The sequence below is a fragment of the Gallintestinimicrobium propionicum genome (genome assembly GCF_025567525.1).
Classification (GTDB): domain Bacteria; phylum Bacillota; class Clostridia; order Lachnospirales; family Lachnospiraceae; genus Gallintestinimicrobium; species Gallintestinimicrobium propionicum.
The window spans coordinates 109,165-166,835 of the sequence record NZ_JAOQJY010000003.1 but is presented as its reverse complement, the minus strand read 5'-3'; the positions used below and the strand labels follow the sequence as shown (position 1 = coordinate 166,835).

The window sequence follows — 57,671 nt, the reverse complement described above, 5'->3', positions numbered from 1 at the left end:
TGGAAATGCCGACCTCGGGCGAGATTTTATTTGAAGGAAAAGAGATTACAGATCCGAAAAGCAATTTAAATCAATATCGTCAGAAAATCGGAATGGTGTTCCAGCATTTTAATCTGTTCGCAAATAAGACGATTCTGGAAAACATGACGCTGGCACCGATCAAGGTGTTAAAAAAGTCCAAGGCGGAAGCGGAAAAAGAAGCGATGGAGCTGCTGGCACGTGTCGGCCTTGCAGAAAAAGCAAACGCTTATCCGGCACAGCTGTCCGGCGGTCAGAAACAGCGAATCGCCATCGTTCGCTCTCTGTGCATGCATCCGGATGTCATGCTGTTTGATGAGCCTACCAGCGCACTTGATCCGGAGATGGTTGGCGAGGTTTTAAGTGTAATGCGGGATCTGGCCCACGAGGGTATGACAATGGTGGTCGTTACCCACGAGATGGGCTTTGCCCGGGAAGTCGGCACGAGAGTGCTGTTTGTGGATGAAGGCAGGATCAAAGAGGAAAACACGCCGGAAGAATTTTTCGATCATCCGAAAAACGCGAGACTGCAGGAGTTTCTGTCGAAGGTGATCTAAAACAGATTTTCCGGAAAAATGACAGAAAAAGATTGATTTTGTAAAAATCATAAAAAATTGATATGAAATGGAAGAATTTCAACATGCTGGGGCAGTTGCAGTTCTTCCATTTCTTTTGTTACAATAAAAAGGATAGACCGGTTATTTTATGTACGGTTTTTAGAGAATGACAGCAATTTTGATCAGGAGGAGCAGGAAAATGGAAAATGTAACACAGAAACGGACGCCGGGGGAATGGCGAGAGCTGTTTTCTTCGCAGGAATTTGAAGAAGCCTATGAATATGGGGGCGATGACCTTGGGGCGGTTTATCAGACGCAGGGGACAGACTTTGCACTCTGGGCCCCGACGGCAGAGCGGGCAGAGCTTTTGCTGTATCGGGCAGGAAGCGCAGAGGAGGGTGCAGCAGAGCCCTTTGACCGGACAGAAGCGGTACGCACAGAAAAAGGCGTTTTCCGTGTGCATAAAAACGGAGATCTTTCAGGTGTTTATTATACCTGGCTGGTAACGGCGGACGGTCAGACACGGGAAACTGCAGATCCTTACGCAAAGGCCGCCGGAGTAAATGGACAGCGCAGTATGGTGATCGATCTGAAAAAAGCTGAGCCGGAGGGCTGGGACAAGGATCAGGAGAAGCTGCCAAAGGCTCCGGCACCCGTTGTCTGGGAAGTGCATGTAGGCGATTTTTCCCACGATCCCCAAAGCGGTGTTTCGGAAGAAAATCGAGGGAAATATAAAGCGTTCTCAGAAAAGGATACCTGTCTGGATGGAAATACAGGAAACCCGACGTGCATGAGCTGGCTGAAATGGCTGGGTGTCACTCATGTCCAGATATTACCGATGTATGATTATGGTTCGGTAGATGAAACCGGAAAGAAGCTCCAGTATAACTGGGGGTACGATCCGATGAACTATTTTGTACCGGAAGGCTCCTATGCGACCGATCCGTATCATGGAGAAGTACGGGTGCGGGAATGCCGTGAAATGATCCAGGCCTTGCATCGCGCGGGAATCCGGGTGATCATGGATGTGGTGTATAACCATACATTCAGCATAGACTCTGTTTTCCAGAAAACTGTTCCGTATTATTTTTACAGACAGGAGGCAGACGGCAGCTTTTCAGACGGCTCCGCATGCGGCAACGATACTGCAAGTGAGAGAAGGATGTATCGCAGATATATGATTGACTGTATTTGCTACTGGGTAAAGGAATATCATGTGGATGGATTCCGGTTCGATCTGATGGGACTGCATGATACGGAGACAATGAATGAGATCCGTGCGGCACTGGATTGCCTGCCGGGCGGAAAAGAAATTCTGATGTACGGCGAACCGTGGACGGCAGGCAAGACTGCGATTCAGCCAGGCTATGAGCAGGCGCTGAAATGCAACGCAGCCCTTTTGTCTGACCGAATCGGATTTTTCAATGATGATATTCGGGACAGCATTAAGGGCAGTGTTTTTGAAGTCAAGGAGACTGGATTTGTCAACGGAGCAAAGGGACTGGAGACTCAGATTCGTTCCAGTGTGCTGGGATTCTGTGACGGAATGGGCGGTTATCAGCCATCGTCTGCACACCAGTCTGTTTCCTATGTCTCAGCCCATGACAATTATACGCTGTGGGACAAGCTGGTGCATACGCTGACGGACAGCATGGAGCCGGATTTTGGCGCATACAATGAAGCAGCTCTGGCGCAGAACCGTCTTGCCGCGGGAATTTATTTTACCTGCCTGGGGATTGCGTTTTTACAGGCGGGAGAGGAAGCGGCGCGTACGAAATACGGTGACGACAACAGCTATCGCTCCGCGGCGAAGGTGAATCAGCTAGACTGGACCCGGATGCATGAATACCGGGATTTGGCGGAGTTTTACCGCGGTCTGATCCTGCTGCGAAAGAGTTTTCCGGCATGGAGGCAGAGAAGCCTGGAGGTGCTGGATCAGATCTCCTTTGTGGACGCACCGGAAGGCTGCGTAGCCTTTACCATCCGGACAGGGGCTGAGCCGGAGGCTGCAGCAGAAAGCGTCCTCACAGACAACGTTGCGCCCTGGCAGGAGCTGTTTATCATTTACAACGCGAATAAGGAAGCTGTGGAATTTCGACTTCCGGGCGGGAAATGTTCTGATCCGGAACAGGAGCCTTCTGAAAATTATTTTGCCTTGGAGGGCAAGTGGCAGTTGCTTACAGATGGAACACGGTTTAAAATAAAAGAGGACACGAAATTAGAGCAGATAAAAGAGCTGGAAGGTTCTGTATGGGCAGAACCGGTGTCTATTACAATATTAGGAAGATAAGAGGGAACAGGTATGAGAACAAGCGGTGTGCTGCTTCCGGTATTCAGTCTTCCGTCTCCGCACGGGATCGGCTGCTTTTCCAAGGAAGCATATGAATGGGTGGATTTTTTGAAGCTGGCAGGACAGCAGTATTGGCAGATCCTGCCGCTGGGACCGACAAGCTATGGGGACTCCCCGTATCAGTCCTTTTCTACGTATGCGGGCAACCCGTATTTTATTGATCTGGAGGAGCTGGTGGAAGCCGGGTTTCTGACCAGAAAAGAGGTAGAAGCCTGCGATTGCGGCAAAGCGGCCAGAGATATTGATTATGGAAAACTGTATGAAAACAGAATGCCGCTCTTAAAGCTGGCATATGAGAGAAGCCTGGAGAAGCCTGACCCGAAGTTTACAGCATTCTGGACAGAAAATGCCTGGTGGCTGGATGACTATGGCCTGTTCATGGCAGTGAAGGATATTTTTGACGGAAACAGCTGGGATCAGTGGGCAGAGGATATTCGCTATCGCTGGGATAATGCGATGTGGTATTACAAGACCAACTATTCTAAAGAAATCGGCTTTTATGTATGGCTTCAGTATCTGTTTTTTACACAGTGGCAGAAACTTAAAAAATATGCCAATGATAAGGGACTGAAGATCATTGGTGACATTCCGATCTATGTGGCATATGACAGCGCGGACGTCTGGGCACATCCTGAGATGTTCCAGCTGGATCAGGAGAGAAAACCCGCCGCAGTTGCAGGTTGTCCTCCCGATGGATTTTCTGCAGATGGACAGCTGTGGGGCAATCCGCTGTATCGCTGGGATCATCACAGAAATACCGGCTATGACTGGTGGATAACACGGATCTCCTGGTGCTTTAGACTGTATGACGTTGTCAGAATCGACCATTTCAGAGGCTTTGATGAATATTTCTCCATCCCTGCAAAGGACAAAACCGCGGTGAATGGTCACTGGGAAAAAGGTCCGGGTATTGAGCTGTTTCAGGCGATCAAGGCACGTCTCGGTGAAAAACCTATTATCGCAGAGGATTTGGGCTATGTGACGGATACTGTCCGCAGAATGGTAAAGGAAAGCGGCTATCCGAATATGAAGGTTCTGGAATTTGCATTCGATTCCAGAGATTCCAGCGGCGCGGGTGATTATCTGCCGCATAATTATGAGCATAACTGCGTAGCTTATACTGGCACCCATGACAATGAGACGATCCTGGGCTGGCTGTCCAGCATTAAGCCGGAAGAGGTTCAGATGGTGCGGGCATACTTAAACCGTCCTACAGAGAGCAAACAGGTTTTGGCATCCGAGCTGGTTCGTACCACCATCGCTTCTGTGGCGGATACCTGTATCATTCCAATTCAGGACTATCTGGGACTGGATAACAGCGCAAGAATCAATTTCCCGTCAACGCTCGGTACGAACTGGCGCTGGAGACTGATAAAGAGTGACCTGACAAAGGCGCTGGCAGATTCTATCCGCAAGCAGAATATTGTTTACGGCAGAGTGAAGTGGGAAGATCTGCAGGAGGATGAAAAACCGAAGGATCCGGAAGAAGAAAAAGAGACAGAAACAGAACCCAAGCAGAAAAAAGACAGTTCTGTAAAGGAGGCAAAAGACTGATGGAATTCGGAAAATTATGCAGTTGGGAAAAGCAGGGCAATCGTGTTGTTTTTCAGTTTGAGAAACGAACGGGACGCGTGGAGATCCTCACACCGGAGATTTTTAATGTATTTTCGGGAGTGGTGAGTGAAGAGCATCGCTCTAAGGCCATTGAGGGAGACAAGTCTGTTGCAGTTGATTTTACGGCGGCAGAAGCAGACGGTGCAGTAGAAATTTCCACAGATGCAGTGACTGCACGGATTTACGATGATTTCAAGGTCGATTTTTATAAAGCGGACGGCACCGTTTTGTGCCGGGACTACCGGGGCAGCAGAAAGATCTGCGCTGGTCTGAGTGATGAACTGAAGGCATTAAAAGAAGCAGAGGGACACAGTGTAGAGGAGCAGCGCACGGAAGCGGTAGAGGTTGTCAAGCAGCTTGAGGGTGACGAAGCCTTTTACGGACTTGGTGATAAGACCGGCTTTATGGACAAGCGCGGCTATGAATATGTGATGTGGAATACGGATGATCCGGCTCCGCAGATGGACAATTTCAAGTCCCTCTACAAATCTATTCCGTTTTTTATTACCTTACATAAAAATGCAGTGTTTGGCCTGTTCTATGATAACACCTACAGATCCTGCTTTGATATGGGCAAGGAATCGGAGGAATATTACTGGTATGGTGCTGCAGACGGCAATCTGGATTATTATCTGATCGCCGGCGAGAGTATGCCGGAGGTGCTTGGCAATTATACTTATCTGACAGGTACGGTTCCGGTTCCGCAGAAGTGGACCCTGGGCTATCATCAGTGCCGCTGGAGCTATATGTCTGAGGAAGAAATCCGGGATGTTGTTTCCCACATGAGAGAGTGCGGAATCCCCTGCGATGCCATTCATCTGGATATCGATTATATGGATCACTACAAGGTATTTACCTGGACACCAGATAAGGAACGTTATCCGGATCCGGAAAAGATGATCGCAGATCTGGCGAAGGACGGCATCAAGATCATAACCATCATTGATCCTGGTGTAAAGCTGGAAGAGGGATATTCTGTTTACGACAAAGGTGTGGAGAACGGCTATTTTGCAACGACGCCGGAGGGTGAGATCTATGTCAATGCAGTATGGCCGGGAGATGCGGTTTATCCGGATTTTGGCAAAAAAGAAGTGCGTGACTGGTGGGGCGAGAATCAGCAGTTCCTTGTAGATAAAGGCGTACGCGGCGTATGGAATGATATGAATGAGCCGGCAAGCTTCCGCGGGGAGCTGCCGCAGGACGTTGTGTTTACCGATGAGGACGAAAAGAGCGACCACGCGAGAATGCACAACGTTTATGGTCATAACATGGCAAAGGCAACCTACGAGGGCTTAAAGCAGCGGGACGGCAGACGTCCGTTTGTCATCACGAGAGCCTGCTATGCCGGCACGCAGAAATACAGCACAGCATGGACAGGCGACAATCACAGCATTTGGGCGCATCTGCAGATGGCGATCCCGCAGCTGTGCAACCTTGGTATGAGCGGAATGTCCTTTGTCGGTACAGACGTGGGCGGTTTCGGTTCGGATTGTACAAAAGAGCTGATGTGCCGTTGGGTAGAGGTTGGATGCTTCTCTCCGTTATTCCGAAATCATTCCGCGATCGGAACACGGTATCAGGAGCCCTGGAGATTCGATCAGGAAACCGTGGATATTTACCGGAAAGCAGCGCAGCTTCGATATCATCTGATCCCGTATTATTATGACCTGTTCTTTACCGGAGAGAAGACCGGACTGCCGATCATGCGTTCCCTGGTGCTTCATTATGAAAAGGATGAAGTAGCAAAGGAGTGCAATACAGAATTTTTGGCAGGCCCGAATCTGCTCGCTGCGCCTGTTGTAACCCAGGGCGATCGCAAGAAGATGGTTTATCTGCCTGCAGGAACCTGGTATGACTACTGGACAGGTGAAAAGATTTCCGGCGATCAGGGACAGTGGATCCTGCGGGATGCTCCGCTGGATACCTGCCCGCTCTATGTAAAAGCAGGCGCAGTGCTGCCGGTATGGCCGAAGCAGAATTACGTGGGCGAGAAGGATACCAATCAGGTGCTGATGCTGGAGGTGTATCCCGGAGAAGGAAGCTGGGATCATTTCCAGGACGACGGCGAAAGCTTTGCATACCGCGATGGTGTATACAATCAGTATCACTGCGAACTCAAAGACGGAAAGCTGACCGTATCCTGTGTTCATGATGGCTATGAAAAGCATTATCAGCGCGTACAGGTTCATTGCCTTGGAAAGACCTTTGAGGCTGAGCTGAAGGACGGCGCATGCTGTGTAGAACTGTAAAAAACGCTCTACAGGGTTCATAGAAAACAAAAAAGACCGCAGAACGTGCACATTGTTTGTACGGGTTCTGCGGTCTTTTTGGATTCATGACATTAGAATGCACACTTTACGGGAATTCTAATGCTTGTATAAACTTAGTGTGTTTTGTCGGAGCAGGCTTGGGTTTTAGTCAACCTTTACCGGGTTGGTAACGCTGACGGTATGATCGTACCATTTTCCCTTGGTTCCGATCAGGGCGAGGTCGAAGTCTTTATCCAGCGCTTTTACCGGAACGTCAAATCCGTTTACTTCTTCGGTCGTGCCGTCATCGTAGGTTACGGTATCAGTGGTGGGCTGTAAAAGCTCTGCACCATCCTTTTTGGCGTCAGCAGCCTTGCCGACAAACAGGTTTACGATGTTTTTGGAGGTCAGGCTGATGTGAATGGACATCTGTCCATCTTTTACAGTCAGGACACCTTTTCCGTCGTTTGCTTCATTTACATGGAACATGCCGCTGTCAGTTTTGAACTCTGCTTCATAGGTTCCATCTTCCAGGACAGCATCTGTAGTGTCAGAGTTGGATGCAGCCGATGTGCCGAGCTCTTCCATAGCAGCGTGTGTGTGGGAAACATATAAATCCTGGATGACAGGGATCTGTCCAAGACCGGCGATCTGGGTTTCAATGCTGTCAAATACGCCGGAGGCTTCGAACTGGCTCTTCCAGGAGTCATCATCGTCGCCAGCCATATCATTGTTTGCATGGTCGCCGGCAACAACCATCAGAGGACGGAGAATTACTTTCTTGTAGCCGGCTTCCTGAATCTTTTCGATCACTGCTTCGCATGCAGTATCTTCAGGTTCGCCCTCTACAGTGCCGATGAATACATTGTCATATCCGAGGGCATTCATCTGGTTCTGCATCTGGCTGTAACTGATTTTTGCGGTATGAGAGGTTCCGTGTCCCATGAATACGAAAGCAGTTCCGTCTTCCTTTGCAGCGTCAAGGCTTTCGTAGCCTGCAGTTTTTACTGCCTCTGCTGTAACTGCCTTTGCAACCGCTTCTTTATCACTGTTTACGGAATCGTCTGCAGAGCCCACTTCACCCAGAAGAGGCTCGGCGATGGATACGGATTCAAACTTGTCGCTGTAGCTTGCAACCGCTTCGCTCAGTTCGTCATATTCTGCACCGTGCATCAGATGAGTAGGCTGTACGATCAGATTCTTTACACCGTTATCAACAGCACGCTGCAGTGCCTGATCCATATTATCGATTTTTTCACCATCCCGTGCCTGCACATGGTTGATGATGATCTGCGCAGTAAATGCACGTCTTACGGACCAGTCGGGATATGCTTTCTGCAGTGCTTTTTCGATGCCGCCGATATCCTCTGCACGGCTGTCGTTAAAGGAAGTACCAAAGCTTACAACAAGCAGCTCGTTTTCCCCGATCTCATCTGCATTTAACGGGTCATCCTTGGAAGCGTCGCCGGTATCTCTGCCGAAATAATCGGGATCGGCGTTTTCGCCTTCTACCAGTTCTTTCTGAGCATCCGTCAGTGCATCCCATGCTGCCTTTGCTTCGGCACACTGTTCATCGGTGTTATCGTTTCTTTCCTGAACATAGATCTGGTCGATCAGGGCGGCTACTTTGTCTGCGGCTTCCTGGTCAGATTCTGCGTCAGCGGTTTCCGCTTCTGTCGCAGTTTCCTGCACAGTTTCAGTGGCGGTGGATTCCACAGCGGTTTCAGCTGTAGAGCCACATCCGGAAACCAGCGCAGCAGTCATTGACATGGATAACATCAGTACGATCAGTTTCTTTTTCATAAGTTCCTCCTTGGGAATGGGTTCGGATTGCAGAAACGACGGGCGTCGGGCAATCCGGTATCAGAGGACAATAAAATTTTGTCCCAACAGTGTGTGAATATGGCGATAAATGAGTGATACGGGAAATTTTCGTTCAGATGCCGTTGAAAAAAGAGAAGAAAGGCGAAATGTGCAAAGTTGGATCGCTGAATCAACTCTATAGCGCGGAGCCATAGCTTCGAATCTCGGAGCGCAACAAAATAAAACCAGAAGTGTTTCTGATTTTGCAGATTTCGTACTGCCAGTTTCTCGTGGCATGAATTTTCATTGTTACCGTTCACTCGTACCGTTTTGTAAGCAAAAATGAGCTGCGAAGCAGCGGAGAGCGTCGAAGACGCGGGTTTTGCGAATGTCGCGGGTGAACGGTAACTTTTCATTCCTGTACTGCGAAAGGCAGGTCTCCCGACTGAACGCTCTGACGCTTCGGCTCCCTTCCCGGTCTCCCAGTGGTAATAAGCCGTCGCTTGCGAATCACGGTGACGAGTTCGCGCAGGATTTGCACCCGCTTCCCTTTTCACCAGACGCATATGGTCTGACACCTTACGCATTTATTCAATTATGCCTTATGCCAAATTATTCTAGCATTCCTACAGTTAGTTGTCAATGTGAGGGAAGAACGAGATTTGTGTCTGCGTGCACTTGACGCAAACTCGGTATGCGCAAAAAGTGTGCGCAGAAATGAGAGGAAAGATGGAATATGATTTTCGGAACGTTGTTATTGATGGAAAATGCGAAAAATAAGCGGCTTCCGAATCCTCGGAAACCGCTTATTCATGACAATAGAATGCTCGCAAAGCGTGCATTCTATTGTATACTGTCTTTTTAGAAGAGCGACAGACGGGGCTCGAACCCGCGACCTCCACCTTGGCAAGGTGGCGTACTACCAACTGTACTACTGTCGCATTTTCTCTCTCGCTGATGTATCTCAGCGACGAAAATTATAATAACACAGTTTCTTCTGCTTGGCAAGCTTTTTCGTAAAAAAATTCAAATTTATTTTGGAAGAAAATAGAATAGCAAAATTTTGGGAAAATATGCGCCGTTTTTTATTCATGACAATAGAATGCTCGCAGAGCGTGCATTCTATTGTATCTTTTCATCCGTAGCATTTCCGAAAACATCGAGCAGCGTTCCATAGCGGAAGAGCCAGACCATCTGCAGCTCGGTCTGATCGTATTCCTGCAGTGTTTTCATTACCTGCTCGGCGATTTCGGGCGTAACGCTTCGGGCCGTTTCCGGGGAAGCAGGATTACAGAGCATGTGCCAGTATTCCGGATAGGCTTCTACCCATTTGACCAGCCGCTGCTGGCGCAGTTGGTTGTAGAGCTTTGAGAGGGCGAGAATGATCTGGGCAGCGTTATCTTTTTCCAGTTCTTTGTAAAGGTCTTTCAAATCCATAGTGCCTCCTAAAACGAATAATGGGGACGTATTCATCCCTATTATAAGCAAAACAGGAGAAAGATGCAAGGCAGGTATCAGGAAGATACGACGGAACAGGAAAGCAGGACTTGCAGATCAAAAATCGTCATGCTACACTACGATGAGAGCATGAAAAGTGTTCAAACGGGAATCACATGACGAGGCTCCCGGTGTGGGAGCACGGATCGAAGCAAAAAGAAAAGGGGAACAAAAGAATCTATGATAACAGATCAATTCGGGAAAAAATGGTATAAAGGAAATCTCCATACTCATTCCACCAATTCTGACGGCCGTCTGTCGCCGGAAGAAGTTATCGGACTGTATCGGGAGGAAGGCTACGACTTTCTTGCCCTGACGGATCATTGGTTTATGGGAGAAGAGCGCCAGGAGGAAAATTTTCTGCTTTTGAGCGGGGCAGAATATGACGTTGGCAACAATGTCAGGGACGGCATTTATCATGTCGTCGGAATCGGTATGCAGAAGGAGCCGAAGCTGGAAAAAGGACCGGAATTACAAGAAAAGCAGGCGCAGCTGATGATCGATCGGATTCATGAAGCCGGAGGCATTGCAATTCTGGCGCATCCGGCATGGTCGATGAACCGGGCGAGCGAGGTGCGCCTGTTAAAAGATCTGGACGGCTGCGAGATTTATAATACGACGTCGGGTGTGCCGTGGAACTGCAGACCCTATTCGGGTATCATCCTGGATGAATTGGCAGCGCAGGGATATGTGCTGCCCTGCATGGCAGCGGACGACGCGCATCAGTACACAGGCGACGAAACAAAATCTTACCTGATGGTGCAGGCGGATGAGCTGAGCCGCGATGCAATCCTGGAAGCGATTGCTCAGGGGCGTTTTTATGCATCCCAGGGGCCGCGTTTTTGGATTGAGAAAAAGGATAACAGTCTGATCGTGCACAGCACGCCGGTGAAGGAAATCGTCTTTTTCACGGATGCGGTATGGTCGGACGATCGCGCGACAGTCGGGGAATGCGTGGAAGAAGCCGTTTATGAGATCCAACCGCATGAAACGTTTGTAAGGGTAGAATTAAAGGATGCTGTAGGGAACCGGGCATGGTCGAACTTTTACCTGACCGGAAAGGCGGTTTTATAAGAATGGAAAATCTCCTTTTTTGTCTGAATGCGACGGTACCGATTTTTCTGACGATGATGCTGGGGTGTCTGTTTAAGAAAATCGGCTGGATAGACGAGCTTTTTACAAAACGCCTTAACAAATTTGTCTTTCAGGTGGCTTTGCCGGCGCTTCTGTTTGAAGATCTGGCGACAGTTGACCTTGCGGAAGTCTGGGATATGGGTTATGTTGCGTACTGTTTTGCTGCAACATTTCTCGGAATCGGGATCTGTTACCTGATTTCCCTCTTATTAAAGGATAAATCCATTCAGGGCGAGTTCGTGCAGGCGTCTTACCGGAGCAGCGCGGCGCTGATGGGAATCGCGATCATTCAGAACATTTATGGAAACGCCGGAATGGCGCCGCTGATGATTATCGGAACCGTGCCGCTTTACAATGTGATGGCAGTCGTTATTCTGTCGATTTTAAAGCCGGAGCGCGGAAAAGTGGACAAGGCGCTGCTTTTAAAGACAGGAAAGGGAATTGTAACAAACCCGATTATACTCGGTATTTTAGCCGGTATGATCTGGTCGGGACTGCGCCTTCCGATGCCGAAAATTCTGGACAAAACGGTTTCCAATGTCGGCGTTCTGGCGACCCCGCTTGGTTTGATGGCGCTGGGTGCTTCGTTCGATTTAAAGCAGGCTGCCGGAAAAATCAAACCGGCGATTGTTGCAACCTTTATCAAGCTGATCGGTCTGGCGGCAATTTTTCTTCCAATTGGCGTGATGCTCGGCTATACACATGAGCATCTGATTGCTCTGATCGTGATGCTCGGCTCTGCCAGCACGGTGAGCTGCTTTGTTATGGCGAAAAATATGGGACACGACGGCACGCTGACATCCAGCGTCGTTGTTTTGACAACATTGTTTTCTGCGTTGACGATGACTGGATGGCTGTTTATTTTCCGGACAATGGGACTGGTGTGATGGAGGATTAAAATGAAAAAGCTGGAAGCGGTAATTTTTGATATGGACGGCGTTCTGTTCGATACGGAGCGAATGAGCTGCGAATGCTGTTTTGAGGCGGCAAAGCAGCTGGGACTCACGCTGGCGGAGGAAGCAGTCTATGGCGGCTGCGGACGAAATGAAGCATCACTTCGCAGACATATTATGGAGACGGAGGAGCCCTGGTATCCGAATGGAACCTTTCCCTATGAAAAATATCGGGAACGGTTTATGGCGTTGTTTCAGGAGAGTCTGGAACGGGAACTTCCAATTAAAAAGGGTGTAAGGGAGCTGCTGGAATATCTGAAGGAAAAGCAGATCAAAACGGCGATCGCATCGTCTACGAAAGGCCCGCTTGTCAGAAAGCATCTGGAGCGCACCGGCCTTAGCGGATATTTTCAGGAAATTGTTTCCGGTGATATGGTGGAAAAAAGTAAGCCGGAGCCGGATATTTATTTAAAAGCCTGTGAGGTAGTCGGCGTTTTGCCGGAAAATGCGATGGGAATCGAGGATTCTTTTAACGGAATCCGTGCGGTTGCGGCTGCGGGAATGACGGCGGTTATGGTGCCGGATATGGTACAGCCGGACGAGGAAATTCGTCAGATTTATGATTACTGTGTGCAGGATTTGCTGGAAGTGAAGGAACTGATCGAACTGCTCGCGTAGAGTAGAGAAGTTCGGTGCAATGCAGCATGGAGGGTACAGTTCACCTGTAGCATTTGTAGTACAATAGAATACGCACTCCGCAAACATTCTATTGTCGCGAATCGCCTCTTCTTTTGCAGACGAAGCCATGAGTGAACGGAATCTCATTGACAAATCTCAGGAAAATGATTATACTGTAACCACCGTGCAGCCGGGGGAGCAGCGGCCCCCTGAACCTGAAATCCGCTATAGCAGGGGTGATGGTACGCCGAGGGCTTTTGGCTCATATTGCTGCCCTTTACAAGTGGCGATGAAGTTTGGGTCTTGCGCAACGGGTGTCTGTGAACCGTGTCAGGTTGGGAACAAAGCAGCACTAAACAGAAATTCCCGTGTGCCGCAAGGGTGCCTGGCGGAGTTAACTGTAAAGGTAACGGATATGGGTTTCGGTTCGAAGCGTGCCGCACGGTCTTTGAAAAAGAGAACAGTCTTTCGGGAGAAGCCCGGAAGAATATGGGCGTCCGGAGGAAGAGAATTTCTCCGGGCGTTTTTTAGTTATAGTTCACTCGTTTTTCATTCCCGGGAATGGAATTGTATCAAGACGAAGAGAAAGAGGAAATAAAACGTGGAAACGATCAAAAAGGATAACAGCGGGACGCTACCGTTGCCGGAAAATCTGGAAAAGCTGCTGACAGACTGCACACTCTGTCCGCGTAACTGCCACGTCAATCGTATGGCGGGGCAGATCGGCTACTGCCTGCAGACGGGGACGCTGCGGGCGGCAAGAGCAGCGCTGCACTACTGGGAAGAACCGTGCATCTCGGGCACGGCAGGTTCGGGTGCAGTGTTTTTTGGCGGCTGCTCGATGCGGTGCGTGTTTTGCCAGAACCATGATATTGCGGCAGGAGAAGCCGGACGGGAAATTTCGGTGGAACGGCTGAAAGAAATTTTTCTGGAACTGCAGGAAAAGGGCGCGAACAACATCAACCTCGTGACACCGACGCATTTTGTACCGCTGATTGTTCCGGCGCTGCGGGCGGCAAAGCGGGAAGGATTGCGGATCCCGATTGTATACAATACCTCCTCTTATGAAAAAGTCAGCACGCTGCAGCTGCTGGACGGGCTTGTGGATATTTATCTGCCCGATCTGAAATATGAATCTGCAGCGCTTTCCGGGCTGCTTTCGAATGCGCCGGATTATTTTGAAACAGCAACAGCGGCGATTGCAGAGATGGTCAGACAGGTCGGCGAGCCGGTTTTTGCAGCGCCGGATGGGACGCTGCTTTTAGCGGCGCAGATGAATGATGCATGTGAAGAAGCCGACGAGGACGCAGAATTTTTAATGAAAAAAGGCGTTATCGTGCGGCATCTCGCCCTGCCGGGACAGGAGGCAGATTCGAAGAGAGTGCTTTCCTATCTGTTAAAAACCTATGGGGAGCGGATTTATATCAGTCTGATGAATCAGTACACGCCGATTCCGTCTGTGCTGGAGAAGACGCTGCCAAAGCTTACGCAGAAGAAGTTGGCGGCGCCAGAGCCCTTGCGGGAGAAAAGCGCAGCGCAGCCTGAATCTGCACAAGCCTGCCTGACAGGTCTGCAGCGCCGTCTGACGGAGGACGAATACGAAACTCTGATTGATTTCGCGATAGAAAACGGAATCGAAAACGGATTTATTCAGGATCAGGAAACGGCGCAGGAAAGCTTTATTCCTGCATTTGATGGCGAGGGCATCTGACGGAAAAAGAGGATTGTGCAATTTTACAGGGATTTATGGTGTTTTCTTGATTGTTCGGAGGCTTGTGTGAGTGTATTCTGAAAAAGAACAGATGCCGGAAAAATATTCCTTTTTCAGGCACAACAACAGAGCAGGGGATTTATAAAAGGAGGAACTATCATTATGAACACAATGCCCAGACCGGAGCATCCGCTTCCTCAGTGGGAAAGAAGCACATGGAAAAACTTAAACGGAGAATGGGATTTTTCTTTCGACTTTGGTAAAAGCGGCGTAGACCGTTGTTTTTATGAAAAGAAGGATTGGGAGAAAAAGATCATCGTTCCGTTTTGCCCGGAAAGCGATCTGAGCGGAATCGGCTATAAGGATTACATGGATGCCGTATGGTATCATAAGACCGTAGAACTGACCGAAGTGGAGGTAAAAGGACGCGTTCTGTTGCATTTTGGCGCGGTGGATTATGATACGCGCGTATGGATCAACGGAACAGAGGTTGGACGGCATAAAGGCGGTTATACCTCTTTTACATTCGATATCACGGCTTATGTACAGGCCGGTGCAAACGATATCGCCGTATACGCAGAGGACGATTTGAGAAGCGGCAAACAGCCCCATGGCAAACAGAGTGGGCTCTACTATTCCCATGGCTGTGAATACACCAGAACCACCGGTATCTGGCAGACGGTTTGGCTTGAGTTCGTGCCGGAAAATTATGTGAAAAAAGCACGCTTCTTTCCGAACGTGGAAGCAGGCACGATTACGATCGAAGCGGTGACTGTCGGCGACGGATCGTTCTGCGCAGAAGCGTTTTATGAAGGAAGACGCTGTGGCCAGGCGGAAACCACAACTGCTGGCGGAAATGTTGTTGTGACGCTGCCTCTTTCCGAAGTGCATCTGTGGGAGGCTGGAGCAGGCAGACTGTATGATTTGACAATTACTTTTGGGAAAGATACTGTTCACAGCTATTTCGGACTGCGCAATGTCACAATTTCCGGGGAAAAGGTGCTGATTAACGGAAAATCCGTGTTCCAGAGACTCGTTCTGGATCAGGGATTTTATCCGGACGGCATTTATACCGCATCTACCGATGAAGCGCTGGAAAACGATGTGAAGCTGTCGATGGCAGCAGGCTTCAACGGCGCGCGTCTGCATGAAAAAGTGTTCGAGCCCCGTTTCCTGTATCATTGCGATCGCCTGGGCTATCTTGTATGGGGCGAGCAGGGTAACTGGGGGATGGATCCGAGCGCACCGGATGGATTGAAAAACTTCCTGCCTGAATGGATGGAAGCGGTTGAAAGGGATTTCAATCATCCGGCGATCATCGGCTGGTGCCCGTTTAACGAGACATGGGATTATGAAGGGCGCAAGCAGGATGACGACCTTCTGGCAATTGTCTATCGGATGACGAAGCTCTACGATACGACCAGACCATGCATCGATACCAGCGGCAATTTCCATGTTATTACTGATATTTACGATCTGCACGACTACGAGCAGAACCCGGAAGAGTTCGCAAGTCATTATGAGAGCTATGCAAAGGACGGCATTCTGGCATGGGATAACCATGCGCCGAGACAGAAACAGATTGTCGGTATTCCGGTATTCATCAGCGAGTACGGCGGCATCAAGTGGGATGTTGAGGGCGTGAATAAGGACAGCTGGGGCTACGGCGACGGACCCAGAACCGAGGAAGAGTTCCTTGCACGTTATAAGGGTCTGACGGATGTGCTTTTGGACAATCCGAAGATGTTCGGCTTCTGCTACACCCAGCTGTACGATGTAGAGCAGGAAATGAACGGTCTTTATACCTATGGCAGAAAGCCTAAATTCGATATGGAAATTATCCGTAGGATCAACAGCCGCAAAGCTGCGATCGAGGAGGGAGAGGCATAACGCTTTCCTGTTTTGCATAGGCTGAAAGAAAAGCGGGTAACGCGATGCTGAATGCAATCTGGGCAGGAATGATTGTTCTTGGAATCTTATACGGAGCTTTTACCGGCAATCTGGAGGCGGTGTCCAACGCCGCCCTGGAAAGTGCCGGGGAAGCTGTGGATTTATGTATTACGATGTGCGGGATCATGGGACTTTGGACAGGTCTGATGAAAATCGCACAGCAGGCGGGGCTGATTGCTGCATTGACGCGCGGCATCAGCCCTTTTGTGTCGTTTTTATTTCCCCGGATTCCGAAAAATCATCCGGCGCGGGAGTCAATTTCCACCAATATTGTTGCAAACGTCCTCGGACTTGGCTGGGCGGCAACTCCGGCGGGCTTAAAGGCGATGGAGGATCTTGCACAGCTGGAAGAAAAACGGAGACAGACGGGGTATCTGAAAAACGTTCCAAAAGATACGGCGAGCAATGAAATGTGTACGTTCCTGATTTTAAATATTTCGTCCCTACAGCTGATTCCGGTCAACATGATCGCCTATCGCAGCCAGTACGGAAGCGCCAGCCCCGCCGCAGTGGTCGGTCCTGCGGTGCTGGCGACACTTGTCAGTACGTTTGCGGCAGTGATTTTTTGCAGGGGGATGGATCGGAGATAGATTGTTGATATAGCATTTGGATGCTGAACAGAAGCATAGTTTGCAGGCGGGCAGTCATACATCGTTCGATGCGTAGCTGTCCGCTGTTTTTGTGGAAATTTACATCAGATATGCCAGCAGCACGCTCATAACGACACCGACGGCGGTAGAAAGCAGCGCGCCTGCCAGCGTATATCTGGATTTGGAAACGCGCGCCGTCATAAAATAAACAGACATCGTGTAAAAACAGGTTTCTGTGCAGCTCATCAGAATCGACGTGATGCGTCCTGCCAGAGAATCTGTCCCGTAGGTTTTGAAAATATCGAGCACCAGTCCAGTCGCCGCGGAAGAAGAAAACAGGCGGATGAAAATGAGTGGGAAAAACTCCGGGAACATACCGCTTATGGAACTGTCAGCGGCGTATTTTTGCAGCAGCTTTCCCGGAAGATCCAGCAGCCCGGAGCCCCGCAGAATCCCGACTGCCATCATCAGCCCGATGAGCGTTGGGACGATGCCGACGACCGTTTTCAGACCGTCCGCTGCGCCGTTTATAAAGTCGTCGTAGAGATTGCATTTATGAATCCACCCATAGCCGATGACGAAGAAGATCACGGCAGGAATGAGGATGGAGGAAAGATGTGCGAGAACATTTGCCATGGAAAGCTCCATTCTGCAGGAATATCTGTTACCGGAGTATATGATTTTGCCAACCCATACAGAACAGGAATCATAAAATGCAGAGTAGGGGCATAAGTTACTATCAGGTTTTCTGAAAAACGAATGGGATGGAAAAAGGAGGACAGGCATGGCGGAATATCGAAAACAAATCGCATATCTGGATTATCTGGAAGACGGCGTAAAAATCAAAAATGCCGGATTTGTCAGAATAGAGGAACAAAACGGACACAACCGGATGGAAGTAAAAGTTAAAAACCTTCCGGGCAAGGACTGCGGGGAGTTTCGGTTACAGGAAGAACATGAGAGAACGGTCGGAAGGATTAGTTTGCAGGGCGGCAACGGAAACTGCTGCATGGTGTGGCGGATGCCGGAGCCGGGCGAATTGGATAACAGCCGGGAGGAAAGCTGGCAGCAGACTGCGCAGCTTCGGATTTTACTGTCCGGAAAAAGAATGCTGATTGCAAACTGGCACGAACCGGTCGAAATTCCGGCACAGAAAGAGACGCTGCAGCTGCAGCAGCAATCGCAGGTACAAGGGGATCCGTTCCAACAGATGGAGGCGCGGTCATCGCAGATAAATTCACCCCGGCAGCCCGGAGCTGGAGAAATTATTCCGTATCCGGAGCGGCGCGGCAGCGAGATGGAAAAGCAGTCCACACCGAAAGAACCCGCGGAAACAGAGCAGTCCGCCATGTCGGAGGAGCCTGCGGCAACAGAGCAGTCCACTATGGCGAAGGAGCCTGCCGAAACAGAGCAGTCCGCCATGTCAAAGGAGCCCGCGGCAACAGAGCAATCCACTATGGCGAAGGAGCTCGCGGCAACGAAGCGGCAGCCCACTCCGGAAGCGCCATCTGTGTCAGCGTCCGAGCCGACGATTCCTTTTCCTTCCGCTGCGCCGAAATCGCCGTCCTCTCCATCGCGTGAGCCGGTCTGCAGCGCGGATAAATGGGAGCAGCTGTGCACGATGTATCCGGAAATTCATCCGTTCCGCGACAGTCGGGAATATCTTTCCATTGCGCCGAAGGATTTTGTGGTTCTGTGCAAGGAATACCAGAAGTTAGTACATAACAGCTTCCTGCTGCATGGCTACTATAATTACCGTCATCTGATTCTGGGCAGAATCCGGCAAAAGGATGCATGGCAGTATTATATCGGCGTGCCCGGCAATTTTTACGACCGGGAAAAAATGGTGGCGGAAATGTTCGGATTCGAAGCCTTTGAGGGTGAAAAAGAATCCGCATCGCCGGGCGATTACGGGTATTATATGAAGCGGGTGGAGATTTAAGCAAGGGTGGTCGAACCGGCGGGAGAAATGATCGGAAAAATGGCAGACAGCAAAAACCTACTTGCGGGAATGAAAAGGGGCTGGTATGCTTTTTCTGGAAACATTCAGCAGATTTCTGGGCGTTCTCGGTACAGATCATGAAAAGCTGACATTTTATATTTGAAACACAGGGAGCAATTATGGCAAGAATCCGTACAGAAGAGGAAAAAGAAGCGGCGCGGCAGGCTGCAAAGCAGGCGAAAAAAGATCAGTGGCTTCGGGAGCAGGAAGAAAAGCGCCCGATACATGAAAAATATATGAAGGATGCGATCCGACAGGCGAAAAAAGCGGCAGCACTCGGCGAAGTGCCAATCGGCTGCGTGATCGTGCATGACGGACAGGTGATCGGCAGGGGCTATAATCGACGAAATACAGACAAAAGCACACTGGCGCATGCGGAGATCACAGCGATTAAGCGGGCGAGCAAAAAGCTGGGTGACTGGCGGCTGGAAGACTGCACATTGTATGTGACGCTGGAGCCCTGCCAGATGTGTGCCGGAGCCATCGTGCAGGCGCGAATTCCGGAGGTTATGATCGGCTGCATGAATCCAAAGGCAGGCTGCGCAGGATCAATCTATAACCTGCTGCAGGAACCGGCATTTAATCATCAGGTCAGCCTGTTTAAGGGCGTGCTGGAAGAAGAATGCAGCCAGATGCTGAAAGATTTTTTCCGCAGTCTGCGGACACGGTTGAAAACCTGAGACAGAACGCAGTCTGCGGACATGTCGGAACGCAGCGCAGAACTTACGGACTGTGTACGGGCATATTCCGGACCGCACCACAAAGGAGAAAGGAAATATATGGACTTTTGGGAAAGACTCTTTGCCAGAGCTGGAAGAAGAAAACCAGAGCCGTCTGCAGAAGCGAAATGCGCAGAGGAGTGGGATGCAGAGTTGGCAAGCGAACTCTCGGAGACAGAGCGGGAGCAGTTGAAGAAAGCCGGCTGCATCCGAAAGCATATTTATTTTTCAGGACGCGTGCAGGCGGTGGGCTTTCGCTACAGCGCGCTGTGTCTGGCAAAAGAGCTGCAGCTGACCGGCTGGGTGAAAAATTTAACGGATGGACGTGTGGAAGCAGAGCTGCAGGGACAGGCCAAATTGGTAGACTCGTTTGTGGAGCGTATCAGTCAGCGTGGCAGGATTGTCGTAGAGTTTGTGGAAGAGGAGGACCGCGAACTTTGCTATGAGGAAGGCTTTGAGGTCAGGTGAAAAGCTGCAGAGCCACTGATCGGGGCAGAAGACGCTGCAGCGCGCGAAACCGCATTGGACGGAACGGCGTTGGTGAGGCGCTGCGCTGTACTTGGAGAGGTCGCCCTGCAGACCGTGCCGCAGCGCATGGCTGTGCGTTCCGCCGGTCAGAACACCAGCCGCGAATATTCGCTTCCAGCGTCCTGCTTTTGCGGCTGCCTGCGGTAATCTGACGGTGAGACGCCCATACGTCGGTGGAATGCCCGGGAGAAGTAAAAAGCATCCGAGAAGCCGCAGGATACAGCAGCTGTTTTGACGGAATTGCCGAGCTCGAGCAGGCGGCATGCCTGATGAATGCGGAAATTCGATAAAAATTCGCCGGGAGAAATGTTCAGTTCAGATTGAAAGGCGCGGTAGAGCGTGCTTCTGCTGACCCCGAGCATCTGACAAAGCTGTTCGGTATGGAAGTACTCATGATGAAAATTGGAGCGGATCAGAAAAACTGCATTTGCCAGAAGGGACGAAGCAGGAGAGTCGGGCAGACCGGGTGCCGGGGCATAATCGGCATAAAGACCGAGCAGCGTGCGGAGTATGCCATTTGCTTCATTGCGGTTCTGGTGATAAAGGTCGAGGGGCTGCAGATCAGCAAAAAGCTGTCGGAGCCGGGCAGGGCAGATCGTGGGACAGACGGGCGCGGCAGGGGAAAAGGCGGTCTGATCGAGCAGAGAGGCAGCTTCTTTTCCGGTAAATTCCACCCAGGTATATTCCCATGGATTCCCCGGGTCAGGATAATAGCGAATCGTATCATAAGGATAAATCAGAAAGCTTTCGCCGGTGTGAACGGGGAAAGTTTTTTTATGATATTCGATAATGCCCTGCCCGCGCAGAATATAATGGATGATATAGACCGGACGGACGCCGGGTCCCCAGGAATGCAGATCGCTGCAGTCCTGCCTGCCTGTGGCGAGCAGGGTGAGACCGGGCTGGGAATCGGACCCAAAAACAGATGAATTCATAAAGAGACCTCCTGATTTACAGGATGCCGGGGATGACGTCTAAAAACATCCTGCAGGCAGTCTGCAGCGGCCTTTGGGCACATACCTCCGGCATTGTCCTGACGTGAATAAATAATCCATGTATTTGCAACAAAAACCCATGGAAGAGAACAAAAGTGTCATGCTACAATTACGATAACGGATAACGAAAGAGAGGTCAAGGGGTATGGTAAAATTAACGCCGCCGATGGGCTGGAACAGCTGGAACACATTTGGTGAGAATATCAATGAAAAACTGATCATGGAAACTGCGGACAAAATGGTGGAGCAGGGGCTTTTGGACTGCGGATATGAGTATCTGGTCATTGATGACTGCTGGTCTTTAAGAAAGAGAGACGAGGAAGGACGTCTGATTGCAGATCCGGAGAAGTTCCCCCACGGTATGAAAGCGGTTGCGGATTACGTGCATTCCAAAGGGTTGAAATTTGGTATGTATTCTTGTGCGGGCAACCTGACTTGTGCCGGATATCCAGGCAGCTTCGAGCATGAATTTATCGATGCAGACACATTTGCATCCTGGGGTGTGGATTTTTTGAAATACGATTACTGCTATCACAGCAACATCATTCCGGGCAAATATTTATACCGCAGAATGGGCATCGCGTTGGAAAATTGCGGCAGGGATATCCTGTTTTCCGCATGCTCCTGGGGCGCAGATCAGACGCATGAATGGATTAAGGAAACCGGCGCGAGCATGTGGCGTTCCACCGGCGATATTTTCGACAGCTGGGAATCGATCAAGGATCTGACCAAACAGCAGGCAAAGCTTCATCCGTATCATAGCGTCGGCTGCTTTAATGATATGGATATGCTGGTTGTAGGCATGTACGGCAAAGGAAACGTTGGGTTAAGCGGCTGCAATGACGTTCAGTACAGAACGCATTATTCAATCTGGGCGCTGTTTGGCTCTCCGCTGATGATTGGCTGCGATATCCGTAATATGAATGAAGAGACGAAGAAGATTCTGGAAAATAAAGAGCTGATTGCGATCAATCAGGATCCTCTGTGCCGTCAGCCGATCCGTCTGGACGGAATCTGGAGTGGAGACGATGTCCTCATTTATTCCAGACAGCTTTCCAATGGCGATCTGGCAATCGGTTTCTTCAACTTAAAGGACGAAAGCGTAGTAGCAAATCTGAATCTGGACGAAGTCGGTCTTCCGATGAGCACCGGAAAAACTCTGCAGATGAAGGAGGTCTGGACCGGGGAAGATCTGCCTTCGCTCAACGGAACGGTCCGTAAGGCCTTGGAGCCTTATGGTTGTGCAGTCTACCGCTGCAAGGTCGTTGATCTGTAATGGACACCTGCATGAAATGCGGAAAGGAGCTGACCCAGCTGGATCGGGGAGCTTATCGGAAATTTGTCAACCGGGGCAGCACGTCGTTTCTGTGTAAAAGCTGTCTTGCAGAAAAGTTCGGAATAAAAGAGCGTGTGCTGGATGAAAAAATCGAGCATTTCCGGAAACAGGGATGCACGCTGTTTATTTAATAATGAGGAAAAGGTTCCTATAATGGCGGATTGCTTGCAGTCCAGAAAACATAGAAAGCGCTTCACGGAGAAAAAATAATTCGTGAAGCGCTTTTAAAATGCCTGACTGTACTTTCAGGAAAGTGGTGCCGACATCAGAAACAGGGAAGCGGTCAGATGCCCGTCGGAATCCTTTTGATAGGATAAGTGGCTGTTGTTGCCAAAATGGAGCTGTAAGCGTTCATTGACGTTTCGGATTCCAAAACCGCTGCTGACGGTCAGGGAAGTGTTTTCATAACGCAGAAAGGCATTCAGCTGTTCCGGATCTGCTCCGATTCCGTCGTCTGTAACGGAAATCTCGGTGCAATCAGGCTGCCTGTGAATCTGAATCCGGATGGTGAGATGGTCGAGATTCGCATTATGCAGAATCGAATTTTCCACGAGAGGCTGCAGGGTAAACTTGGGGATCGGGATCTGATCCGCTTGTTCGGGAGAGAAATCCGGGATCAGCTGGATGTCGCAGGGGCGTTCCATCTGATAGATTCGGATAAATTCCCGGATATTTTCGATTTCCCGGGAAAGGGAGGCAGTTGAATCCGGACGGGAAATGCTGTAATGCATCAGATTGGAAATTGAGGAAACAATGTCTGCGATGGAGTCTTCGCCCTTACTGAGGGCATGCCAGCTGACCATATCGAGTGCGTTATAGAGAAAATGCGGGTTGATCTGAGCCTGCAGAGCGTGGAGCATGGCGGTACGTTTTTGCCTGTTTTCTTCGATAATCTGATCCATCAGCAGATTTTCCCGTTGAATCAGCGCTGTAAAACTGTGACAAAGCACCTGAAGCTCCGCGTCGTGATAAACCGAAAACCGTTGTGTCTGAAAGGTTCTGGTATCCTCGATGGTGCTGATCAGATCCGCCAGGGAAATTATCGGCTCGGTGATTTTGCGGGAAAGCAGATACAAAACACAGATCAGTAGGAAAAAAGCGATCAGTACAAAAAGGATATAGGGAAATAGTGCGGTAATTACAATCTGCTCAATGTCAGAAAGAGGGGTCAGGAAGGTGAGGAAAAGATCTTGGTTCATGGAAGAAGTACTGACCAGATAGCGTTCATGGGAAGTCGAATCGCGCAGGATCTGTCCGGAGCTTTTGGAAAGCGCGCTGAGAAATAAGCTGTCGGAAACTTCGCTGGAAGCGTAAAGAAGCTCCTGATATTCGTTGCTCAGAAAAAATCTGCTGTTCGGAGTAATGGATCCGGCAGAAATTTTTTCGAGGAAAGCATTTTCCGGAATGGCGATCACGACAGTTCCGATTCCCTCTGAGGAAGAATTTATCGCATAATTGTAGACATATTTGGAATAACAGAGTTCATCGGTATCCTTATTGATGAAAAAATAGGGAGACCAGGTTATTTTTCCGGTGCGTTTATACCATTCCTGATCTTTCACAAGACGGGAAGAATAAACCTGACAGGTACGCAGCGCAACGTGCTCAGAAAGCGTATAGGCATCGCAATAGGAATCCATAGGAAGCGTATCGTTTAAGTAAAACAGAATACGGCAGTCGAGATTGGAGGTAAAAAGCTGCTGATTGAGATAGTTATTGAATTTTTTGCGCAGAAGTTCCCGGGCACGGAACATATCCAGATAGGAACTATTGTTCGTGTTGGCGAGTTCTCCGATTTCTTCGTCGTTGACCAACTGAAATGGAACCATGCTGAAGGAATCAATATAGCTGGTAAAAATGGTTTCGTTATATTTTTGCAGATTGATTTGCTGCTGTCGGATCTCCTGAAACAGGACGGAACGGAACAGGAAAAATATAAAAAGATAAGAGGTCAGAAAGACAGCGGACAGGACGCTGCACAATGTAATAAAAATTTTTCGGCGCATACAGATCTCCTTTCCGAATGCAGCAGCTAGAATGATGCAGATTGCGATTTCTATATCGGGTTGATTACAGACGGCAATTACGGTATTCTGTTGGGTTCATCCCGATTTTTTTCCGGAAAAGCGAGGAAAAATAACCAGCGTCATCGTATCCGCATTTATGGGCAACTTCTCCGATTGAGTATAAGGGAGAAGCAAGCAGAAGACAGGCACGCTCGAGTCTCTTTTCCGTTACATAGTTGTTTAAGTTTTTGCCGGCATGCTGTTTGAAAAGTGTGCTCAGCCAGGAAAGCGTGATGTTCATATTGTCCGCCATGGCAGAAATAGAAAAATCCGGGTTAGTATAGTGCGTGTCGATATATTGTAGCGCATAACGGTACAGCGCGGAAGTATTGTTGTTCTTCTGTGATAAGAGCAGGTTTAAAATATCAAAATACAGAGTTTCCAGATAATTTGCTTTGGAAGCCGGATTTGGAAGGGAATACCAGGTTTCCAGCGTATGTGTTTTTGAAGTGAGCAGAGATTGCTCTGTAAAATGAATTTCCCCAAGATAGTCATACAGGGTGGTCAGAATCCTGGTACCCATCAAATTGCAGAGATTTGGATCGCTCATGCAGTTATGGTAAAGCGGAGAATGGAAAAAATCTTCAATGCAGCTGATATCGTGATGGCGCAGCGCATCAAAAAGTTCCTTCTGATAGTTGCTTTCTGACAGGGCAAGAATTTTCTGATGAGAGGCTTCCTTGCTTTTATATAATTCTGTAAGAATATCTTCCAGCTGTTCGAGTTTCTGCCGGGTGACAGGTTTTAAAATATAGTGCTGTACATGATACTGCATGGCACTTTTGGCATATTCGAATTCGCGGTAACCGGACAAAAGAATCACAGGAATGCCGGATAAAATCGGTGATTCGCTGATTTGTCTGGCAAGTTCAATTCCATCCATATGCGGCATCTTGATGTCAGAGATGATAACGTCAGGACGGCAGGTCTGCAGAAAGTTTATGGCCTCTGCTCCATCCGAAACGCAGCCGCAGATGAGACCGTTAAAACGGGACCAGTTGAGCTGTTTTTTCAGACCGTCCAGTACAATCTGTTGATCGTCCACCAGTAATATTTTAAAAGATGACTCCATTTTAAAACCTCTTTTCTCCCCTTTTTCCTTATTGTGGCAAAAAGAAGAAAGGGTGTCAATGGAGGATGCAGAGCAGTAAAAAAAATTCATAATGAACAAAAAACTTTCAAATTGAGATCTGAAGGAGCGGCCAGTAAAATAAAACCATCAACAACGCAAGGGAGGAAAAAGAGCATGGGGAAACCGAAAAAAAAGAAAGGAAAGATGAGCCAGGCAGTTGTCAGAGAGAATATCCAGTTGTACTTACTGATGCTTCCGGTCTTTCTTCTGATTATTGTTTTTTGTTATGGACCGATGTTCGGCCTTGTGATCTCGTTTCAGGATTATATGCCAGGTTCTCCTTTTTGGGGTGAAGGAGTGGAATGGGTTGGCCTGACGCATTTTAAACGGTTTGTAGAAGGAAAATATTTCGGACGTCTGATTAAAAATACACTGGTGCTGAGTGGAATGAATCTGCTGTTTGGATTTACGGCCCCGATTCTGTTTGCGCTCTTAATCGACCAGATCAAGCGGCTCCGTTTTAAAAAGATTGCGCAGACAGCCAGCTATATGCCCTATTTCATCTCTACGGTCGTCGTAGCGGGCATGGTGATTTCTTTTATCGATCAGGGGGGACTGATCAGCAATTTCCTTTCTGCAGTGTTTGGGCTGCCGAACCAGAACTGGCGGGATCAGGCACCGGCGTTTCCTGCAATTTATACGATCACAAATGTCTGGAAAGGATTCGGCTTTGGCAGTATTCTGTATATTTCTTCGATCACATCGATCGATCAGAGCCAGTATGAGTCGGCAAGAATTGACGGGGCAAACAGAGGACAGCAGTGCTGGTACATCACATTGCCTGGAATTAAAAATATTATTGCGATTAACCTGATTCTGGCGATCGGAGGAATTCTCGGGACAAACAGCGATCTGATCCTGCTTTTATATTCCCCTGCGACATACGATGTTGCGGACGTAATCGGAACCTATACCTACCGTATTGGTATCGAAGGCGGGCAGTACAGTTATACGGCTGCAGCGGGGTTATTCATGTCAGTAATTGGATTTGTACTCACTTATATTGCAAACAAAGTGAGCGATAAACTGACAGGATTTGGGTTATGGTAAAGAAAAGACTGATTTTGGTAACAGGAGATTAACATGAAAACAGGCAAAACAAAAAACAGAATCAGAGAAGGAAATCCGGCGGTAACGGTACTTCTGTATGTGCTGGTGCTCCTGATTTGCATCGCGACCGTTTATCCGATGTATTATGTATTGATTCTTTCCATCAGCGCGCCGGAATATGCGGCAAAAATGAATGTCTATCTGGTCCCGAAAGGGTTTTCGCTGGATGCGTATAAAATGCTGGCCGGAGACGGGGAAATGTGGAGAGCGTATTTGAATACAATCCTCTACACGGTTCCGACGACTGCTCTGATGCTGGTTACGAGTGTACTAATCGCTTATCCGCTGACGTATAAACATCTGGCAGGACGCAAATTTGTAAATATGTTTCTGCTGATCCCGATGTATTTTTCAGGCGGTATGATTCCAGCGTTTTTGCTGATTACAAAGCTGAAACTGTATGGAAGTCCGCTGTCACAGGTTCTCCCGGTATGTTTCTCGATCTGGAATATTATTCTGATGAAAGCGTTCTTTTCCAGTATTCCGGAAGGATTGAGGGAAGCTGCAAAAATTGATGGCGCAGGAGTGATCCCGATTTTGACAAATATTTATCTGCCGCTGTCAAAACCGATCCTGGCGGTTATTTCCGTATATACGATTGTGGGACGGTGGAACAGCTGGTTTGATGCACTGATATATTTGCCGAAAACGGAGTGGCAGCCGCTGCAGTTGTTTTTGCGCAGGATCCTGGTAGAAAGTACCAGACAGGTAACGGATGTCCTGGATCCACAGATGGCGGCGGAAATGGTAAAAAAACAGATGTCTGGTGCGCAGTTAAAATATGCGATGATTATATTTACGACGCTGCCGGTTCTGTTTACATATCCGTTCTTCCAGAAATATTTTGTAAAGGGCGTTATGCTCGGTTCATTAAAAGAGTGACAGTATTCTGTTATTTTATAGAAAATAAAAATTATAAAACCGGGAAATAACCGTGAAGTGACTGCAGGCACGGAGAGGTTATAAAATAAAAAGTAACTGTTCAACAGTATGACCGCAAAGACGGCAGATTCTGACATAAGGAGGGTGCAGAATGAAAAAGAGTTGGAAAAAAGGGATAGCGGCAGCGATGAGTGTACTGCTGGCAGCTGGTATGGCAGGATGCGGACAGACGAATACAGCCAATAGTACGGCGACTTCCGGTGATGCTGCTACAACAGCACAAACTGAAGTGGCACAATCCAATACGGATAATGGCGATTTAACTGTAGTAAAAATTCTGGGACGCAATTACACTTACACTGGGGCGAACGGAAAAACAGTCACTTTAAAAGACTGGTCAACAGAAGGCAAGAGCAAGCGGTGGGATAAATTATCTGAAAACCTGGCAGCAAAGGGTGTGAAGTTGGAACTGGATCTGATTGAGCCGGATCAGTTTGATACGACGATTCAGACCATGGCGGCGAGCGGAGAACTGTTCAATTACGATATGATTAACATTACTCCTCTGGATGATAAGACAAAATTAAACCTGGTTAAACAGGGACAGCTGCAGTCGATCAGCGATATCTGGGAAACCTATTCGGATGGAACTTATACCGATTTTATCAATTCTGACGCCGGACAGTTCTATTTCAAACATGTTGCGCTGGAAGACGGAAAGTGCTACTGGCTGACAGATTATGAAACCGGTTCTTATGAAGGAAAACCTACCAATTTCATACTTGCTTTTCAGATTCGACAGGACTGGCTGGATGCAGTCGGAAAAGATATGCCGACAACGACGGACGCGGTTTATGAAGCTTTAAAGGCATTTCAGGATCAGGATGTGAACGGAAATGGACAAAAGGATGAGGCATTTCTGACAGATTACAGTGGATTTGCTACAGATGTTGCGCAGTGGTTTGGACTTGGTGTTGGAACGACGTTCGTCAATAATCAGAAAGATTATAAAGTGGAATCTCCCTGGTATCAGGAACATGTAAAGGATTATATCCAGTATATGCAGAAACTTTACACAGCCGGATTATTGAAGATGAATGATAGTCAGGGCAGCACTTACATGGCCAATAACCAGGTGGCTGCAATTTCCCAGTGGGGAACAGAACTGTGGGAGGAAACGGCCATTACTGTTCCGGAAGGAGCAGAATATCAATGGTTTGCACCAATGCGAGTGGATGGAATTGAGGGAGAAACGTCTCTGTTCCGTGGCTCAAATGCATATAACATGGGCTGGACCGCTACAGCAGTGCCTGCAGGCAGTGACAAACAGGAAGCGATTGCAAAGATTCTGGACTATCTGGTTACACAGGAATCTATGGATCTGACAGAGTATGGTCTGGAAGGTGTAAGCTATGAAGTGGTGGACGGGAAAATGAGCAATACTCTGGACAACACTTTGGAAAATACAGATGCTGTAGGCATGGCACTCTGGTGCAACGGCTCCATTTTCCCAAGATACAAATTGAACAATGATCTGAGCACAGAGATGGATAATACAGTAGTGTTTGCAGAGAAAAACGGTGTAAAAACCAATCAGACAGCAAAGAAAGATTTCACGATTTCCTGTATCAAGGATCCGGATCATCGTATTTTTCATGATTTGGGAGTTTTGGCAATCCCTACGGTAGAGGAAATCAATAAAGCGAACGAGATCAGCACAGATCTTGAAACATATTCCAAGGAACTGCTGACAAAACTCATCATGGGTGAAAAGAGCCTGGATGACTGGGACAGCTATATTCAGGATCTGAAAGATCTTGGACTGGATGATCTGATTGCGGTACAGCAGGCGAGAGTTGACCGCGCGATGAAATAAAAATAATCAGAAACAGACAGTGTGAAAAGTAAACTTATCCGTTTATTTTCACACTGCTGTTTGCGTTACAGAGATCTGCAAAAAGGGAGGTTATTATGGCAGAACAAAAAAAGAACGGGATTCCGCAAAAAGGACCTGATACAGGAAACTATTGGTGCACCTGGGATACGCAGTTTCGCGTAAACAGCGTGGAAGACGGGAAGGATACGAAAAATCTGCGCAATGTGCTGACTCAGGATTTTCTGTTTGCAGAAGACGGAATGCTCCGAAACTATTTCAAAAATGTACGGCAAGATTTGTATGTTCTGCTGGACGACGGCTGGGACGTCGGGAAGGATGTGCCCGGAAACGGAGCGGTCAGCGTATTTGGCAGTCTGGTGCTGGATGCTGATAAATTTCCGGATTTTACAGGAGAACCATGGGAACGTCTTACAAAGCTTCGTTGCAAGCTAATGGAGCTTGGATATCGTGGCCTTGGTTTGTGGATTTGTGCCAATGCGACCGGAGAGGAAGAGGCACATCCGCTTTCCGTAGAAGAGGCGGAAAATTACTGGAAAGAGCGTGCGATCTGGTGCAGAAAAGCAGGAGTGGACTACTGGAAAGTAGACTGGGGATATCATTGTGGTGACGCAGCTTATAGAGAAATGATGACAAGAATTGTAAAGCAGTATGCACCTGACCTGAAAATTGAGCATGCGGTGTGTCGCGGTCCGTTGGATGAAAAAGTGGAGCACTGGAAACGCGTTGGGAAACTGCTGTCAATCAGTGATTATGTACGGACGTATGACGTGGTAAAAGAATTTACCTACAGCACGACGATTGCTCGAACCTGGGAGATGTTCGACCAGGACAGGGAAGTGCAATTTGGCTGCAGAGGAATTCCGAATATAGAGGATGCACCGCTTTTGGCAGCAGGACTTTGCTGTTCGATGGGCGTGATGCGCCATCCCTGCTGGGGCGGCACAGAAACAGACGTCCTGGATTTTGGACGTAAGTGGAACGAAGTAGAGCGTGCGCTGCGCTGGCAGAGAATCGCACCTCCGTTTGGAATTTGGGAAAGTTCGGCAGAAGCATTTGGCGGACTCAGAAAAGACTGGACAGAGATGCTTTCCGGTCCGGAAGGAGAAGGCTGGCTGAAAAACCTGATTCCGGAGGGACGTTCGATTTCGCAGGAAGCGCCGGCTATTCTGACGAGAAATATGGATTGTCCAGAGATTTTTGCAAGAGAAGAAGAACTTCCGTTTCTTGCCTGCAGTATCCATCCAGCGACAGGTACTGTGAGCATCGCATTTATGCCGCGAACATGCGGAGACCGAAAGATATTTACACCGAAAGCTGACCTGAATGTAAAGCTTGGAGCATTTGTAAAACCGATTGGCGTATTTGGTGAGTTCGGAATCCTGACAGTTGAACTCGGAGAGGCGGTCGAAGGCAGAGTTTATCTGCAGGATCTGTGCCGGGAAGAAGCCGTGGAAGTTACGGATCTGGTTGCAAAAAGCCGTGACAGGATCGTGCTGGATTACGATGCTCTGGCACAGAACGGCTGGCTTAAAAATGATGAAGGAGACTGCTCTGCGCCAGGATTTATGATCTGGCAGGAGTGAGCTTCTGAAAAAGAAGCTTTTCCTGTTTTGTCGTTCGTGGAAGCTGTTCGGGACACCGTATGGAAGACCTTTCAAAAGAAACCATAGCCGATTTGCCTTTTTTATGATACGCTTAGTGCAGACGCAAAAAGCGCTCATATTGACTGAATTTGCAGACAGCGTATACAAAATCAGGGGGTAAGGAGGAACTCATGGGGAACAATTGGAAAATTACGGACACGCTGACAAAGGTGTTCGCAGAGGAAGCACCGGATGGACAGGGGAGCATTCGCCTTTCAACGCTGCATCGGGAAACCGTATCCTGTGTGATTGCATATTTTGGGGCGGCAGACTGGGGACGTTACTGGAAGGTTTCCGTAAAAGCGCCGGAAAAAATTGAGACGAGATTGCGCCGGGTTGAGCTGGTTCCTTCGGCTTATCCGTGCCATAAGGAGCAGGACGATAACTATCTGCGCATCGTACCCGGGATGTATCCGGATCTTTTGCGCGATCTGGATACAGAGGGCGATGGCGCGGACAAAAAATATCTGACAAAAGAAGTACCCGGACAGTGGCGCAGCCTGTGGCTGGATGTGACGGTCGATGCGGAGCTTGCAGGCGGGGACTATGCCATTATGATCGAAACGGAAACTGAGGACGGAGAAAAAGAGACGTTAAAAGCAGACCTGCATGTGGTCGATGCGTCGCTTCCGCCGCAGAAGCTTTTGCATACGGAATGGTTCCATTCTGACTGTCTGGCAGACTATTATCATGTAAAACCGTTCAGCGAAGAACACTGGAAGATTCTGGAAAACTTTATCCGCCTGTATGCGGCGCGTGGCATCAATACGATTCTGACACCCGTATTTACACCGCCTCTGGACACTGCGGTCGGCGGCGAGCGCACGACGGTTCAGCTGCTGGACATCCGCAAGGACGGTGATACCTATAGCTTCGATTTTTCGAAACTGGAGCGCTGGATCGGAATTTGCCGCTTTGCCGGAATTACGCATTTTGAAATGGCGCATCTGTTTACCCAGTGGGGCGCTAAGTGCGCACCGAAGATTATGGTCTGGGAGGACGGCACGCTTCGCCATAAGTTTGGCTGGCACACGGATGCACAGAGCCCGGAATATGCGGACTTTCTGGCACAATATCTGACTGCACTGACAGATTTCCTGAAAGAACAGGGACTGCAGGATAAAGTCTTTTTCCATATTTCAGATGAACCCGGCGAGGAGATTTTAGAGGATTATAAAAAAGCGCGGGAAATGGTACTACCCTATATTCAGGGATTTCATACGATTGATGCGCTTTCTGACGTTGGATTTTGTGAAAAAGGCCTGGTCGATCTGTTTGCACCCGGAACAAACTGCATGGAGCCGTTTTTGGAAAAAGGAATGGAAGGACTGTGGACCTATTATTGCACCGGACAGTGGAAGGAGGTTTCCAATCGGTTCATGGCGATGCCTTCTGCGCGTACCAGAATCCTCGGTGTGCAGCTGTATCTGTATAAAATCAGTGGATTTCTGCACTGGGGCTTTAACTTTTATAACAGCCAGTATTCGATCAAGCACATCAATCCGTATGCGGTAACGGACGCGGGAGAAGCATTTCCGTCCGGCGATGCATTTTTGGTTTATCCCGGCGAGGGCGGCGTACCGGAGGAATCTATCCGTCTGATGCTGATGCAGCAGGTGATGCAGGATGTGCGTGCGTTTGAACTGCTGGAATCGCTGGTCGGCAGGGAAAGAGTCTGTGAAATCATCGCAGAAGGAACGGATGAACCGATCACCTTCAAGCGCTATCCCAAAGAAAAAGAATGGCTGCTAGCCTTAAGAGAACGGGTGAACGCGGAGATCGAAAAAGCAATTGCGATACAATAGAATGCACGCTCTGCGAGCATTCTATTGTCATGAATAAGAAGCGCAGGGCGAGAGCAGGACTCTTGCCCTGTTTTCTGATTTTCAAATGACAGGAGACACGAATGGCTTTATTTAATAAATTATCGGTTACGAATTTTACAGCTTCCACCATCCCCGATGATTTCCTAAAAGATTTTGCGCACCATCAGAAAATTACCAGAAAATGGGTCAGGACAGATGCCGGATGGGAGCTTGAAGATGCTTCAATTTTGCGGGAATGGGATGCGGAAAAAAGAATCTGGCTTGCAGGATATATGCGGGAAAAAATTCAGAACGGAGGGACGGTAATGGCGGCTTTTTTACCCGAAGGTCAGCTGGCAGGCTTTTGCTGCGTAGGAGGAGATCTTGCGGGTGAAACGGCAAGCTATGCGAATCTGTTGCTGCTTTTTGTGGACGACCGCTTTAAACGGCATGGAATAGGAAGGCTGCTTTTGCAGGAAGCATGCAGATATGCAAAAAAACTCGGCGCGGAAAAACTGTTCCTTTCTGCAATTCCGTCGGAAGACACGATCGCCTTTTATCAGAACATGGGATGCGTCGATGCGAAGGAAATTGTAAATCCTTTCGTAGACGACGAAGAAGACAGGCTGATGGAAATTACGACGAAAGACGGAAACTGAGGAAGATGGGCAGAACTATGCAGACAGAACAAAAGAAATTCGCAGAGCATCGCAGATTTTTGACATATGCAATAGCGCTGTGCACTATCCTGCCATTTGTGGTACAGGGCTGTGGAAAACCGTCCCGAGAGACCTGGCAGGATGTGGATACCGAAGCGGAAACAGTGATTGTGCTGGAAGAGGATGAAGAGCCGAAAATACGGATGGAAGATGTTTGTCTTGAGCTGTATCGGGAAGCAGGCAGAAGCGGACGGCTCGGGGAAAAAGAGACCATTGCACATATCGTAAAGCAGTTTGGAGAAAACGGATATCCTGCAGTAGACCAGAAAAATAGGGTCGATATGGTGCGGGCATCAGAGGTAAAGCGTTTCTGCAGGCGGGCGACGGATCAGCAGGAGGCGCAGATAGAAATTGTCGAAGTTGACTGGAACGGTGGCTTTGTGGAGTACGAGCTGCAGGCGGCAGAAGGCAATCTCGATGTGACACGAAATTATTATCATTATGAAGATGAAATGATGCGCAAAAAGACGGAAGAACATTTTACAGCGGACAGTTGGTCGTATACGGAGGATGGTTATCTGATGTTTTCCGGAACCGGGGTGCTGGATGAGATGTATGTGATGACGCTCAGCGACGTTAAGGAATATGCGGCGCTGCGGGTGGAGCCTCTGGACGAAGCCTGCCGGGAATGGAACGAAAAAGCGCTCCTGCCGGTCGGCTATGAATGCAACAACCTGTTTCTGACAGACTGGGATGAAACGGATTTCGGAGAGCTGGACTTTTATGATCTGTTCGATGTTTTTTATCCGCAGATATATCATCGGAAAATCCCGTGGCAGAGTGGGAAAAATGCTGGAAACAGCACAGTGTACGGAATTCCGTCAAAAGAGTTCGAATCGGTTATTCAGGAGTTTTTGAATGTAAAAACAGATATCCTGCGCAAAAAAACGATTTACCGGGAGAAAGATGACACATATGAATATTATCCGCGTGGATTTTATGAGTCAGAGTACCCGGAGCATCCGTACCCGGAGGTGACAGCGTTTCAGGAAAATGACGACGGGACGGTAACGCTCACTGTGCATGCTGTTTTCCCCTATCTCGGAAGTTCCAGAGCGTTCGTTCATGAGGTGACCGTGCGCCCGACGGAAAATGCTGCGGCTGCAGTGCGGTATGTGTCCAACAAAATTGTTTCCTCACTGGATGATCCGGACGACAATTGGTATGTGCCGCGTCTGTCCGGAGAGGAACGCAGTTTATTGTATGAAGAAAATACAGACTGAAAAATGGCTGCCGTATAGGGGAATTTCCCTGCGCGGCAGTCATATGTTAGCTACAGTTCACTCGTACTATTCGCAAAAGCGCATCTTCGATGCTTTCCGCTGCTTCGCAGCTCATTTTTGCTCATAAAATGGCGCTCCCTTCGTGGTTTCTTGTGGGCAGATTCTCATGCGAGCATGGAATCTGCCCACAAGAAACCACGAGTGAACTGTAACATACGTTATAAAGTTTTTGTAAATTCGAATGGTGACAGATTGAATTTGGAAAAAGTATTTTGTATAATAAAGTTACAGTTCCTGCTGATAGGAATATTTTAGAAATCGGGAAATCAGATAATCTATTATAAGCGGAGCATCGTATAGCGGTGTATCCGGCTTTCTTCTATCTTTTCAAGCCAGAATCGGCGAATGATTTCCGTGAGACAATGAACCGAAGATTAAGCGCGCAAACCTTGGTGAATACCGTGAAAATGAACAGAAGCGGCAGATGCGTTTCCTTTGCTTTCACAAAAACTGAATAGAAGCAATCCAAACACGCCGGATGAACTGAAAATCTGCATCCGTGCAGCCAGGAAAGAATTAAAATATGGCATTCCGATTCTGAAAGTAAAAAATTACACGCTGGAGGATATTTTTGAACGGCGTCTATGGATGCTGATTCCGTTTTATATCTTCCGGTATGAAAAAGAACTGTCGCAGATCGACAGTGATGAAGAACGTCTTGAAAAACTGAGAAGAGAATACGAGAGGGTGGCAGAAATGCTGGATCAGGAATGTAAAAACGGACGCATGAGGTCAGTCACAGGTGGAGCGCTATGCGAGCTGTCCCGTACTGTTGTGGAAAAACTGGCGTCAAAATATAAAAATGTGGAAAAGGAGGTAGCTGAAGTTATGGGAGGAAAGGTATTAACCTATCGGTCAAAAGAACTTTATCAGGAAGCCCTGGCGAAAGGAATCGAACAAGGTCTTGCGAACCTTGCAGCGGGCAAATACCAGCGGGGCGAGAGCGTAGAGAAGATTGCTGATGATCTTCTGATGAGCACAGCAGAGGTAGAAAAACTTTTAAATCATCAGAAGGAAGCGGACGATGATAGTTTTCAGATGGGGTCACTAGAGATAGCAGCGCTCTTGGGACACTGGAAATGGTTTTAAAAGTGGATTCTGTCTTTCAGTAAAACGTAACTTGAAAAAGTCGACATGATCTGTCCGAAATGACTTGAAAGAATAATAAAAAGTAAAAATCGCCCAATCCGCAGTTAAAAAAAACCTGCCGGATTGGGCGATTGATATGTCAGAACAAATTATTCCGCATCAATGGATTTACCCTGCTCAACTACACAGATGTTGGTCTTGCCGGGGTTGATTTCGATTTCGTTGCCGTTGTCGTCATAGAACTTGGTCGGTGCGAAGTCGCTGGTCTTTTTCCAGGTTACATGGATGCCCTTGCCGTTTGTGAAGTAGTAGCCGTCTTTGGTGTCGTCGTGGCACTGGAAAGACAGATAACCCTTCGCATCACGGGTTTCATAATAAGCAAACTGAACTAAAACGTTCTTGAATGACAGCTGTTTGTTATTGGCGCCGTCCATATGCTTCTGGTCGCCTTTCTGCATACCCTGGAAGCGATAGTACAGACCATCTTCTTCGTTATATTCGAAATAGGTCTTGGTAATCGGGTAAGCGCCTGCCAGATCGATCTTGGTTGCAGGGATTGCACTGCTTCCGTACTGTTCCAGCGTGTTCGGATTGTTTGTGGAAGCGAATTTGAAGTGATCGCTCTGATAGTTCTCAGTATAGGTTTCGGAATAGCCGAGGGCCTGAGCGGCTTTGTCGATACGGTCGCCGCTTGTATAAGCATTATGCGGAGCTTTACGGTCGCTGGTGCGGTAGAAGGCTGCGTCATACAGACCTTTTTTCTGGGAAGGGTCGCTTGCCAGAACAGCACCGGTGATATTATTGGTAGTAGGATCATTGATCGCGTTCAGAATGTAGAACGGACCGCCGATATGGCAGTAAATTGCATCCCATTCTTTTGCCCAGTAAACATAATAATCGCGGCAGCTTCTGATATTGCCGATGCGTTCAATGTTTTTCCAATCCTTGAAAACAGCCATCAGACGGGTCATGTTGCCTTCTACGCTGCATTCATACAGGATATCAGCATTGGAAAGCCCGTAGTGCGGGAGCGCTGCATTTTCATCGGGGATCATAACTGCGATCGGACGCTGATCTGCGAGATCGCCGCTGATCCATTCGCCGGTCAGGTCACTTTTTACCATGCCTTCTTCCGGAGGAACATCCTCCTCAACGGTTGCTGTTTCCGTCTCAGATTCTGTTTCAGCAGGAGCGGCAGTGCTTTCCTGCACCTCAGCTACCGGAACGGTTTCTACGGTGTCATTTTTGCTTCCGCAGCCGAACAGCATGGATGCGCATGTCAGACCGGTCAGCAGAAATACAGCCAGTTTCTTCATTTTGGTTCCTCTCTTTCTTATAAATCGTCGAATGCGGGAAACGGAAATCCATACACAGGATATCCAACTGCCCGCGCGAAAAAGTGTGAAGCGTCTCTGCGTCACACAACTGTAACAATTATAGCGTAGCAAAATTGGTTTGTCACTACATAAAACGATATTAAATCTTAATTATTCCTGTATACGATAAAGCCTCACTCAGATCCTATAAGAGTTCTTTGAAAGGTGGAAGATAGTCGGGATACAGGCTATATCCACGAATTATTCTGCTTCCTTCGAACGTGTCTGCAGAATGGCATGGACGAACTGAATTCATGACAATAGAAATGCTCGCAGAGCGTGCATTCTATTGTTTTACGAAACTGTGCGAATGCTTCCTTGAGTTATGCAGAAAAATAAATTAAAATAGAACATGGTACTATTATAAAAAGAAATGTTTATCAAAAAACAACGTATGATAGAACTGCAGAACGTAAATCTGCGTCTGCGGGCAGGAGGGAATGTGAAGAAACGAAACTGGTATCTGATCCTTGGTATGCTGCTTTTGGTGCAGCTGATTGCGATTTTTTATTTTGGAAGTAAAAAAGCAGGGTTCCATTATGATGAATATTATTCCTATTATTCCTCCAACGTGTCGATCGGTCTGGTGCCGACCGACCGGGAGTGGAAGCCGGGCAGCGAGATTGCGGACGAATTCCGGGTTCTGCCGGGGCAGCGGTTTCAGTATGGGACGGTTACGCGCATGCAGACCTATGACGTGCATCCGCCGTTTTACTATCTGCTGCTGCATACGGTATGCTCGCTGTTTCCCGGAAGGTTCAGCAAATGGTCAGGAATTGGACTGAATATAGTGCTTTTCGTTCTGAGCTGGAGTGTGCTGGCGAAGCTGACGCGGCGGATTGTGACGGGTGCGCTGAGGAGCGCGGCTGCGCCTGGTGGGAAAGCGCAGACCTGTGTAACGGCGGCGGACGTTCCGGAGCGTATCATGCGAGTGATGATTTTCGGAGTGTGCCTCCTGTATGGTTTTAACCCGGCGGTTTATTCCGGCGTTATGCTGGTTCGAATGTATATGCTTCTGGCTCTGTGGATTTTGCTCGTGACCTGGCTGCATGTAAAAAGCCTGCAGGAGAGAAAACGCGGGTTTTCCTTTTATCTGCCGCTGATGGCGGTTGTTTATCTCGGTTTTCTGACGCATTACTATTTTGCTGTTTATCTGTTTTTCCTGGCAGTGGCAATGGAGCTGTATCTGCTGTTGGAACGTGCAGAGCAGAAAAGCTGGGGGCAGAAATGGAAAGACTGTCTCATTTATGCGACTGCTGTGATCGGAGCGATGCTACTTGCCGTAGTCAGCTATCCGGCGTGTCTGAGCCATATTTTTCGGGGATACCGGGGGACGGAAGCGATGGGTGCGTTCTTCGACCTTGGCAATACGCTTGGAAGATTCCGGTTCTTTGCAGGACTGCTCAATGAATATGCCTTCGGGTCGATGCTGTACGGATTTGTTCTGCTGCTTGTCCTGATGGCGCTGACAGTCTGGGGAATTGGACGGATGAAAGCCGGACGGAAAGCTGTCGCTGCGACTGTGCAGAAATCTGGGCAGCAGACAGCAGAGCACGCAGCCGCGCAGGAAAATTCGAACCGGCAGGCTGACGCTTTCCGCGAATCATTCTGGGAAGCACGGCGTGTTTTCTGGATTCCGGCGGCAGCAGTACTCGGTTATTTCCTTGTCGTGACAAAAACAGCACTCCTGACGGCGGAGGAAGCGAACCGATATCAGATTCCGATCTACGGGCTGATTTTGCTGCTGATGATGGTTATATTTGTACTGCTCGGACAGAAGCTTTTCGTGTTGACTATGAGAAAAGGGACTGCTGTAAAAAGCGCTGCGGGGAAAATCAGCGATACCAGAGATACATCTGCTCCGGAAAAACGGTCCGTGCACGATAAAGCAGCCGGCTATGTGCTTCTGGCGGTATTTCTGGTGCTGGCAACAGGACAGATTCGAGGGCTGGCGGATGGAAAGGTGCTGTTTCTTTATGAAGAAGACACAGAAAGCATCGCGTTTGCGCAGGAGCATAAAGAGAAACCGGTCGTTTATTTTTATAATCCCAACCTGACCTGGATGATCTGGGACGATTCACTGGAGCTGATGCAGTATGATGAAATTTATTTTGCGAGCCTTGCAGATGTTTCGACTGTGGAGGATGATACAATCCGGCAGGCGGATCAGGTGCTTGTATATGTTTCCAGAATGGAGCAGACTGAGGAGGCGCTGCAGGCTATTGCAGATGGAATGGGCGGTGATGTGAAGATGGAAAAGATCAGAGAGCTGCTGTATTGTGACCTGTATTTGATAGCAAGAAAGTAATGCGTGCTCTGTGAGCATGCTATTATCAGGAATAAAAAGACTCCCGTTCCGGTGGCAAATGAAGAAGGAATCATTCTCCATTTGTCACCGGAAATGGGAGTTTTTTCATGATAATCGTTTTACTCAGCAACGCTTTCCGCCTGGGCTGCTTCCCCATCAGCTGCAGTGCTTTCCGTGCCAGCCGCATCTGTTTCTTCTGCAGCGCTTTCTATATCAGCGGTTTCTTCAGAGGTGCTTTCCGTATCTGTGTCCTCTGTTTTGGCTGCGGTACTTTCTTCTACAGTGCCTTCTTCTATAGTGCCTTCTTCTACAGTGCTTTCTTCAGCTGTAGTTGTTTCGATTACGCTTTCGACAGTGGTTTCTGTTTCTGCCGGCGTCTCTGTCTTGGGAGTATAGTGGCGGTAAATTGCAAAAGCAATCGCAAGTACGATTACTGCAAGTACGAAATAACTGCAGATGCGAAGGAGCTTTTTTCGTTTCTTTTCCTTCTCCAGACGTTCTTTGCGATGCGCTTTTTCCTGTTTATAACGGTCTACTTTTTGTTGGCTCATTTTATGTCCTCCATCAAATTTCTTAGTTATCACTATACAGAATAACTGTGAAAATTCTGTGTCAGGAGGGCAGATTTTTACGGGAAAAAACGTTATAACGCAGATGCGCCTTCCTACAGACACGAAAGTTGTCTGCAGGAAGGCGCAAGCAGATAAAGATTTAACCGAGGAACAGGCCGTACAATACGGCGATCAGGATGCCGAGCAGCGCGCCGACAAACACCTGTAAAGGGGTATGGCCGACGAATTCCTTGAGCTTTTCTTCGTAGGAGATCGGCTGCCCCATCTTTTCCCAGAATTCCATCATTTCATTGATGACCTGTGCCTGGAGACCGGTTTCCCGGCGCACCCCTCTGGCATCATACATAACGATAATCGCTACAATAGCGGCAATGGCGAATTCAAAGCTGCCGCCGCCGTATTGCATTCCGGATGCGGTTGCGAGTGCGCAGACAGTGGCGGAATGGGAGCTGGGCATGCCGCCGCTTCCGACTAAACGTTCCGGATCAAAGCTTTTGGTGATACAGGTATAAATCACTGTTTTGATGACCTGTGCAGCGAACCACCCCGTAACTGCGGACATAAAAACCGTGTTGTGAATCAGTGCGTTAAAAAAGTCCATAAAATACCTCTTTCTCTTTGGAAACTAAATTAGGCAAAATGCCATCCCCTGATTTTTTATTTTACACTTTTTTTGTCAGTTTTACAACGTTTCCCATCTCATTTTTGCAGACGGGAGGTTTGAAGATGGCAATACGGCAGCGCAATGAAAAACGGCGCGGCAAGGATGAGCGGATAAGCGTAGCGCAGATCGGAGGCGACAGGAGTTGCCAGAAGCAGGGTAAGTACAGTTCCGATAAACGGTACAAAGAGCACGAGAAACCGCCGCTGTCCGTATAAAAACTGATATGCGGCAAAATACAGGACAGCCCAGAAGTACGCGCCGATGCTCCATAAAATACCGTAAACCGGAAGCATATCAGGAAGCTTTAAAAGAATTTCACCGATTTTGACCGGAAACTGACCCCGCAGAAGATGCGGCCAGGAAAGTCCGATTTCGTTCGGAGAAATCCCTTCATTCGTGCGTAAAGCAGCCGGGGCGGGGAACCAGTATCCTTTTGTCTGATCGATAAAGGCCTGGAGATAGTCGCCCGGGTAAGAAATACCGAGCTGAATCCAGAGGGTGAAATATTTTGAAGGATTCCGGATGATCGCATCGGCATGGTTGTAGGAGACGAGTGCCTTGATGGGATCGGAGATCACCGGATTGTAATACTCCGGAATCAGGGAAGTATCGACTACATCATCGATGAGCATTTCCTGCTCTGCGCTCAGCTGTCGACCGTTAGAAACGACACAGGCAATCTGCTGCAGAGGAATGGAGAGGGATTCTGTAAAGGAAGCGCGCTCAACATGGCAGGCAGTGTATACAGGGCCGGTGATGACCAGGGATAAAAGGAGTATGCCGACCTGCACGGCAAACATTTTTTTCCATGCCCGGCGAAATGCGAACAGAACAAACGGGAGGGTGAACAGGAAGATATAAAGCCCGTTTGAACGCAGGGTGCAGACGAAAAAGCCGGAAAGGGAAAGCCCTGCCCAAATGCCCGGACGGTTATCCGGGTTGCAGAGCAGTTCATATAAAAAGCAAAGATATAACAGCATAAATCCGGAAAAAAGAATATCTTTCCAGACGGTTACGGCAAAAATTGCGTGAAATGGAACGAGCCCCCAGAAACAAAAAGACAGAATCAGCCAGAGGCGTGAAGCGCCTGATCTTGCGAGGAGGGATAGCGTATAGGTTTCAATAGCGGCCATAGTGCACATCTGGAACAATGCATAACAGGCGATTCCGGTGTTTATGCTTCCGGTCAGAAAAAATCCGATATGGTAAAACAGGGAGAACAAAAGCGTGTGCAGGATCGGGTGGTGGTTACTGAACGGGATCAGGCCGGTAGCCTGGGAAAACTGGCTGATGCTGTCCGGGGTCAGAACACCGGGAAACTGGTACAGAAACCAGAACAGCCAGCAGAAGAGCAGACCGAAGTAACAGAGCAGCTTCTGTTTGCGGGACAGGGCATGCACTGCAGATATGGCTGGGGGTACAGGACATGCACCGTCAGGCTGCTGCAAAGTGTTTTGGGCAAAACGCCGCTGCTGTCTGGATGCAAGAAACAGCATGGACAGTTCACAGAATCGGAAGAATATAAAATACAGACCGATAACCGCAGCCGCCAGGAATGCAAGTCTGAATATGCGGCTGTCAAAGCTGCCGGACAGTTCAGCATGCTTTGCTGCTGCATAAAATAAGGTGTAGAGAACTGCGAGAAGTCTGCATATTGGATAAAAATGGCGCGGAAGCACAGAAGAAGCTGCTCCGATATTCGTCAGTCTTTGCGTCAGCGTTGGAGAAAAAAGGAGGAGCATGCCTGCAAAGATCAGGACAGAAAAAATATCTGCCGGATGGATGGAACCGATATCGCATAGTGCAAAGGCTGCAAAAAACGCTGCAGTAATCCGAGTGATACCGGGCTTCTGGAATGAAATTATATTTGTCATAAGATGGGAGTCCTCCTGGAAAGCAATGAATGATTTTGATCTGTATATGGATTCAGTTTAGTGTCAGTGAGGGAAAAAAGCAAGAAAATTACCCGGAAAATGGAGCACCTCCATTTCCTTGACATGAAATGGGGGCAATGGTACATTTAATGCATCAGACAGGGGTATCAAAATTATGATAATGATTTTAATGGAATGGGCGTATATGGCGACGTTGTCGTTTCTGATGGGCTTTGCGTGTCTTGCACCGTTTCGAAAAAAGGGCGGTTGTCAGATTCATAGCGCAGTAACCTATATGATGGCGGGTCTGCTCGTATTGAATGTGTATGCAGAGTATTTCAGCCTGTTTGCCGGCGTTGGCTTCTGGGCAAGCCTGATTGCCGTTTTTGCTGCGGTCATCGGCGGAATGCTGCTGCGTCGGGATTTGGCGGATTTTTTCAAAATTTTGAAAACACAGGCATGCCAGAAAAAAACGGAAAGAAGCGACGAAGAGCTTGAAAACTCAAAAAGCCTTTGGTGCAAAAAAAACAAAGCCGTCTGGCTGCTGTATGCCGGTCTGACGCTTTTATTTGCATACGGCTCGTCGAGGGGATATATGCACTACGATACGGGACTGTATCATGCACAGGCAATTCGATGGATCGAAGAGTACGGCGTTGTGCCGGGTCTTGCGAATCTGCACAGCCGGTTCGGTTACAACAGCGCTTCCTTTGCACTCAGCGCCTTCTTTAGCGAGACGTGGCTGATCGGACGGCCGATGCACTGCGTGGCTGGATTTTTTGCGCTGCTGTGCGCGTGTAAATGCGCGGCAGGGCTTATGGCATTTTGGAAACGAAAAAAAGTGCGAATATCGGATTTTTTATCTATCGGCGGTCTCTTTTATCTGATAGCAGTGTTCCGGGAGATGGTTTCCCCGGCGTCCGATTATTTTGCAATGTTGGTTTTATTCTGGGTAATAATGACCTGGGTGGAACTGTGGGAGCAGGAAAGGGACTGTCCCATCGGGGAAAAGCAAACTGTGCCTTACGCGCTGCTGAGTCTGTATCTGGTGTATGCGGCGACGGTGAAGCTGTCCACAGCGGTAATTTTGCTTCTGGTTCTGTATCCGGCGGTGTTGCTGCTTAGGCAGAAAAAATGGCTGCAGATTGCAGGCTATATTGCGCTGGGACTTCTGATTGCATTTCCGTATCTGGCGCGGAATGTGCTGATTTCCGGCTGGCTGTTTTATCCGTTTACGTTCTTGGACTGGTTTCCGGTAGACTGGAAAATTTCCAAAGGCTATGCGGACAGCGACGCAAAGGAAATCCAGGCGTATGCGCGGGAGATTTACAATGTTTATCAGCTGGATCAGCCGTTGAAGCAGTGGCTGCCGAACTGGTTTGCAGCGCAGGCTGGATTCGATAAGCTTCTGGTGCTGGCAGGCTGGGCAGCGATCCCGGTGAGTGCAGTGCTGGCGGTGCTCGGAGTTGTGTGCGCAGTCAGAGCAGGCCGGGCGGCGGTTGCGTCCCATGCGGGCAGCGCTGCGTCCGCGGAGAATGGTACGCGCGCGTTCAGAGCAGACCGGGCGGCGGTTGCGTTCCGTGCGGGTAGTGCTGTGTCTGAACGAGAAATCGGCGCACCCTTGCCCGCCCGCCGAGTCGCACATCTTACGCCCTTGTGTTTTTCCCTGCTTCAGCTGTGTGCAGTGGTCGGTTTTTTCTTCTGGCAGCTCGGGGCGCCGCTGGTGCGGTACGGATATTTTTATGTGTTGTTTTTGCCGCTGACGGTGTTTGGAAGCCTGTATTGTATGGCGGCGGAAAAGCTGGCTGGTTCAGAACAGGGACACAATGGGCGTAAATGGTTGAAAAATGCCGGATATTGGGCATTTGTGGGATTGCTGGTAGCATTTTTTACCTATAAGGGGTATAATCTGATACAGATGGTTCGGGAGCTGGCATATGAGCCGTATTATCTGTGGCAGCAGGATTATGTAGATGGATCTGCAGAGATGTACGAAGTGGATGGTGTGACGATCTATGTGCCGACGGACAGAGGGCAGATCGGGTATAACAAATTCCCGTCATCTCCAATCGTACAGGATATCGAGCTGCGGGGCAACTCGATTCGGGACGGTTTCCGGAAAAAGCCGAAATGATCCGGCAAAATAGAAGCGATCCGGAAAAAGCCGAAAAGGATTTGTAAAAATGCATGGAATGGGCTGACGGAAGCGCAGCATTTCAGAAAGGAAATACAACATGAAAACCTATGGCGTAATTATGGCAGGCGGGGGCGGAACCCGTTTCTGGCCGCTGAGTACAAAGGCAGAGCCGAAACAGTTTTTAAACCTGTCCGGCAAAGATATTCTGGTTAACGAGACGATCGACAGACAGCATGACCTGATGGATCAGAAGGACATTTTTATTGTGACCAATGAGACACAGGCAAAGATGATGAAGGAGCGCACAGCAGGCAGAATTGCGGCAGATCATATTCTGGCAGAGCCTGCGGCGCGCAATACAGCAGCGTGTATCGGTTATGCGGCGATGGAAATTCTGCATAAATACGGTGACGGCGTGATGTGCATTTTTGCGGCGGACGCTTATATTCGCGATGAGGCGGAATACATCCGCGTGATGAAGGAAGCAGTTCGTGCAGTGGAAGAGACGGACGCACTTGTGACGATCGGGATTCATCCGACGTTTCCCTCGACCGGCTATGGTTATATCCGCAGCGTGGAAGAGACTGGAAAAGTATGGCGCAAGGTAGAAGAATTTGTGGAAAAACCGGATTTGGAAACGGCGAAAAGCTATCTGGCATCCGGCAGTTACGCGTGGAACAGCGGCATGTTTGTCTGGAAAGCCTCCACGATTCTTCACTATTTCGAAGAACTTCTGCCGGATGTGTACGCCTGTCTGAAACAGATCGGGGCAGCGCTCGGCACAGAAAAAGAGCAGGAGGTTCTGCATGAGGTTTATCCGACCATCCCGAAGATTTCCGTGGATTACGGCATTATGGAGCGCGCAAAGGGTGTTCTGATGCTGGAAGGAGATTTCGGCTGGAATGACGTTGGCAGCTGGGATACGCTGGATGCAGTGCGCACCCGGGATGCTGCCGGTAACATCAGCTCCGGCGATACGCTGCTTCTGGATGCGAAAAACTGCGTTGTATACGGTGGTAAAAAACTGATCGCCGCAGTCGGCGTTGAAAACCTGGTCATCGTAGAGGGCAGGGATTCGATTCTGGTCTGCCCTGTCGATCAGGCACAGCGCGTCAAGGAAGTCGTTGAGACGCTGGAAAAAGAAGGCAGGACGGAACGGCTTTAAACGGCGAAAAAACGCGAAATATCACGACCGTTTTCCGTTTGGTTTCCAAAATCTGAGTGTTAGAATAAAGTAGAAAGCAGCGGCAGAATGTTCACAGTGCGGTCACACTGTTGGTGCGGAAAAAAGACTCAGAGGAGGAATCAGAAATGGCTGCAGAATGGAAAGAAACACTCGAAACGGAGCGGGAGATATCGGCGTTTATGCTGGAACTTGGGATTCCGGCGCATTTGAGGGGATATTATTATCTGAGGGAGGCGGTTTTGCTGGCTGTCTCGGATATGGAACTGGTTGGCAGCGTGACGAAGCTGTTATATCCGGTGATCGCAAGGCGTTACAAAACAACGCTTCAGCGGGTGGAACGCGCGATCCGAAACGCGGTGGAGGTGTCCTGGGAACGGGGCAATCCGGAGGTGTTTGAGGATTTGTTCGGGTTCAGCCGGGAGACGGGCGCGCCGAGGCCGACAAACAGCGAATACATAGCGAGAATTGCGGACAAGATAAGAATGGACGCAACTACAGGAGAGAAACATGTTACTGAGCGTAATCGTACCTTGCTATAATGAAGAGGAAAACGTTCCGATTTTTTATGAGGAAATGATGAAAAATTCCGCTTTTTTGGAGCAGGAAAAACTGGAGCTGGAAATTATTTATATTGATGATGGTTCCAAGGACAATACCGCAGCGGAGGTTCGGAAGCTTCACGAAAAGGATGAACGGGTGCATTTGGTGTCCTTTTCCCGCAACTTTGGCAAGGAAGCAGGAATTTATGCGGGCTTCCAGAAAGCAAAGGGGGACTATGTCGTGATGATGGACGCTGATCTGCAGGATCCTCCGTCCCTTTTACCGGAGATGTTTTCCTATATTAAGCAGGGCTACGACAGTGTGGCGACAAGACGTGTGACCCGAAAAGGCGAACCTCCGATCCGGTCGTTTTTTGCAAGGATGTTTTACCGCATCATGAATAAAATTTCCAAAACGGAGATCGTGGACGGCGCACGCGACTATCGCCTGATGACGAGACAGGTTGTGGATTCGATTCTTTCGATGTGCGAATATAACCGTTTTACGAAAGGAATTTTCGGCTGGGTCGGCTATGAGACGAAGTGGCTGGAGTATGAAAACGTGGAACGCACCCACGGCGAGACAAAATGGAGCTTCTGGAAGCTGTTTTTGTATTCGCTGGATGGAATTACCGCATTTTCAACAGTGCCGCTGGCAATTTCGTCTATCATGGGCGTTGTGTTCTGCATTATAGCATTTGTGGCGATCATTGCCCTGATTATCAAAAACCTGATTTACCATGATCCGACGCCCGGCTGGCCGTCGATGGTATGTATTATTCTGTTGGTTTCCGGCGTGCAGCTTTTCTGCCTGGGAATCGTGGGACAGTATCTGTCCAAGACCTATCTGGAAGTGAAAAAGCGTCCGATTTATCTGGTAAAGGAAGAACTGTAATGAATTATGAGAACCTGATCAGCATTGTGATGCCGGTTTTTAACGCCCAGGCGTATCTGGAGGAAGCGCTGGAATCGGTTCGCCGCCAGACATGGACGGACTGGGAGCTGCTGGTGGTAGACGATCATTCTACGGACGGGAGCGCAGGTCTTGTGTCAGAAATCTGCAGAAAAGACGCGCGAATTCGGCTTCTTTCCCAGATGGACGGGATAAAGGGCGCGGCAAATGCAAGAAATTTCGGGACAGCACATGCAAATGGACGTTATCTCGCATTTATGGATGCGGACGATATCTGGCGGGTGGACAAGCTGGAACGAGAAATGGCTTTTTTGCGGGAAAAAGACGCAGCCTTTGTATTTTGCTCGTATGAATTTGGAGACGAGCATGCGGTCGGAACCGGCAAAATCGTGCGGGTTCCCGATCAGCTGACTTATCAGAAAGCGCTCAGCCGGACGGTCATTTTTACAAGCACGGTGCTGTTTGACCGGGAAAAAATTGACAAGGCGCTTTTGCAGATGCCGGACGTGCCGAGCGAGGACACGGCGATGTGGTGGCAGATTTTAAGAAACGGACACGTCGCTTACGGGTTAAAGGAAAATCTGGTGATCTACAGAAGACCGGAAAAATCCCTTTCCTCGAACAAGTTCCGGGCGATTACAAGAATCTGGGGACTTTACCGGAAACAGGAAAAAATGTCGGTGATCGCAAGCGCAGCATGTTTTTGTATGTGGGCGGTGCGCGCTGTGTGGAGAAGAATATAGCGGGAGAACGGAAGATGAAGAAAAACGATTCTGTCAAGCGGCTGATTATTCTGGCGCTTGGGCTGATTGGACTGTGCGTGCTGACTGCTTTTTATGCGCACGACTGGTTCGCCTATTATTATCATCATATTGCATGGAAAACACATAACCGTTTTAATGTAAACGGTCATTTGCTGATTGTTGCTCTGTATTTCATGTTGCTCTTTTTCTTTTCCAATACTTATGGAGCACTCAAAATCGGCTATCTGAAACCGCTGGATATTTTCCTGTCTCAGCTGTTTTCTCTTCTGTGCGTCAATGTAATCAGCTATGCGCAGCTGTCCCTGATGTATGGCTGGTTTATCATCGGCGGGGGGCATATGGTGTCGATGATGCTGTATCAGCTGGTGTTTGCAGGGCTGTGGGGCTGGCTGTGTAATCTGATTTACCGTCGCGCGTTTCCTCCGCGGGAGCTGCTTTTGGTGCACGGTGAGCGCCCGGTAGAGGATATCCTTGGGAAATTTGCAGGACGGAAGGATAAATATCATGTTGCAAAGTGCATGAACATCAAAGAGGGATACGATGCGGTGATCCGCGAGGTCGGAAAATATGATGCGGTCGTTCTCTGGGATATTCATACGATGGACAGAAACGTGCTGCTCAAATATTGCTACAGCCATTCAATCCGCGTTTATATGATGCCGAAGATTCCGGATGTGCTGGTAAAGGGAAGTGAGCAGCTGCACCTGTTTGATACGCCGATTCTGCTGACAAGGGAATATGCGCTGAATGTAGAACAGAGAATTGCAAAACGGTTTATCGATACAGTATGTTCGCTGATCCTGATTGTTGTGACATCGCCGATCATGCTGATTACGGCGGTGGTGATCAAGCTGTATGATAAAGGTCCTGTGCTGTACAAGCAGGTCCGCTGCACGAAGGATGCGAAAGAATTTTATATCCTGAAATTCCGCAGTATGCGCGTGGATGCAGAAAAGGACGGTGTGGCGCGGCTTGCCGCCAAAAACGATTCCCGGATTACGCCGGTCGGCAAATTTATCCGTGCGGTTCGTATCGACGAGCTGCCGCAGCTGTTCAACATTTTAAAGGGCGAGATGTCCTTTATCGGTCCCAGACCGGAGCGGCCGCAGATCATCCGCGAATATATGGAAGAAATGCCGGAGTTCGCATACCGTACCAGAGTGAAGGCCGGGCTTGCGGGATATGCGCAGGTATACGGAAAGTACAATACAACGCCCTATGACAAGCTGAAGCTGGATCTGTTTTATATTGAGAATTATTCCGTATGGCTGGATTTGAAGCTGATGCTTCTGACATTGAAAATCCTGTTTACGCCCGACAGCACGGAGGGCGTGGACGAGAAGCAGGTAACCGCCATGAAAAAACAGGTGCAGGAGGAAGAAAAATAATGCCTCTGAAAAGAGATGAAGCATTTTGGAAAGAGGGCATGGACGAAAAACGCTTTGCCCTCTGTTGTATTCATAAAATATGGATCTGTCTGGCGGCAGCTTTGGCTGGCGCTGTTTTTGCTGCGGGGATTTATCTTGGTGTGCGGCAGCTGACGATGGGGCCGAAGCAGTATCGGTCGGAGGTTTTATATTCGATCGTCTATGACATCGACGAGGACGACGAGGTTTTAAAAGAATTTATCAACGAATATAACGCCTATACCTGGGGGGATATGATGCGCTCCGACCGCGTGATGGATACGGTGCTTTTGCAGCTGCCGGATGTGGAACGGTCCGTGATAGAGGCTTCGATCAGCACGGAAATTGCGTCTGACCCGGAATTTCTGACGGCATACTTTACGACAGGGGACGCAGTGCTTTCCGACCGGATTGCGGCGGCCTATAACCGCGCAATGACGGCATTTGGACAGACGATGCAGGGACGCGGTCTGACGGCAATTGAAGTATGGAAAACCGTTTCTGCACAGGCGGTGCTTCCGGAAAATAAAGTGAAAAATGCGGCGGCACTCGGTCTGGTGCTCGGACTGCTTGCCGGAATCCTGGGCGTGGCAGTCTGGTATGTTCTGGACGATTCTGTTTTACTCAGCTCAGACGTGGAAAAACGCTGCGCAATCCCGGTTCTTGGCTACCGAACAGCAAAGCCCGATGAACAGTTCGGCGCGCTTCTGGATGCGCAGCTGAGAGCCAAAGCGTCTCAGACCGCTTTTCAGGAAATTTCGCTGGACACGGTGCTTTCCGGGACGATGGGGCTTGGAGAAGAAGGAAAAATTCCGCTTATTCTTTTGGTTCGCTGGAACACACCCTGTATTAAAAAACTCGGACTTGCCCTCGATCTGCTTGCTCAGCGGGAGATCTCGGTTGTGGGCGTGATCCTCACGGACGCGGATGCACGGTTTTTGCACGCTTACTACAGAATGTAGGCTGCCAGTTCACTCGTGGCAGCCTGTAGGCAGATTCCATGCTCGCATGAGAATTTGCCTACAGACTGCTACGAAGGGAGCGCCCATTTTATGAGCAAAAAGGAGCTGCGAAACAGCGGAAAGCATCGAAGATGCGATTCATGACAATAGAATGTCCGCGGAGCGTGCATTCTATTGTATTGCGAATGGCGCGGGTGAACTGGCGCACGATTACAAGAAACAAAGGAGATGGCTCATGAAACTGCAGATTCTGGTTTCCTCCCTGAATCAGGAGGTCAAGTCGCTGGCAGAGAAAATGAATCTGCAGGCGGATGCAATTCTCATCAATCAGTGTAACGAAAACCGTTACGAGGAATGGACGCAGGACGGTCATCGGATCCGCTGCTATCATCTGGCGGAGCGGGGGGTCGGGCTGTCGCGCAACAACGCGCTTCTGCGTGCGGACGCCGACCTGTGCCTCTTTTCTGATGAAGATATCGTTTATGACGACGGTGCAGTTGAGCGGATTATCGAAGGGTTTGAGCAGCATCCGGAGGCGGACATGCTGTTATTCAATGTGCGCGTGCAGGAGAGCCGCTTTACCTACTGGAATTCGTTTTATAAGCGGGTGAGGTGGTATAACTGCGGTCGTTATCCGGCATACAGCTTTGCGCTGCGCACGGCGAAGATGCACGAAAAGAATCTGACCTATTCGTTGTTGTTCGGAGGCGGCGCGAAATATGCAAACGGAGAGGACAGCTTGTTTATCCACGACTGCCTGAAAGCCGGGCTGAAAGTCTACAGTATTCCGGTCGAAATCGGAGAAGAACAGCCCAGACCGTCAACATGGTTTTTCGGCTTTGACCGCAAATTTTTTCACGACAGGGGCGTTTTGTATCATGTGCTGTACGGAAAGCTGGCGGCGGTGATGGGATTTCGGTTCCTGCTGAAAAATAAATCCAATATGAATTCTGAGAGCTGCCCGGAGGGGCTGACCTTTGATGAGGCGAAAAAAGCGCTTCTGTCCGGAATCCGCGACGCAAAGGGAGGACTGTAAATGGTATTTTATTTTCTGATTACAGCGGTTACGATTGCGCTCGCGGGGCTGATGGACGCGGTCTGGACGCGCACGGGGCAAGAGGCAGGCGGTGTAGTGCGGTGCGCTGGACAAGCCGCCGAGAGTGCGGCATCCGGGAATGGCAGGTGTGCCTGCGGCATCCCATCATCCGGCGGCGGCTCGTTTCCGGCGGGCGTTTCCCGACGTCGCGCCTTCGACATCGTGTGCCTAACTGCTATTTTCCTGATTCTGGCGCTCGTGAGTGCGCTGCGTCTGGAGGTCGGTAACGATTACGGCAAATATGTCGAGAATTTCCACGAAATCTGGGCGGGAACCGATCAGGCGTATGTGGTGACGGAAGCCGGATTCAATTTCGTGGTATGGTTGATTTATACACTTTCCGGGTATGAAAATTATCTGCTGGTATTCGCGGTATTCGGCGCGGTTACAGCTTTTTTGTTTTTAAAGGCGCTGTACGGACAGAGTGACTGCTTCTGGCAGAGCTTCGCGATGTTCATGCTGCTGGGCGTATATTTTCGGACATTTACGACGGTGCGTTATTATCTGGCACTTGCCGCAGCACTGTATGGAATCCGGTTTGTACTGCGCAGGCAGTATGGCTGTTTCGTGATCTGGATTGGCATTGCGGCGCTGTTTCATAAATCTGTTCTGATGGTGTTTCCGTTGTATTTGTTGGCTGTGCTTCCGTGGGAAAAATGGATTGCGCCGGCGCTGACTGTGATCGGAGGGATCGGTTTTGTTTTCCAGCGTCCGCTTTTAAATCTGGCGCTGACGTGGTATCCTACATACAGGGACACCGTATATCTGTCACAGGATATCGGTCTGAAAGCGAATGCGTCCGGAATCCTCCGGTGCGTGCTCGTTTTTATGCTGGCGGCAGTGGTTGGCAGGTGTGGAATGGAAAAGGAGCAGAACCGTTTCTGCCTGAAATTAAATTTTTTCGGACTGCTGTTTTATACCTGCGGTTCGTTTTTGCCGCTGGTATCGAGAATGTCCTATTATATGATTACGCCGCAGCTGCTGCTCATTCCGGGACTGCTTGGCTGCGTGGAGAACCGGAAGCGGAAAAATATTTTAACAGCACTTGTGGGGATCGTATGTCTGGGGTATTTTTTGTGGTTTTTAAAAACGGCATCCGGAAGCGGGATGCGCGTGCTTCCCTATAAGACCTGGATTTTTACGGATAAGGAGTGGATCAATGGCGCAGATTTCTTTTAGCATTGTGGTAGTATGCTTAAACCCCGGCGAAAAGCTGTTGAAGACGGTGCAGAGCGTATTGAACCAGAAATACGGAAATTATGAAATTGTGGTAAAGGACGGCGGTTCGACGGACGGCTCCCTGGAACAACTTCCGGCGGACAGCAGAATCCGGGTTTATACAAGACCGGACAGTGGGATTTATGACGCGATGAATCAGGCGATGTCCTATGTGACCGGTCAGTTTGTCCAGTTTTTAAATTGCGGAGATCTTTTACACGACGATATGGTGCTGGAACGGCTTGCAGCTGTGATGGAGCGCAAGCGCGGCAGGGGAGCCGACGGGGAAGGCCTGGGACATAAGGAAAAAGAGCGGATTTTTTATGGAAATCAATATCATGAGGCGTGGGGCAGCGTGATCTATTCTGCACCGGAGGTCAATGATTTTACCTGTTACAGAAATGTGCCCTGTCATCAGGTTTGCTTTTACGACGTCCGTCTGTTTGCAGAGCGTGGTTATGACGTCAAATACCGTGTCCGCGCGGATTACGAGCATTTCCTGTACTGCATTTATGATCGGAAAGCGGAAGCAGTTTATGTGGAGATGATTGTTGCGGATTACGAGGGCGGGGGCTTTTCCGAGACAAGGGAGAACCGTCGGATTTCCGAAAAAGAGCATGCCGAAATCACGAAACGCTATCTCGGACGCGACAAGGCGCTGCGTTATAAGCTACTGATGCTTTTGACACTGGCACCGCTTCGGACAAAGCTTGCAGAGGACGAAAAATATTCCGAGTGGTACAACGGGATCAAGGCGAAAATTTACGGAAGATGCGGCCATAAGGACGAACCGGGGGAGAATCGGAAATGAGAGTGTTATGGGTATGCAATATCATGCTCCCGGTAATCGCGCAGGCGCTTTCGCAGGAGTATAGCGTGCGGGAGGGCTGGCTGTCCGGGATACTGGGGCGGTATCTGGAGACGGAGAACGGCACAGAGCTGAGCGCAGCGGACGTGACAGACAGCGCTGCATCGCCCGGCGGACGGCAGCAGGGAGCCGAAACTGCGGCTACACTGACGCTCGGCATCGCATTTCCGGTTGCACCGGGCAGGGAGGAGCTATCGCAGCGTCTGCAGCTTGGCAGCTATAAAAAAGAAGTCGCCTGCTATGGCTTTGCAGAGGATTTGGAGCACCCGGAGCGCTATGACAGCGCGATGGAAGCGCGTTTTTTGCAGATTTTAGAGGACTTTCAGCCGGATCTGGTGCATATCTTCGGGACGGAGTTTCCGCATGGCTATGCCTGTGCGAAAGTATTTCACAGACCGGAGCGGACGCTTGTGGGCTTGCAGGGACTTTGTATTTCCTGTGCGGACAACTACATGGCAGATCTCCCGGAAAACGTACAGAACAGCAGGACACTGCGAGATATTTTAAAAAAGGACAGCATCCGGCAGCAGCAGGAAAAGTTTTATCAGCGCGCGGAAAACGAGAAAAAACTCCTGTTGTCAGTCGGACATGTGACGGGACGGACGACATTCGATAAAACGATCAGTTTGGAGATAAATCCATCCCTTGTTTATCATACCATGAACGAGACAATGCGCCCGCAGTTCTACAGCGGATGCTGGGAGATCGAAAAAACTGTGCCCGGAGAAATCTTCATCAGTCAGGGAGATTACCCGTTAAAGGGCTTTCACTATCTATTGCAGGCGATGCAGGAAATCCTGCAAAACTGTCCCGAGGCGCATATCAAGGTGGCGGGCATCAGCGTGCTCGGCGTAAACGGAATAAAGAGCAGAATCAAGATTCCGGCATATGGAAAATATCTGCGCAGGCTGATTTTGAAGAATCGTCTCGAAGGAAAAGTGCGTGTGCTGGGAAATCTTTCTGCGGAGGAGATGAAGCGGGAATATTTGTCCGCGCAGATATTTGTGTGTCCGTCTGCGGTGGAAAATTCCCCGAATTCCGTGGCAGAAGGGCAGCTTCTTGGCGTGCCCGTGGCGGCGAGCAGAACCGGCGGAATCCCGGATGTTGTAAAAGACGGCGTAAGTGGTCTGTTGTTTGAAAAAGGAAACGTTCACGAGCTTGCCGCGTGCGTCAGCCGGATTCTGACAGATAAACAGCTGGCAAAGGAGTTGTCGGCTTCGGAACGGGAGACTGCGGCGAAGCTTTACAACGGTGAAAACAATTATCAAAAACTGATAGAAATTTATCAAAGCATCGAATGAACGAAGCTGCTGACCGGAGCAGGAAAGCGGGAATGGAGGAAAACATGAAGGCTGTTTTTATTTCCAATTATATCAATCATCATCAGATTCCGTTTTCCAACGCACTGTATGAACAACTGGGGGACGATTACCATTTCATCCAGACCGAGCCGATGGAAGAAGAACGGATTGCGATGGGCTGGGGACTGGATGCAGCGACTCTGCCATATGTTGTTTGGGCGGATCGGGAGGAAGAACGCTGCCGGAAGCTGATCGAGGAAGCGGATCTGGTGTTTGCAGGCTGGACGAAGCGGCTGGATCTGGTTTTACCGCGGCTTTCCTCGGGAAAGCTGACGTTTCGGGTGAGCGAGCGGATTTACCGCGAGGGACAGTGGAAAGCGATCTCTCCGAAGGGGCTGCTTGCAAAATATAAAGAACATATCCGGTTTCGAAACCAGCCGGTGTGGCTTTTGTGCTGCGGCGCGTATGTGGCGTCGGATTTTTCACTGATCGGGGCTTATCCCGGGAAAAAGCTGAAATTCGGCTATTTTCCGGAGACGCTGCGCTGTCCGCAGGAGGAATTGTTTGCCAAAAAGAATACGGATAAACTGCAAATCGTCTGGGCGGGACGGATGATTTCGTTAAAGCACCCGGAGTTTGCAGTGAAGTTGGCTGGAAAATTAAAGGAACAGGGGTATTCGTTTGAGCTGCACTTTGCGGGAGGCGGTCCGATGGAAGAGGCGCTGAAGCAGGAAGCAGCAGCGCTCGGAGTGGCAGAGAAAATCGTTTTTCATGGATTTTTAAAGCCGCAGGAGGTTCGAAGCCTGATGAAACGCTGCCAGCTGCATGTGTTTACAAGCAACTATCTGGAAGGCTGGGGTGCAGTAGTCAGTGAGGCGATGAACAGCGGCTGTTGTGTGGTGGCAAACCGTCAGATCGGCGCGGTTCCGTTTTTGATTGAGGACGGCGTAAACGGTAAAAGCTACCCGGACGGCTCTTATGAAGCCTTCGAGCGGACGGTATTGGAGCTGTGCGCGCAGCCGGAGCAGATCACAGCGCTTGGAAAAGAGGCATACCGGACGATTACAGAAAAATGGAATGCAGAATGTGCGGCGCAGCGCTGCCTGGAATTTTATGAAGGCTGGAAAGCCGGAAAGCTGCCGGAGTGGGAGGATGGACCGCTCTCTGCCGCGCCGAAGCTTTCCGCACGCTGGAGCTATAATGAGGGAACATTGGATGGAGAATAAAACAGAACAAAACTGCCTGATCAGCGTGATCGTGCCAGTTTACAATATCCTGGACTGTCTGGAGCGATGCGTCAACAGCATCTGCGCCCAGACCTGGAAAAATCTTGAGATCCTGCTGGTGGATGACGGTTCGACGGATGGAACCGGAAAGCTGTGCGACCTGCTTGCTGAAAAAGATGACAGAATCCGGGTTTTCCATAAGCCGAACGGCGGTTCTTCTAGTGCGCGAAACCTTGGAATCAGCATGGCAAAGGGAAAATGGATCGGGTTTGTGGACAGCGACGACTGGATCGAGCCGCAGATGTATGAAAGGCTGTATGAAGCTGCGACCGCTGCAGGCACTTCAATTGCGCAGGCTTCGCGGGATGAGATCGACGAGGATTACCACAAAAGACCGGACGTCTGTACGCCGCCGGAACAGGAAGTTACCTGCACGGCAGAGGATTTTCTGAAAACGCTGCTGCTGCATCAGGGCGATTGCTCGTTCTGTACGAAGCTGATTAAAAAGAGCCTGTTTGAAGGTCACCGCTTCCCGGAGGGAAAGTTAAATGAGGATTTCCGCTTGCTGGTTGAGCTTTTATGTGAGGGCGAAAGGGTGCGGATCTTGCCGGAGCAGCTGTATCACGTTTTTTACCGGATCGGGAGCAATACGCGCCGGAAAGATAAAAACGATTTTTCGAGAGTGTTTGAGGATATCGTAGAAAATGCGGATTATATGGAGCAGCTGACCCGGGAGCGCTACCCGGAGCTTCGGGAATATGCGGTGCGCTTCGCACTCGTTCAGCGCCTGGATTATCTGCTGCACATCCCGGTGGGACGGATGGTGGATACAGATGCGTTTTACAAATCGGTAAAGCAGTATCTGTGCGGGCATTTTTCGGATACGCGGAAAAATCCGCTGCTGGATAAAAAGAGCAGAACCTATCTGACGCTTCTGACGATTGCGCCCAAAACCGTGCGCCGCGTGCACGGCTGGACGATGAAGCTGCGGGGAGTGGGGTGAAAAAACGC

At 49.2% G+C, this 57,671-nt stretch carries 46 protein-coding genes, 1 tRNA gene, 1 other RNA gene, 1 pseudogene and 1 riboswitch (1 of these 50 running past the window's edge); of the genes and pseudogenes, 38 read left to right on the top strand and 11 right to left on the bottom strand.

Features of this window, described 5'->3' with window-relative positions:
* From OCV62_RS03830 to OCV62_RS03815, 4 genes are all read left to right on the top strand, one after another.
* Positions 1 to 575 carry the 3' portion of an amino acid ABC transporter ATP-binding protein gene (locus tag OCV62_RS03830; RefSeq protein ID WP_021914948.1) on the top strand. Its footprint begins 178 nt before the window's first position, so the window shows 575 of its 753 coding nt (coding positions 179–753); the start codon falls outside the window, past its left edge; it ends in the stop codon at positions 573 to 575.
* Between the two features lie 199 nt (positions 576 to 774).
* Positions 775 to 2,865, top strand: a complete 2,091-nt coding sequence (gene pulA / locus OCV62_RS03825) for a type I pullulanase (RefSeq protein WP_262585200.1) — start codon at positions 775 to 777, stop codon at positions 2,863 to 2,865.
* 12 nt (positions 2,866 to 2,877) lie between these two features.
* Positions 2,878 to 4,479 carry a 4-alpha-glucanotransferase gene (gene malQ, locus OCV62_RS03820; protein ID WP_262585199.1) on the top strand — a complete coding sequence of 534 codons (1,602 nt, stop codon included), beginning with the start codon at positions 2,878 to 2,880 and terminating at the stop codon, positions 4,477 to 4,479.
* Complete coding sequence (locus OCV62_RS03815) at positions 4,479 to 6,788, top strand: glycoside hydrolase family 31 protein (RefSeq protein ID WP_262585198.1); 2,310 nt, start codon at positions 4,479 to 4,481, stop codon at positions 6,786 to 6,788. The genes malQ and OCV62_RS03815 overlap by 1 nt, the downstream gene beginning before the upstream one ends.
* A gap of 582 nt (positions 6,789 to 7,370) precedes the next feature.
* Here OCV62_RS03815 and OCV62_RS03810 read toward each other — a convergent pair.
* The 3 genes and pseudogenes from OCV62_RS03810 to OCV62_RS03800 all read right to left on the bottom strand — a co-directional run.
* Positions 7,371 to 8,591: pseudogene (locus OCV62_RS03810) on the bottom strand (sirohydrochlorin cobaltochelatase); the annotation flags it as partial.
* Between the two features lie 414 nt (positions 8,592 to 9,005).
* Positions 9,006 to 9,188: riboswitch (cobalamin riboswitch) on the bottom strand.
* Between the two features lie 271 nt (positions 9,189 to 9,459).
* Positions 9,460 to 9,532: transfer RNA gene (locus tag OCV62_RS03805), tRNA-Gly, on the bottom strand.
* 181 nt (positions 9,533 to 9,713) lie between these two features.
* Positions 9,714 to 10,028: a hypothetical protein gene (locus tag OCV62_RS03800; RefSeq protein WP_262585196.1), complete on the bottom strand. Its 315-nt coding sequence runs from the start codon at positions 10,026 to 10,028 to the stop codon at positions 9,714 to 9,716.
* 240 nt (positions 10,029 to 10,268) lie between these two features.
* Here OCV62_RS03800 and OCV62_RS03795 point away from each other — a divergent pair, with 240 nt between their 5' ends.
* From OCV62_RS03795 to OCV62_RS03765, 7 genes are all read left to right on the top strand, one after another.
* A complete protein-coding gene (locus OCV62_RS03795) occupies positions 10,269 to 11,162 on the top strand; it encodes a PHP domain-containing protein (protein ID WP_262585194.1) in 894 nt (297 codons plus the stop codon).
* 2 nt (positions 11,163 to 11,164) lie between these two features.
* Complete coding sequence (locus OCV62_RS03790) at positions 11,165 to 12,109, top strand: AEC family transporter (RefSeq protein ID WP_262585193.1); 945 nt, start codon at positions 11,165 to 11,167, stop codon at positions 12,107 to 12,109.
* Positions 12,110 to 12,121: 12 nt separating this feature from the next.
* Positions 12,122 to 12,793 (top strand): HAD family hydrolase, encoded by a 672-nt coding sequence (locus OCV62_RS03785; RefSeq protein WP_021914818.1) that lies wholly within the window; start codon positions 12,122 to 12,124, stop codon positions 12,791 to 12,793.
* Between the two features lie 182 nt (positions 12,794 to 12,975).
* An RNA gene (gene ffs, locus OCV62_RS03780) (signal recognition particle sRNA large type) lies at positions 12,976 to 13,238 on the top strand.
* Positions 13,239 to 13,394: 156 nt separating this feature from the next.
* Entirely contained in the window at positions 13,395 to 14,504 is a 1,110-nt protein-coding gene (locus OCV62_RS03775; protein WP_330667223.1) for a radical SAM protein, read from the top strand.
* Positions 14,505 to 14,666: 162 nt separating this feature from the next.
* Positions 14,667 to 16,394: a glycoside hydrolase family 2 protein gene (locus OCV62_RS03770; protein ID WP_262585191.1), complete on the top strand. Its 1,728-nt coding sequence runs from the start codon at positions 14,667 to 14,669 to the stop codon at positions 16,392 to 16,394.
* Positions 16,395 to 16,438: 44 nt separating this feature from the next.
* Positions 16,439 to 17,044, top strand: coding sequence for a nucleoside recognition protein (locus OCV62_RS03765; RefSeq protein WP_262585189.1), 606 nt, complete (start codon positions 16,439 to 16,441; stop codon positions 17,042 to 17,044).
* Positions 17,045 to 17,143: 99 nt separating this feature from the next.
* On the opposite strand, the gene OCV62_RS03760 is transcribed toward OCV62_RS03765, so the two are convergent.
* A complete protein-coding gene (locus OCV62_RS03760; RefSeq protein WP_262585187.1) occupies positions 17,144 to 17,692 on the bottom strand; it encodes a spore maturation protein in 549 nt (182 codons plus the stop codon).
* A gap of 136 nt (positions 17,693 to 17,828) precedes the next feature.
* Here OCV62_RS03760 and OCV62_RS03755 point away from each other — a divergent pair, with 136 nt between their 5' ends.
* The 3 genes from OCV62_RS03755 to OCV62_RS03745 all read left to right on the top strand — a co-directional run bounded on the left by OCV62_RS03755 (position 17,829) and on the right by OCV62_RS03745 (position 20,233).
* Entirely contained in the window at positions 17,829 to 18,986 is a 1,158-nt protein-coding gene (locus OCV62_RS03755; protein ID WP_021914813.1) for a hypothetical protein, read from the top strand.
* A 179-nt stretch (positions 18,987 to 19,165) separates the two neighbouring features.
* Positions 19,166 to 19,726, top strand: coding sequence for a tRNA adenosine(34) deaminase TadA (gene tadA / locus OCV62_RS03750; protein ID WP_262585185.1), 561 nt, complete (start codon positions 19,166 to 19,168; stop codon positions 19,724 to 19,726).
* Positions 19,727 to 19,825: 99 nt separating this feature from the next.
* Positions 19,826 to 20,233 (top strand): acylphosphatase, encoded by a 408-nt coding sequence (locus tag OCV62_RS03745; protein ID WP_330667222.1) that lies wholly within the window; start codon positions 19,826 to 19,828, stop codon positions 20,231 to 20,233.
* 146 nt (positions 20,234 to 20,379) lie between these two features.
* Here the strand turns inward: OCV62_RS03745 and OCV62_RS03740 are convergent, their stop codons facing one another.
* The gene (locus OCV62_RS03740) at positions 20,380 to 21,228 is read right to left on the bottom strand and encodes an AraC family transcriptional regulator (protein ID WP_021914810.1); all 849 of its coding nucleotides are present in this window, start codon (positions 21,226 to 21,228) and stop codon (positions 20,380 to 20,382) included.
* Positions 21,229 to 21,433: 205 nt separating this feature from the next.
* On the opposite strand from OCV62_RS03740, the gene OCV62_RS03735 reads away from it, so the two are divergent.
* The gene (locus tag OCV62_RS03735; protein ID WP_021914809.1) at positions 21,434 to 22,564 is read left to right on the top strand and encodes a glycoside hydrolase family 27 protein; all 1,131 of its coding nucleotides are present in this window, start codon (positions 21,434 to 21,436) and stop codon (positions 22,562 to 22,564) included.
* 11 nt (positions 22,565 to 22,575) lie between these two features.
* A complete protein-coding gene (locus tag OCV62_RS03730; protein WP_262585183.1) occupies positions 22,576 to 22,755 on the top strand; it encodes a hypothetical protein in 180 nt (59 codons plus the stop codon).
* 114 nt (positions 22,756 to 22,869) lie between these two features.
* Here OCV62_RS03730 and OCV62_RS03725 read toward each other — a convergent pair whose 3' ends face one another.
* The gene (locus OCV62_RS03725; protein WP_262585181.1) at positions 22,870 to 24,630 is read right to left on the bottom strand and encodes a cache domain-containing sensor histidine kinase; all 1,761 of its coding nucleotides are present in this window, start codon (positions 24,628 to 24,630) and stop codon (positions 22,870 to 22,872) included.
* Between the two features lie 64 nt (positions 24,631 to 24,694).
* The gene (locus OCV62_RS03720) at positions 24,695 to 25,762 is read right to left on the bottom strand and encodes a response regulator (RefSeq protein WP_021914806.1); all 1,068 of its coding nucleotides are present in this window, start codon (positions 25,760 to 25,762) and stop codon (positions 24,695 to 24,697) included.
* 174 nt (positions 25,763 to 25,936) lie between these two features.
* Here OCV62_RS03720 and OCV62_RS03715 point away from each other — a divergent pair, with 174 nt between their 5' ends.
* The 8 genes from OCV62_RS03715 (at position 25,937) to OCV62_RS03680 (ending at position 36,250) form a co-directional block, all read left to right on the top strand.
* Positions 25,937 to 26,872: an ABC transporter permease gene (locus tag OCV62_RS03715; RefSeq protein ID WP_021914805.1), complete on the top strand. Its 936-nt coding sequence runs from the start codon at positions 25,937 to 25,939 to the stop codon at positions 26,870 to 26,872.
* Between the two features lie 33 nt (positions 26,873 to 26,905).
* A complete protein-coding gene (locus OCV62_RS03710) occupies positions 26,906 to 27,814 on the top strand; it encodes a carbohydrate ABC transporter permease (protein ID WP_021914804.1) in 909 nt (302 codons plus the stop codon).
* Between the two features lie 151 nt (positions 27,815 to 27,965).
* On the top strand, positions 27,966 to 29,690 hold the full coding sequence (locus tag OCV62_RS03705) for a type 2 periplasmic-binding domain-containing protein (RefSeq protein ID WP_021914803.1): 1,725 nt from the start codon (positions 27,966 to 27,968) through the stop codon (positions 29,688 to 29,690).
* A 95-nt stretch (positions 29,691 to 29,785) separates the two neighbouring features.
* The gene (locus OCV62_RS03700; protein WP_021914802.1) at positions 29,786 to 31,294 is read left to right on the top strand and encodes a hypothetical protein; all 1,509 of its coding nucleotides are present in this window, start codon (positions 29,786 to 29,788) and stop codon (positions 31,292 to 31,294) included.
* Positions 31,295 to 31,485: 191 nt separating this feature from the next.
* Positions 31,486 to 33,159, top strand: coding sequence for a DUF4091 domain-containing protein (locus tag OCV62_RS03695; RefSeq protein ID WP_262585178.1), 1,674 nt, complete (start codon positions 31,486 to 31,488; stop codon positions 33,157 to 33,159).
* A 101-nt stretch (positions 33,160 to 33,260) separates the two neighbouring features.
* Positions 33,261 to 33,818 (top strand): GNAT family N-acetyltransferase, encoded by a 558-nt coding sequence (locus OCV62_RS03690; RefSeq protein WP_021914801.1) that lies wholly within the window; start codon positions 33,261 to 33,263, stop codon positions 33,816 to 33,818.
* A 17-nt stretch (positions 33,819 to 33,835) separates the two neighbouring features.
* On the top strand, positions 33,836 to 35,101 hold the full coding sequence (locus tag OCV62_RS03685; protein ID WP_262585177.1) for a DUF6070 family protein: 1,266 nt from the start codon (positions 33,836 to 33,838) through the stop codon (positions 35,099 to 35,101).
* Between the two features lie 495 nt (positions 35,102 to 35,596).
* Positions 35,597 to 36,250, top strand: coding sequence for a hypothetical protein (locus OCV62_RS03680; protein WP_262585176.1), 654 nt, complete (start codon positions 35,597 to 35,599; stop codon positions 36,248 to 36,250).
* Positions 36,251 to 36,399: 149 nt separating this feature from the next.
* Here the strand turns inward: OCV62_RS03680 and OCV62_RS03675 are convergent, their stop codons facing one another.
* Entirely contained in the window at positions 36,400 to 37,566 is a 1,167-nt protein-coding gene (locus OCV62_RS03675; protein ID WP_262585175.1) for a DUF3048 domain-containing protein, read from the bottom strand.
* Between the two features lie 454 nt (positions 37,567 to 38,020).
* Here OCV62_RS03675 and OCV62_RS03670 point away from each other — a divergent pair, with 454 nt between their 5' ends.
* Positions 38,021 to 39,934 carry a glycosyltransferase family 39 protein gene (locus OCV62_RS03670; protein WP_262585173.1) on the top strand — a complete coding sequence of 638 codons (1,914 nt, stop codon included), beginning with the start codon at positions 38,021 to 38,023 and terminating at the stop codon, positions 39,932 to 39,934.
* A 119-nt stretch (positions 39,935 to 40,053) separates the two neighbouring features.
* Here OCV62_RS03670 and OCV62_RS03665 read toward each other — a convergent pair whose 3' ends face one another.
* The 3 genes from OCV62_RS03665 to OCV62_RS03655 all read right to left on the bottom strand — a co-directional run bounded on the left by OCV62_RS03665 (position 40,054) and on the right by OCV62_RS03655 (position 43,044).
* Positions 40,054 to 40,485: a hypothetical protein gene (locus tag OCV62_RS03665; RefSeq protein ID WP_262585172.1), complete on the bottom strand. Its 432-nt coding sequence runs from the start codon at positions 40,483 to 40,485 to the stop codon at positions 40,054 to 40,056.
* 160 nt (positions 40,486 to 40,645) lie between these two features.
* Positions 40,646 to 41,107 (bottom strand): divergent PAP2 family protein, encoded by a 462-nt coding sequence (locus OCV62_RS03660; RefSeq protein WP_262585171.1) that lies wholly within the window; start codon positions 41,105 to 41,107, stop codon positions 40,646 to 40,648.
* A gap of 98 nt (positions 41,108 to 41,205) precedes the next feature.
* Positions 41,206 to 43,044 (bottom strand): DUF6020 family protein, encoded by a 1,839-nt coding sequence (locus tag OCV62_RS03655; RefSeq protein WP_262585170.1) that lies wholly within the window; start codon positions 43,042 to 43,044, stop codon positions 41,206 to 41,208.
* Positions 43,045 to 43,219: 175 nt separating this feature from the next.
* Between OCV62_RS03655 and OCV62_RS03650 the strand changes: the two genes are divergently transcribed.
* The 13 genes from OCV62_RS03650 (at position 43,220) to OCV62_RS03590 (ending at position 57,663) form a co-directional block, all read left to right on the top strand.
* The gene (locus OCV62_RS03650; RefSeq protein ID WP_262585169.1) at positions 43,220 to 45,178 is read left to right on the top strand and encodes an LIC_10190 family membrane protein; all 1,959 of its coding nucleotides are present in this window, start codon (positions 43,220 to 43,222) and stop codon (positions 45,176 to 45,178) included.
* A 100-nt stretch (positions 45,179 to 45,278) separates the two neighbouring features.
* Positions 45,279 to 46,346 (top strand): mannose-1-phosphate guanylyltransferase, encoded by a 1,068-nt coding sequence (locus OCV62_RS03645; RefSeq protein ID WP_262585167.1) that lies wholly within the window; start codon positions 45,279 to 45,281, stop codon positions 46,344 to 46,346.
* 146 nt (positions 46,347 to 46,492) lie between these two features.
* Entirely contained in the window at positions 46,493 to 46,906 is a 414-nt protein-coding gene (locus OCV62_RS03640) for a sporulation initiation factor Spo0A C-terminal domain-containing protein (RefSeq protein ID WP_021914831.1), read from the top strand.
* A complete protein-coding gene (locus tag OCV62_RS03635) occupies positions 46,875 to 47,801 on the top strand; it encodes a glycosyltransferase family 2 protein (protein WP_021914832.1) in 927 nt (308 codons plus the stop codon). The genes OCV62_RS03640 and OCV62_RS03635 overlap by 32 nt, the downstream gene beginning before the upstream one ends.
* A complete protein-coding gene (locus tag OCV62_RS03630; RefSeq protein WP_262585166.1) occupies positions 47,801 to 48,562 on the top strand; it encodes a glycosyltransferase family 2 protein in 762 nt (253 codons plus the stop codon). Before OCV62_RS03635 ends, OCV62_RS03630 begins: the two co-directional genes overlap by 1 nt.
* A gap of 14 nt (positions 48,563 to 48,576) precedes the next feature.
* The gene (locus tag OCV62_RS03625) at positions 48,577 to 49,971 is read left to right on the top strand and encodes an exopolysaccharide biosynthesis polyprenyl glycosylphosphotransferase (RefSeq protein WP_262585165.1); all 1,395 of its coding nucleotides are present in this window, start codon (positions 48,577 to 48,579) and stop codon (positions 49,969 to 49,971) included.
* Positions 49,971 to 50,951 (top strand): hypothetical protein, encoded by a 981-nt coding sequence (locus OCV62_RS03620; protein WP_262585164.1) that lies wholly within the window; start codon positions 49,971 to 49,973, stop codon positions 50,949 to 50,951. Before OCV62_RS03625 ends, OCV62_RS03620 begins: the two co-directional genes overlap by 1 nt.
* 235 nt (positions 50,952 to 51,186) lie before the next feature.
* A complete protein-coding gene (locus OCV62_RS03615; RefSeq protein ID WP_021914836.1) occupies positions 51,187 to 51,987 on the top strand; it encodes a glycosyltransferase in 801 nt (266 codons plus the stop codon).
* Positions 51,988 to 53,226 (top strand): EpsG family protein, encoded by a 1,239-nt coding sequence (locus OCV62_RS03610; protein WP_262585163.1) that lies wholly within the window; start codon positions 51,988 to 51,990, stop codon positions 53,224 to 53,226.
* Complete coding sequence (locus OCV62_RS03605; protein ID WP_262585162.1) at positions 53,207 to 54,076, top strand: glycosyltransferase; 870 nt, start codon at positions 53,207 to 53,209, stop codon at positions 54,074 to 54,076. Before OCV62_RS03610 ends, OCV62_RS03605 begins: the two co-directional genes overlap by 20 nt.
* On the top strand, positions 54,073 to 55,434 hold the full coding sequence (locus OCV62_RS03600) for a glycosyltransferase family 4 protein (RefSeq protein ID WP_262585161.1): 1,362 nt from the start codon (positions 54,073 to 54,075) through the stop codon (positions 55,432 to 55,434). The genes OCV62_RS03605 and OCV62_RS03600 overlap by 4 nt, the downstream gene beginning before the upstream one ends.
* Positions 55,435 to 55,466: 32 nt before the next feature.
* Positions 55,467 to 56,660, top strand: a complete 1,194-nt coding sequence (locus OCV62_RS03595; protein WP_262585160.1) for a glycosyltransferase family 4 protein — start codon at positions 55,467 to 55,469, stop codon at positions 56,658 to 56,660.
* Positions 56,650 to 57,663 (top strand): glycosyltransferase family 2 protein, encoded by a 1,014-nt coding sequence (locus OCV62_RS03590; protein WP_262585159.1) that lies wholly within the window; start codon positions 56,650 to 56,652, stop codon positions 57,661 to 57,663. The genes OCV62_RS03595 and OCV62_RS03590 overlap by 11 nt, the downstream gene beginning before the upstream one ends.
* The last annotated feature ends 8 nt before the right edge of the window (positions 57,664 to 57,671 follow it).

Bases quoted from the DNA above. Each gene is read 5' to 3' on its own strand.
- OCV62_RS03765 (WP_262585189.1), top strand. From the start codon at position 16,439: ATGCTGAATGCAATCTGGGCAGGAATGATTGTTCTTGGAATCTTATAC.
- OCV62_RS03705 (WP_021914803.1), top strand. From the start codon at position 27,966: ATGAAAAAGAGTTGGAAAAAAGGGATAGCGGCAGCGATGAGTGTACTG.
- malQ (WP_262585199.1), top strand. From the start codon at position 2,878: ATGAGAACAAGCGGTGTGCTGCTTCCGGTATTCAGTCTTCCGTCTCCG.
- pulA (WP_262585200.1), top strand. From the start codon at position 775: ATGGAAAATGTAACACAGAAACGGACGCCGGGGGAATGGCGAGAGCTG.
- OCV62_RS03795 (WP_262585194.1), top strand. From the start codon at position 10,269: ATGATAACAGATCAATTCGGGAAAAAATGGTATAAAGGAAATCTCCAT.
- OCV62_RS03800 (WP_262585196.1), bottom strand. From the start codon at position 10,028: ATGGATTTGAAAGACCTTTACAAAGAACTGGAAAAAGATAACGCTGCC.
- OCV62_RS03815 (WP_262585198.1), top strand. From the start codon at position 4,479: ATGGAATTCGGAAAATTATGCAGTTGGGAAAAGCAGGGCAATCGTGTT.
- OCV62_RS03590 (WP_262585159.1), top strand. From the start codon at position 56,650: ATGGAGAATAAAACAGAACAAAACTGCCTGATCAGCGTGATCGTGCCA.
- OCV62_RS03600 (WP_262585161.1), top strand. From the start codon at position 54,073: ATGAGAGTGTTATGGGTATGCAATATCATGCTCCCGGTAATCGCGCAG.
- OCV62_RS03745 (WP_330667222.1), top strand. From the start codon at position 19,826: ATGGACTTTTGGGAAAGACTCTTTGCCAGAGCTGGAAGAAGAAAACCA.
- OCV62_RS03645 (WP_262585167.1), top strand. From the start codon at position 45,279: ATGAAAACCTATGGCGTAATTATGGCAGGCGGGGGCGGAACCCGTTTC.
- OCV62_RS03665 (WP_262585172.1), bottom strand. From the start codon at position 40,485: ATGAGCCAACAAAAAGTAGACCGTTATAAACAGGAAAAAGCGCATCGC.
- OCV62_RS03615 (WP_021914836.1), top strand. From the start codon at position 51,187: ATGAAACTGCAGATTCTGGTTTCCTCCCTGAATCAGGAGGTCAAGTCG.
- OCV62_RS03650 (WP_262585169.1), top strand. From the start codon at position 43,220: ATGATAATGATTTTAATGGAATGGGCGTATATGGCGACGTTGTCGTTT.
- OCV62_RS03760 (WP_262585187.1), bottom strand. From the start codon at position 17,692: ATGGAGCTTTCCATGGCAAATGTTCTCGCACATCTTTCCTCCATCCTC.
- OCV62_RS03625 (WP_262585165.1), top strand. From the start codon at position 48,577: ATGAAGAAAAACGATTCTGTCAAGCGGCTGATTATTCTGGCGCTTGGG.
- OCV62_RS03720 (WP_021914806.1), bottom strand. From the start codon at position 25,762: ATGGAGTCATCTTTTAAAATATTACTGGTGGACGATCAACAGATTGTA.
- OCV62_RS03690 (WP_021914801.1), top strand. From the start codon at position 33,261: ATGGCTTTATTTAATAAATTATCGGTTACGAATTTTACAGCTTCCACC.
- OCV62_RS03710 (WP_021914804.1), top strand. From the start codon at position 26,906: ATGAAAACAGGCAAAACAAAAAACAGAATCAGAGAAGGAAATCCGGCG.
- OCV62_RS03605 (WP_262585162.1), top strand. From the start codon at position 53,207: ATGGCGCAGATTTCTTTTAGCATTGTGGTAGTATGCTTAAACCCCGGC.
- OCV62_RS03630 (WP_262585166.1), top strand. From the start codon at position 47,801: ATGAATTATGAGAACCTGATCAGCATTGTGATGCCGGTTTTTAACGCC.
- OCV62_RS03730 (WP_262585183.1), top strand. From the start codon at position 22,576: ATGAAATGCGGAAAGGAGCTGACCCAGCTGGATCGGGGAGCTTATCGG.
- OCV62_RS03715 (WP_021914805.1), top strand. From the start codon at position 25,937: ATGGGGAAACCGAAAAAAAAGAAAGGAAAGATGAGCCAGGCAGTTGTC.
- OCV62_RS03675 (WP_262585175.1), bottom strand. From the start codon at position 37,566: ATGAAGAAACTGGCTGTATTTCTGCTGACCGGTCTGACATGCGCATCC.
- OCV62_RS03700 (WP_021914802.1), top strand. From the start codon at position 29,786: ATGGCAGAACAAAAAAAGAACGGGATTCCGCAAAAAGGACCTGATACA.
- OCV62_RS03595 (WP_262585160.1), top strand. From the start codon at position 55,467: ATGGAGGAAAACATGAAGGCTGTTTTTATTTCCAATTATATCAATCAT.
- OCV62_RS03610 (WP_262585163.1), top strand. From the start codon at position 51,988: ATGGTATTTTATTTTCTGATTACAGCGGTTACGATTGCGCTCGCGGGG.
- OCV62_RS03655 (WP_262585170.1), bottom strand. From the start codon at position 43,044: ATGACAAATATAATTTCATTCCAGAAGCCCGGTATCACTCGGATTACT.
- OCV62_RS03640 (WP_021914831.1), top strand. From the start codon at position 46,493: ATGGCTGCAGAATGGAAAGAAACACTCGAAACGGAGCGGGAGATATCG.
- tadA (WP_262585185.1), top strand. From the start codon at position 19,166: ATGGCAAGAATCCGTACAGAAGAGGAAAAAGAAGCGGCGCGGCAGGCT.
- OCV62_RS03790 (WP_262585193.1), top strand. From the start codon at position 11,165: ATGGAAAATCTCCTTTTTTGTCTGAATGCGACGGTACCGATTTTTCTG.
- OCV62_RS03735 (WP_021914809.1), top strand. From the start codon at position 21,434: ATGGTAAAATTAACGCCGCCGATGGGCTGGAACAGCTGGAACACATTT.
- OCV62_RS03685 (WP_262585177.1), top strand. From the start codon at position 33,836: ATGCAGACAGAACAAAAGAAATTCGCAGAGCATCGCAGATTTTTGACA.
- OCV62_RS03695 (WP_262585178.1), top strand. From the start codon at position 31,486: ATGGGGAACAATTGGAAAATTACGGACACGCTGACAAAGGTGTTCGCA.
- OCV62_RS03770 (WP_262585191.1), top strand. From the start codon at position 14,667: ATGAACACAATGCCCAGACCGGAGCATCCGCTTCCTCAGTGGGAAAGA.
- OCV62_RS03785 (WP_021914818.1), top strand. From the start codon at position 12,122: ATGAAAAAGCTGGAAGCGGTAATTTTTGATATGGACGGCGTTCTGTTC.
- OCV62_RS03670 (WP_262585173.1), top strand. From the start codon at position 38,021: ATGATAGAACTGCAGAACGTAAATCTGCGTCTGCGGGCAGGAGGGAAT.
- OCV62_RS03755 (WP_021914813.1), top strand. From the start codon at position 17,829: ATGGCGGAATATCGAAAACAAATCGCATATCTGGATTATCTGGAAGAC.
- OCV62_RS03635 (WP_021914832.1), top strand. From the start codon at position 46,875: ATGTTACTGAGCGTAATCGTACCTTGCTATAATGAAGAGGAAAACGTT.
- OCV62_RS03620 (WP_262585164.1), top strand. From the start codon at position 49,971: ATGCCTCTGAAAAGAGATGAAGCATTTTGGAAAGAGGGCATGGACGAA.
- OCV62_RS03740 (WP_021914810.1), bottom strand. From the start codon at position 21,228: ATGAATTCATCTGTTTTTGGGTCCGATTCCCAGCCCGGTCTCACCCTG.
- OCV62_RS03660 (WP_262585171.1), bottom strand. From the start codon at position 41,107: ATGGACTTTTTTAACGCACTGATTCACAACACGGTTTTTATGTCCGCA.
- OCV62_RS03725 (WP_262585181.1), bottom strand. From the start codon at position 24,630: ATGCGCCGAAAAATTTTTATTACATTGTGCAGCGTCCTGTCCGCTGTC.